We start from the raw sequence: 46,220 nt of genomic DNA on the forward strand, positions 1-46,220 counted from the left end.
AGGGGATCGGATCTGAATCCACAGGCAAGATGCCCGATGCTCCGTTTTGAATATTGCCTCGTTTGAGCTGAAACGGTTTACTACGAACTCGAATGATTTGATTTTGGGTCAAAAGCTTGGGGGTCAACAGTGTGTCACCAAGTCTTTAATGCCGGTTTTCTGACCTGCCCTTTTCCCGGAGTGACGGATAAAGTTTTGTAAATGGAATTGCCGTAAATCCGTGGACGACGATGGAGGCGCAGATCGCCAAACTCGCCACGTCCCAAGCCACCCCGACCCCCGCTTTTCGGAGCGCCAGCATGGCGTAAAAAATCGCCGCCACGCCGATGGGGCCGAACCACCCCATAAATAATAAATCGGCGCGGCGATCGCACTCGGGAAGCCAACGGCGGAGGGCGAAAATAGCCGGGAGGCGCCGCAGCAGCAAGAGGGCGATCGCGAAAATGACACCCCGCCACCCCAGATCCATCCACCCCCGCCAGGGAATGAATAATCCCAAAATGACGAAGACATAAACGGTGAAGAGGCGATCGACGGCCTCCTGCACTTCTTCTTCTTCGGCGCGATCGCGATTTCTCACCACCATGCTGAAGGTGCAGCCCGCCACAAATACCGCCAAAATACCGTCCCCCCCCATCAATTTCACCCCCGCCAACACCACCAAAGACAGGGCAACGGTGTAGGCGAGGAAGGATTGCTTGTCGATCAACTGCTTTCGTTCCGCCCACTTCAGCAGCCACCCGGCCAGATAACCCGCCGTCAGACCCAAAATCACCGCCCCCACCACTTCCCATAACAGGGTTCGGGACAGCCAGTGCCACACCGCCTCCCCGGGCGATCGCGTCAGGAATAAAATGGGCAACATCACGAAAGGATAGGCCAGACCGTCGTTGATGCCGGACTCCGCCGAGAGGATGTAACGGATGCGATCGGGCAAATTGCGTTCGGCCACCCGCCCCGTGACGATGGACGTCGCCACCACCGGGTCCGTGGGGCTGATGACGGCGCCGAGAAGCATCGACACCCAAAAGGGTAGCCCCAAAATCAGGTAAACTAACAGCGCACTAGCCAGCCACATCAGCGGCATCACCAACCCCAGGAGGACGGTTAGGGGCCGCCACTTTTGGCGGACAAATCCCGGTGGCAGCCTCAAGGCGATCCCCATCAGTTGGATGCCGATCGCGATCCGGGCACTCTGTTCGAGAATCCCCTCGGGTTGCCCCCAGTGGTGGAGGTCGATCGCGCCGAAAACAGCCGGACTCAGCACCACCCCCAACAACAAAGCCACCACGGGATCGGAGAGGAACAGGCGTTCTTTCAGGAAGCCGGACAGCAGCCCGAGGACGAGTACCAACCCCCCCAAAACCAGCAGGGCGAGGTTAACTTCTATGGAATTCAAGTGACGATCCCTCAAATAACCGGGCGATCGATTGTAGACAATATCGTTCCTCAGATAATCTATCTCTAGTCAGATCAGATCCGCTTGTTTGACCGCCCCCCCTCCCATCTCCCCAACCCTCCGTGGGGGCAACCTTATAGGGTTGCCCGGTTGCCGTGGGGGCAACCTTATAGGATTGCCGGGTTGCCGTGGGGGCAACCTTATAGGATTGCCGGGTTGCCGTGGGGGCAACCGTCTCCGGTTGCCGTGGGGGCAACCGTCTCCGGTTGCCGTGGGGGCAACCGTCTCCGGTTGCCGTGGGGGGGGAATTCGATTTCCGAGTATTGAACCGGATTTGATCTCCGACCCGATCGGTCGTCATTTTAAAGCAATAAACGAGACAAAATTGTGAAATTTCAACAAAACATCGATCGCTTCAAATCCGCTCTCCCGCAACATTTGCATTTGTTGATCTTCGGTGAGGGGAATCAACACATTTTCCAGGGCTTCTTTTTTGCGCTCTATCTCCGTTTTGGCGTAGCCATTTTTGGCTTTGAACGCCTCGTAGTGGCGGGTCATCGTCTCCTGAAACTGGGGGTGGGGCGATCGCACCTTTTCGCTCACAAATAACAACCCGCCGGGAACCAACCCTTCATAGACCGAATTTAAAACCTGTTGCCGTTGGGGGACGGGCAGAAATTGCAGGGTGTAATTCATCACCACGATGCCGCTATTTTCAAACCGGCAATTTTCCGCACTTTCGCACATCAATTCCACGGTGTGGAAAACTTCCAAAGGCGATAACTTTTCCCTCGCTTTTAGCAGCATGGCTTTGGAATTGTCGATACCGACCAGGGTGGCGGGTTGTTTTAAAAACCGCCCCAGCAGCTCCAAAAACGTCCCCGTCGAACAGCCGACATCGACGATTTTCGTCCCCGGTTGATAGTAAGATTTTGCCCACTGGACGGCGCAGGCGACCACCTCTTTGTAGAGGGGAACCGATCGCGAAACCATGTCGTCGAACACCCGCACTACATCTTCGTTGAAGGCGAAGGGTTTCGGCCAGGGGCCGCGCTCGAACAGCTCGTCTTTGTCGGAACTCAGATACAGTTCGGTATCCCAAAAATCGGTCATCATCCTTCGGTATTTTGCGCCGGTTTTCCGAACCCCAACTTTTCAATTTGATTGAGGAGTTGATTGGGGAGAATGGGCTTGTTGATGCAACCGTCAGCCCCCGCCGTCAGGGAGCGTTCCCGTTCCGCCTCCGTGGTGGTGAGGGCGATAATTTTCAGGGGGTCGGCCGTCGTCTCTTCCCGCAGATGGCGAATGATATCGTACCCATTTTGTCCGGGGAGATATAAATCGACCAGGATGGCATCGGGTTGCAGGAGTTCGATGGAGCGCAAGGCCGTCACCCCGTCCATCAACCACACCACTTGATAGCCGGCGGCGGTCAACAATTCGCAGATCAGGGTCGCCGTTTCTTCGTCATCTTCGATGACCACCAAGCGACCTTGGGGGCTTTCGGTATAATCCGTTTGCAGGGAGGTTTTGTAGGGATTTTTTTTGACCAGCGGTTGGGCGGGGATGTGGACGGTAAAGGTCGTGCCTTTGTTGACGACAGACGTAAACTCGATCGTGCCGCCGTGGAGCTCGACGAGTTGTTTGGTCAGGGCCAGACCCAAGCCCGTGCCGCCGTATTGGCGACGGTAGGGAGAGTCCAACTGCTGGAACTTTTCAAATAATAGGGGTTGCTGTTCTTCCGGAATGCCGATGCCGGTATCTTCGACTTGAAAAATGGCGGTCTTGTTTTCCACCCAAACGCGCAGGGTGACGCGGCCGTTTTCGGGGGTGAATTTGATGGCGTTGCTCAACAGATTCAGGAGGATTTGGCGGACGCGGCGGTGGTCGGCGATGAAGCGATCGCACTCCGGTCGGATTGGGATGTCGCCGGCGAGGTGGACGTTCCGCTGCTTGGCGCGATCGCGGAACGTGTGCAAGGTTTGATTGATCAATTTCGACAGGGAAAATTCGCTGATTTTGAGGACGGTTTTCCCGGCTTCGACCTGGGACAAATCGAGGATGTCGTTGATCAGGGCCAGCAGGTGTTCGCCGCTGTCGTGGATGGTTTGCAGGTAGTTGACCTGTTTCTCGACCGGGAGCGTCCGGGTGGTCCCGGACTGGCCGTACAACCGCAGCAGGGTGGACGAAATCCCGATCACGTGGGTGAGCGGCGTCCGCAGTTCGTGGCTCATGGTCGCCAAAAATTCGCTCTTGGCCCGGTTCGCGCACTGGGCGGCCAGCAGGGCGTCGTGGAGGGCTTGAGTCCGATCTTTGACCCGCTTTTCTAAGGTGTGTTTTTGTTGCTGCACTTGGGCGTAGAGTTGCGCCTGATAGATGGCGATGGAGAGATGTTCCGTAATTTTTTTGAGAAATTTTTGTTCGCTATTTTTCCACTCCCGAGGTTGGCCGCACTGGTGGGCGATCAGCAGGCCCCAAAGTTCGGCCTGGACGATGATCGGGGCGACCAATTTCGCCCGCACCTGCTTTTGTCGCAGCATCTCCAGCAGGCAGGGACAGGAGCGGTAGTAGGCTTCGACGTCGGCGATGCAGCGGATCGATCCCCGCCGGTAGTATTCTTGATATTCGGAGGTTTCAGAGAAACAGCGATCGATTTCCCGCCATTCCAACAGCGAAAGGATGGTGTCGGAGGATCGGGCTTCGTAAGTGATATTTCCCAGGAGCGGGGGGGGTTTTTCCGGCGACGGGGCGGCGGGGGGGTCGAAGAGTTCGGGGTCTTCTGCCCCGGAGGAGAGGTCTTCCAGGGGATCGGAGATCTTCGGGCGGGGGACTCCCAACTGATAAATCAACAGGCGATCGACCTGCAAAAATCCCCGCAATTGCTCGACTGCCGTCGATAAAATGACAGATAGCTCCAAACTCTGGCGAATTTGGGTCGTCACCTGATTCAAGAGGCGCTCTTGTTCAAGCTGTTCGTGTAGGGCATCATCCACAGGCTAAAGTTATCTCGCGATCGCACCAATTTGACGACAGAGTGTTTTGCGGGCGGGTGAGTCGGGCTATACTGTCAAGATACCACTAAAGTTCCCCATCTTCTACTTTGAGATTTGGGTTTCGGGGTCTGAACAACTGCGGTTTTCGGGGCGTGATCGACGTTCCGAATGTTTTTCAAGTCCGATGGACATCAAATCTTATCTTAAGATTTCGTGAAAAAGCCGGTAACTCATGGTTTTTTGAATCGGTCAGTGCATCTTCTCCATCTCCTGCGTCCGATCCTCCGAGCCGGCCGACCGCGATTCCCCTGCGAAGGGGCTTCGCGAAGGGCGGTGAAGTGGGGTCACACCCTATTTGAAGATTCCCTTTAACTTCATGAGCCAGTCACTTCAGCTTCCCCTCGATTCGACCCTAGAAGATCTGCCGTCTCACGACTACCGGGTTAGTCCGACCATATGGGGGGAGATCGTTGCCAAAAAACTCTATCAAAACCCCGACCTTCCCGGCGTTTTGGTGGTCGATGATTCCCAATTGCTGGGGATGATTTCCCGCGCCCAATTTGGGGAACACATGAATTGGCCCAACCGCGCCCAAATTTACAATCACAAGCCGATTCAAAAGCTCCTCGACGCGATCCGCATCCCCCCCCTGGTACTCTCCAAACAGACTCCCGTCCGGGAAGCCGCGGAATTGGCGACCAACCGCCCCCGCAATTTGACTTACGAACCCATCATTATTTCCGGGGGCGATCAGGAATTTCGTTTGCTCGATTTTCGAGTCCTCTGCCAAGCTCAAAATCAACTGCTCCGGGCTTCCCAAAGCGCGATCATGAAAATGAGTAAATCCCGGCGGAAACAGCTCGAATTTATCGGCAAAGAAAAGCGAAGACTTGACGATTTATCCAAACAACTCAAACTCGAACAAAACATCGCCAAAAAACTCTACCGCGATCGCTACCGACAAAAGGAAAGCGCCGTCGGCCGGCACTATCAAGACCTGTTGCAACTCTATCAGGAACTCGTCCGGGAGTGCCAGCTCGTCTCCGGGGAAACTCACCGGGCCTGCCACTCAATTTTTCTCGGTGCCCATTCGATTTCCGAATATTCGGAACAGTTGGAAGCGGTGATTCGGGGCATCACCCGAGATTGGGAAATCATCACTTCCGCTTCCGCCGTCATCGGCGAAATCGTCCAAAAGGTTCGATATTTGTCGGTTCAGGCTTCCGTTTTGAACTACCAATCCGGCGAAACCAACCCAACCGTCCTCGGTCAAATTAACTTTGAGATGAATCGCCTGGTCAAACAAACGTTGGATGTCAGCCAACAAATTGCGAAAGTGGCGAGCCAGTTCAAACTGCACCTTCAAACCCTCCAAGAGATGGGGCGGCAACAGACCCAAGTCGCCCGCAAAATCACCCTCGACAGCCAGCGGGGCGAAACGGCGATCGCGGAACTCGACCGGCTGCTCGAACGCCAAGATGCCACCCTCGTCGAGCTGCTCAAAAAGCAGTCCACATCCGACGAAGCCGCCGTCAAAGATCTGTTGAATCAGGACATGACCGGGATCGATACCCGATTCCAAACTCCGGAGCGCAGGAGACCCAATTCCGGTTCCGAACACCTGATCGAACTGATCGAAAAATCCCTCAAAAATCTACCCCACAAAAACTAGATCCCTACACCTTATACCCCTGTGCAGCGCCATGATACTTTTGACTTTTTAATCGGCGCGATCGCCCGCCAGTAACCCCGCCGCCGCCTCCATCAGGTCGGCCTGCAACCCCTGCAAATCCTCCCGACTTTCCAAATAGGTTTTCAACGCCTCCAGGGGGTCGATCGCGCTTCCCGCCTCCAACTCCGGCACCCGGGGGCGGGCGAGTTGGCTGACCAATTCGGGTTGGATGGTGTAGGTGTGGGCCTCGCCGAGGGCCCGGTGCAGTTGTGCCGTGTCGATCGCCTCCAACTGTTCCGACCGCAACTGATACAACAGCCGCACCACCGCATCTTTAATGTCTACTTTGGCGATCGCTTTTAAAAGGGCCGCGAGGGGGTCGTCCGCTTTGGAAACGTCGGCCCGGATCGTCCGAAACGGCCGCACTTTCAGGGGGCAAAATTCCCAGGTCGTCTGTTTCCGAACCAGATTCACCAATACGAATCCCTTCTCTTCTTTCTCCTCGGAAAAATCCACCCGCTCGATACTCCCGGGATACACCACCGGCGGATCGTTGCCGGGGTTGAGATTTTGGTGCTTGTGGACATGACCCAACGCCACATAATCGAATTGGGGGCGGATCAGCACCGACAGGGGGACGTTGAACCCTTTGCCCACCGCCAAAAACCGTTCGGCCCCCAAACGGGCGCGATCGAGCATCAGGTGGGCCAGCAGCACCGTCGGAACCTCCAGGTCGAGGCGGCGAATTTCCGCCTCCAGGGCGACCAGCAACCGGTCGATCAGCAGCTCGTTCACCGCTTCCAGGGACAGTCCCTCGGTTTCCGGGCGGGTGAGGAGGGTGGAACGGGTCAGCCAGGGGAGGGTGATGACCTGCACCGGGCCGCCCCGGGTTTCGATGCGGTGGGTTTCGAGGCGGTCGCCCACCACGAACCCGGGGACTCCCAAGGTGCGGTAGATGCCCAGGCTCGCCCCCCCCTGCCCCTGGGAATATTGGTCGTGGTTGCCCACGAGCAGCACCGTGGGGATTTCCGCGTCCACCAGGCGCCGGAACTGTCCGGCGAAGGCCTGTTTGACGAAGGGGGGCGGGGTGGCGTCGGGGAAGGCGTCGCCCCCGAAGAGCACCAAGTCCACGGGTTCGGCGATCGCGCGATCGATGCACCGCCCCAGGGTGGCGACGAAATCTTCGAGGCGGCTGTTGAGGCCGGTTTCAGGGTTGGTCTGGCCGTGGGAGAAGCCGCTCCCCAGATGGATGTCGGACAGGTGGAGAATTTTGATCATGGGGATGGAATTCGCGACGGTTGCAACCCGGTTTCCCTCGGGGTGGATGGAGAAGTTGATACCCGGATGTTCATCGCTAACTTCTCCACCCCCATCGATCATATCAGATTGTCGGTGCGATTCGTTCAGGAGTTCAATCGGGCTGAAATGCCCAAAATGACCTCCTGATGGGGGTTTCTTTGACGGTGAGAGTGTCAAGCCCATGCCGGATTATACTTCGTTTTTTCCTTGGTTTCCAAGGCCTTTCGCAACTCCTGAGCCGCCTGATCAGCCAAATCTCTCGGGTCGGGTTTGTACTCGTCTGGCTCGGGTCGGCGACGCTCTTCTCGAACCGGTGAAACGGCCCGAGCTTGTCGCTTCGTTTTGTACTCCTTTCGCTCGGGTTGGCTGGGACTTTCTCGGGTGTCTCTGACGGCGATGTCTCGCGAATTGAGCGCGGACTCACCCGCCTTGTTTTTGCGACGGCGATCGCTTCCGTAAATTTACCGAGAATTTACAAAACCCCGACTTTTTAATTGGAGGTTTAAAATTGACTCTCTTGTCGTCTCTTCGATCCGTAATTTTCGGGTTGATACGAGTCGGAGCGGCTCCCCACTTCCGGATATCCGACTGATTTCGACAAAATCGACCCGATTTCCGACAAGGAAACCGGGTCGGTCGCCCCCTCGAACGGGTCGAATTAATCGTCGGCGTAGACGTAGCGATACAGTTCGCCCGGGTCGGGTTCGGGGCTGTTTTGGGCGAACTCCACGGCCTCGTCTATGGTGTTTTGAACCCGTTTGTCGATCGCCTTCAACTCCTCAGAATCAGCCAAATTGTGTTCCGTCAAATAGGCGGCGAACTTCTTGATCGGGTCGCGGGCGAACCAGAACTCCTTCTCCTCGCGATCGCGCAATTCGTCTGGGTCGGCCAGGGAGTGGCCCCGGAAGCGGTAGGTGAGGGCCTCGATCAGGGTCGGACCTTCTCCGGCCCGGGCGCGGGCGATCGCCTCTTGCGCCACTTCCCGCACCGCCAGCACGTCCATGCCATCGACCTCGTACCCCGGCATTCCGAAGGCCGGACCCTTCTTGTAAATTTCCGGGTCCGACGTCGCCCGTTCGTGGGCCATCCCGATCGCCCACTTGTTATTTTCGACCACGAACAAGATCGGCAACTTCCACAGCGTCGCCATGTTCAAACATTCGTAGAACTGGCCGTTATTGCAGGCGCCGTCCCCGAAAAAGCAGGCCGTCACCGTGTCGGCGCTCTCGTCCCCCATCACTTCCCGGCGGTACTTGCTCTGAAAGGCCGCCCCCGTCGCCACGGGGATGCCTTCGGCCACGAAGGCGAACCCCCCCAACAGGTTGTGCTCGGCGGAGAACAGGTGCATCGAGCCGCCCCGACCCTTGGAGCAACCCGTCGCCTTGCCGAACAATTCCGCGAGCACCTCCTTGGCCGGCACCCCCGCACTCAGGGCGTGGACGTGATCCCGGTAGGTGCTGCAGACGAAATCGCGATCGCGGCGCATGGAGCGGATCACCCCCGTAGACACCGCCTCCTGTCCGTTGTAGAGGTGGACGAACCCGAACATTTTGCCCCGGTAATACATTTCGGCGCATTTATCTTCAAACAGGCGCCCCAACACCATGTCTTCGTACAGCATCAATCCTTCTTCGCGATCGATAACCGTCGCATCCGCTTGAAAACTGGGTAACGTGCGTTCCTTAACCATTGCCTTACCTCTGTGAAACTGTGCGCCGTGCGTTCTGAATCGCCGACCGCCACATCATCAATAATTAGAGACTATTTTATGCTCTCCGGGCCCCCTCCCAAAGGCGCGGGAATTGCGGGTTCAAACCGCCGCCGTCGAGGGCGGGGGGACATCGCCCGAACCGCGCCATCCCGACCCAAAACGTGGCTGGCCCCGGGGCGGGACTTTGAGATCCCTAATTTTTGGTAAACTGTTCGGAGGGCACCGAACGGCTCCTCACTCCCGACCCCTCTGGCGACTGGCACTAGGGACCGAGTTGAGTTGGGTCCCTCATCCCGGCGACAGGACATCTCGGGGGAGAGAGTGTTAAGTTTAACACCGACTTGGTAACAACCTTCGTTAATATAAGATAGCTACATCAGTCGCTCGCCGTTGGGGAAGGAGCATCGTGCGTATTCCACTCGATTACTACCGAATTTTAGGCTTACCAATTCAAGCGACTGCCGAGCAGTTGAAGCAGGCACATCGCGATCGCACCCAACAACTTCCCCGGCGGGAATATTCCGACGTGGCGATCGATGCCCGCAAGCAGTTGATCGACGAAGCCTACACCATCCTGTCCGACCCGGACCGTCGCGGGGCCTACGACATGGGCTTCCTGGCGAAAACCTACGACCCGGACTCCGAACTGCCAACCCCGGCGGGCGACGGGAACCCGGAAGTGGGCATCTCCCAACCGGAAGCCGATTCCCACAGCCCCAGCATCGAGATCGACGACCGGCAATTTGTCGGCGCCCTGCTGATCTTGCAGGAGTTGGGCGAATACGAACAGGTCCTCACCCTCACCCGTCCCTTCCTGGGAACCGGCAACATCGGCCTCAAAGACGGCCGCTTCGGCGACCCCGACCTGATCTTGCCCGACGTCATCCTCACCGTGGCCCTGGCCCACCTGGAACTCGGCCGGGAGCAGTGGCAGCAGGGGCAGTACGAAAACGCCGCCGCCTCCCTGGAAGCCGGACAGGACGTCCTGCTGCGGGAAAGCCTGTTCGCCCAACTGCGGGGGGAAATGCAAGCCGACCTCTACAAGCTGCGCCCCTACCGGATTCTGGAGCTACTGCAACTCCCCGAAAGCAAGGGGGAGGAACGTCGCCGCGGGCTGCAACTGCTGCGGGAAATGCTCCACGAACGCGGCGGCATCGACGGCCACGGGGACGATCGCTCCGGCCTGAGCGTTGAAGATTTTCTCCGCTTCATCCAGCAACTCCGCAGTTCCCTCACCACCACGGAACAGCAAACCCTGTTTGAAACCGAAGCCCGCCGCCCCTCCGCCGTCGCCACCTATCTGGCGGTTTACGCGCTGCTGGCCCAGGGATTCGCCCGCGCCCAGCCGGCCCTGATCCGCAAGGCCAAGTTGATGCTGATGCAGTTGGGCCGCCGCCAGGACGTCCACCTGGAAAAGGCGGTCTGCTCCCTGCTACTGGGGCAGACGGAAGAGGCGAGTCGGGCGCTGGAGTTGAGCCAGGAGCGGGAACCGATCGCCTTCATCCGTCAGAATTCCCTCGATTCCCCGGATCTGCTGCCCGGTTTGTGTCTTTACTCGGAGCGGTGGTTGCAGGATGAGGTGTTTCCCCACTTCCGCGACTTGCAAAATCAGCCCGTTTCTTTGAAGGATTATTTCGCCAACAAGCACGTCCAATCCTATCTGGAAGCGCTGCCCTCCGAGGTGGGAACCTCCAACGAGTGGGTGGTCGTCCAACCCCGCCGCCGCGGCGCAACTCAGACCGGAACCCCCGCCCTTTCGACACGGCAACCGGCCAACGGCGACACTTCCGCGACAGCTCAGACTGATGTCCGCACCGGCCAACCCCAAGGGGGGGCGACGGCGACCCTGACCGCGACGGGTCGGGGAACGGCTGGGAAATCGAGCCTGGCGGGGACTTCCCCGCCCCCGGTGAAGGTGCCGTCCGTCGAGTCGAATTCTGCGTCCACCACCCTCCAAAAACCGGGAGTTTCCCCGGACAACCACCGCCGTCCCCTCTCGACGCCCCCTTCGGAACCGAATCCGCAAACCGTCGTCGCGTCGAGTCCCCCCCCCGCCCCGACGGTGCCCCCCGCGAATTCCACGGCTTCGGGGGGAGGTCGCAACCATAATTCGAGGCGGACTTCCCAGAACAACGACTCGATTAAAGTCAAACGCTTGCTCCTCGTCGGGCTGATCGGGCTGTTTGGAATTTGGTTACTGTGGACGATTTTGAGCCTCCTGTTCGGTTGGATCGGCAACGCCCTGGACGGGTTGGCCGGTCCCCGACTGCGGGGCGAACAACCCCTGGTGGAGTTGGAGCAGCCGCCCGTCCCCATTCCGGAAGTCGAACCGGAAAATCCCCTGGCCGGGGAGTTGAATGAAGGGCTCGCTCAACAGGTCCTCCGCACGTGGTTCGGCGCGAAGGCGGCGGCCCTCGGTCCGGAGTATCAGATGGAGGCGTTGCGGGAGATTTTGGTCGATCCGGCGTTGAGCCGCTGGGTGACGACCTCGGAAACCCTGCAACTGGAAAATGCTTACCGGCGCTATGAGCACGATGTGAGAATCCAGGCGATCGAAGTGGATCAGGACAATCCCAATCAGGCCATCGTCGATGCCCAAGTGCGGGAAGCCACTCAATTCTATGAGGGGGGGGAAGTGATCAATTCTGGGGACGATACCCTGCAAGTTCAGTATCAATTGGTTCGGGATCAAGGCCCCTGGCGCATCCGCGATTGGCAAGTGATCCGTTAAAACGTTCATCCCCCGTTTGAATTGACGATGCCGGGCGATCATCGCCCGGGATTTTTTGATGGACTGGGGGAAGCGGAGGGAGCTCCCTGGAGCTCCAGGGAGTCCAGAAACGGGTGGAACATCCGCACCGCTTGGGAATCAATTCCCAAGCTAACAATAAAAATCATCGGTCGATGATTGAGGAGTTTGTGCGGATCTGAGTGTAAATTTGCCTCCCCTGCCTCCCCTTTCGATCCCAAAATGTCATAATTTGATGACAAATTGATCCCAAAATCCTTATAAAACGGTATATGTACTCATGAAATCCGGATTTCCCCCTTGACCCATCTGGATATTTTCTGCAATATGTTGAGTAAATCAGCGATCCCCCCGATCCCAAAGAAAATCTACAGGGTCATCACCTGTTATTTGCACGAATGGAGATCACCCACCCATGGCACAAGAACGACCACCCTTGGAAGAAATGACTTTGCGACAGTTACGCAAGGTGGCGAGTGAATACGGTATTTCTCGCTACAGCCGAATGCGTAAAGAGCAGCTTTTAGCTGCAGTTCAAGAGATCGAGCGTAACAGATTTTCATCATTCCCCAATCAAACCCGTACCTTGGAGGGACAAACAGAAGTGCAAGGATCAAAGTTTACAGTAGGTCAAGAGGAGCAGGACGCGGATTCCCTGTCCTCAATTGATGAAAACCTGGTGGAACTTCCCGGCGCCTACAGTGAAAGTCGCATCGTCTTGATGGCCCGAGATCCGGAATGGGCTTACGCTTACTGGGATATCTCCAACCAACAGAAAGAACAATTTCGGCGTCTGGGCGGACAGCAACTGGCGCTGCGGATCTACGACGTCACCGACCTGAACTTGAGCCTTCAGGCTCCCCACAGCGTCCAGGAATATCCCTGCGACGAGTTAGCCCGAGAATGGTATTTGCCAATACCCGTGAGCGATCGCGACTATGCCATCGAAATCGGCTACCGCTGCGCTGACGGACGCTGGTTGGCCCTGGCGCGATCGCAAGCCGTGCGGATTCCCCCCATCTATCCCTCGGAGTGGATTGACGACCAATTCATCACCGTGTCCTGGAGTGAAGATCTCGAGGGCAAAACCTTCGCCGAACTCTCGCCCCCCGGACCGTCTTACCGCGATCGCGTCTACGACGATCTCTTCAACCTCGCCAAAGAAGCGGAAGCCCAGCGCATAGCCGGTTCTCTGTTCGGCTCCATGCATCAGGTTTCCAGCCACCAACACGCCGTCAGTTCCTACCTCTTTCCCTCCGGCGTCGGGAAGTGGGCTTCCGGTGTGGGTTACTCCTTATCCGGCGTCGGGATGTCCGGCATCGGCATGGGTTATTCCATGTCCGGTGTCGGCGTCACCGAATCCGGCGCGGCTCTGGGCTACTCCTTATCCGGCGTCGGGATGTCCGGTGTGGGACTCGGAGTCACCGAATCCGGCGCGGCTCTGGGTTACTCCTTATCCGGCGTCGGGATGTCCGGCATCGGCATGGGTTATTCCATGTCCGGTGTCGGAGTCACCGAATCCGGCGCGGCTCTGGGTTACTCCTTATCCGGCATCGGGATGTCCGGTGTGGGACTCGGAGTCACCGAATCCGGCGCGGCTTTGGGTTACTCCTTATCCGGCGTCGGGATGTCCGGCATCGGCATGAGCGAAACCCTCGGTTATTCCTTATCCGGCGTCGGGATGTCCGGTGTGGGACTCGGAGTCACTGAATCCGGCGCGGCTCTGGGTTACTCCTTATCCGGCGTCGGGATGTCCGGCATCGGACTGGGAGTGACTGAATCCGGCGCGGCTTTGGGTTATTCCATGTCCGGTGTCGGAATGTCTGGTGTCGGGATGGGTTATTCCATGTCCGGTGCCGGCGTGACTGAATCCGGGGCGGCTTTGGGTTATTCCATGTCCGGTGTCGGGATGTCTGGCGTGGGAATGGGTTATTCCATGTCCGGTGCCGGTTTGAGTCTGTCGGGAGCCGCCTTGGGTTACTCGATGTCGGGTATCGGAATGTCGGGTATCGGGATGGCGGCATCGATGCCTCCCATTCGTCCCCGGAAGTTCTGGTTGGTTGCCGATGCCGAGTTGATCATTTACGGTGCAACCGAGCCGGATGCGACCGTTACGATTGGCGGACGCCCCATCAAACTCAATCCGGACGGGACATTCCGATTCCAAATGTACTTCCCCGATGGTCAATTTGACTATCCGATTATGGCAGTGGCTGCAGATGGTGAACAAACTCGTTCCATCCATCTCAAGTTCAATCGCGAAACGCCGGAACGTCACACCAATACCCGCGAGGAAGCTGTTTTAGAGTGGCTGGGTTAACTTTCGGGTTCGGGGGGCAATCAGTGTCGCGATCGCTCAATTCTCAAGTTTAAGACACATCAATAATGGCCGAGTTGGGTTCGATCCCTCCTCGGCTTTTTCTTGATAGGGAGTCGGGAGTCGGATCGATGGTTCTTCAAACTAACGTGGGCTGAGTTCGATTCAATTCAGTTTGTCGTATTATCAATCATCTAACGTCTCGCCGCCAAAATTTGATCCGCCCTCAATTCCAACTTAGGGAAAAGGCGAGAGACCATCATTTCTTCCCCTCGAAACGAGACGGCATCGTAGAACCCTTCAACCAACGTGCAGATGGTGACGAGTTCTTGCAGGGGATCGACGATCCAATATTCTTCGATATCGCGGACGGCGTATTCTGATCGCTTGCCGCGGTAATCGGCGGTTCGAGTCGATTCGCTCACCACTTCCACGACCAAAATGGGGGCGGGTTCGTCGAGTTCGATGACGGCTTCCCGGGCGGCGAGGTTTTCCCACTGTTCGATCGCCAATACGGTGACGTCGGGGATGCGGGAGGTGTCCCAGCGACCCCCCCGAGGCGATCGCACTCCGATTCGCATATCTTTAGAAGTCCAGGGCAAACTTCTGTTCCGGGCTTCCGCTTTAAATTCATCGTTCAAAAATTCGGCGATCGCACCGTGTCGTCCCGTTCCCAGACTCATGGGGATCAATTCTCCTTCCACCAATTCATAGCGGGTGTCGGTGCCGTCCTCATATTTGAGGTATTCCGCAAAGCTCAACTTTCGAGTCGCAACACTCATGACGATCGCGCTCCCAGGATTTGTCCTTAAATTATAGGGCGGAACTCGGGGGCCTTTCGTTCGACTTGAGAGCGATCGCCCCAAATCCTTAAACTATAAAAATAGGGAAAGCATCCACTTTTCCGGTCAGAAGTCATATTTCACGAACCCATGGCGATCCAAAAATTAGAACGACTCAAATCCCTATTTGCCGAAATGGACAGGGCGCTCATCGCCTATTCCGGGGGCGTAGACAGCACCCTGGTAGCCCGCATCGCCCACGACGTCCTCGGCGATCGCGCTTTGGCCGTCACCGCCATTTCCCCTTCCCTCCTGCCGGAGGATTTGGAAGACGCCCGCATCCAGGCGGCGACCATCGGCATTGCCCACGAGGAAATTAACACCCAGGAAATGGCGAATCCCAACTACACCGCCAACCCGGTGAACCGCTGCTATTTCTGTAAGAGCGAACTCCACGATACCCTCAAACCTCTGGCGAAAGAGCGGGGTTATCCCTACGTCGTGGACGGGGTGAACGCCGACGACTTGCGGGATTACCGCCCGGGGGTGAAGGCAGCCCGGGAGCGGGGGGTGCGATCGCCCCTGGCCGAAGTGGGCGTCAGCAAAGCCGAAGTCCGGGAAATCTCCAAACACTTGGGTTTGGTCTGGTGGGACAAACCCGCCCAACCCTGCCTGAGTTCCCGCTTCCCCTACGGCGAAGAAATCACGATCGCCAAATTGCAGCGGGTGGGGAGGGCCGAAGTCTACCTGAGACGGTTGGGGTGGACTAACCTGCGGGTTCGTTCCGAGGCAGATACCGCCCGCATCGAACTGCCCCCCGACCAAATTCAGACTTTCGTGTTAAAAACCGACCTCCCGTCCGTGGTGGCAACCTTTCAGGAGTTGGGATTCGTTTACGTCACGTTGGACTTGGAGGGATATCGCAGCGGCAAATTGAACCAAGTTCTGAAGCCGGAAGTTCTGGCGACTCAAAATTAGGGTGTAGGGTGTAGGGTGTAGGGTGTAGGGGGAGCTTGGAAGAAAATCTTACCGGCGTTGTTCCCGGAGCTTCCCTCCGCTCCCACCCCCCCAAATAAAAGCACCCCACCGAGTTGAGTGCTTCGTGGGGCAAGGACAGTTAAACGCTTGAGTTAAATTCTCAGGGCAAGTGTGACAGTTTTCGGCCGGAGCTGTGACAATCTTTGGACCGTCCACGGTCGATAGAGCGATCGCCCCTTATTAATTGTCAATTGTCAATTCTCAACGATCAATTATCAATAAACCCGCGAGGTGATGGAGGCCCGAGCCCAACGCCAATCCCGACATGGAAACGGTACAGAGCACGAAAAACGCCTTCCAGCTTTTAACGTTTCGGGTTTGGAGTTCCATGCGGGTGAGGGCGGTGGCCGAGAGGGCCATGAGGGTGGTGGTGAAGATTTCCAGCCAGGTTGCCAGGACGACGATCAAAAAGGCGCCGAAAATAATGGAGAGAAAAAAACCGAGATTCGACTTGAACCAGGCGTTGAGCGGCTGTTTCAACCGGTAGAGGGGAATGGTATACAACAGTGCCAGGGAGACGACGCCCAGTTCGAGTGCGCCCCAAATGTGAATCTGCAAGTGAAGCTCGTACAAAGCCCACCCGAAAACCATATAAGTCAACAGCAGCAAGCCGATCGAGAGGGAAAGCATCGTCGTGGGGCGGGTATCAGAGGTTGGTCGAGATGGCCTGGACGGGGCAGGTGGGGATGCACTGTTCGCAGACGATACAGCGCGATCGCGTAAATGTCAGGTAGAAGGTTTCGGGGTTCAGGGTCAGGGCTTCGGTGGGACAGATGCCGGTACACAACCCGCAGTCCACGCAGTTGTCTTCGTCGATGAGGATTTCTCGGCTGGCGAGGGAAACGGTGACGTTTTGGGATTGCATCCATTCGATCGCCGCTTCGAGTTGGTCGATATCTCCCGACAATTCGACCACCAGGGTCCCCATCTGGTTGGGGGCGACTTGGGCCCGGATGATGTTGGCCGCCACGTTGAAGTCTTTCGCCAACCGGTAGGTGATCGGCATCTGAACCGAACGTTTGGGAAATGTCAGGGTGACTCGTTTTTTCATGGTCAATGTGCGAGACTCACTCTCGATCTTAATATCAGATCTGGTTTTTGACCGGACGAACTCTATTGAATCGGTGTGGGGAAAGTGAAAAGTTTTCTCCCGAGAGAATTCGTTAAACTGAATTCACTGATAATTCTTTGCTATTCATTGCGATTCCATGAGTACCAATCCATCGAATTCCCCCTCGACTTCCGCGACGCTCGGAACCCGCCTGAGAAATTTTACGATCGCTCTCGTGGCGGTCGTCCTGGGCGTGTCGGTGTTTTTGGGATTCCGGAGCGAAGCGACATCGACTTCTTTAGCCGAACTGGCGGCGGAGTCCACCCCCATCGAGGTGGCGTTGGACAACGGCAAGCCGACCCTGATGGAATTTTACGCCAACTGGTGTACGACCTGTCAGGCGATGGCGGAGGATATGGGCGAAATGCGGGACACTTACGGCGATCGCGTCAATTTCGTGATGCTGAATGTGGACAACAGCAAGTGGCTCCCGGAAATCCTCCAATATCGCGTGGACGGGATTCCCCATTTCGTGTTTTTGGATGAAAATGCCGAAACGGTCGGGGAGGCGATCGGCGAAGTTCCCAAGGGGATTTTGGCGACCGATTTGGACGCTTTGATCGCGGGGACGCCGCTGCCGAAAGTGGCCCGGGGCGCCGAGGTTTCCCCGTTTAAAGCTCCCGTCGCGCCGTCTTCGGATGCCGGAACCGATCCCCGCGCCCACGGCGCCCAGGTGAAGTCCCAGTGAAATTCCGAGCGATCGCGATCGCCTCAACTCGACTCCGACACCCATCCTCCGGGTCGGGTGTCGGTTTTTTCGTTACGGAACTTATCAAATCTTTAAAAAACGCAATTTTGAAACCAGTCGGTCGGGGACTTTTTTGATGGGCAATTGTGCGGATTGATGCGGTCAAGTTTGCGCTTGGAGGCGGTTTCAGCGTCGCTCCAACACTTTAACAATTATAACATAATTTTAATCCCTGTATCAATAATCGTCGATTGCAAATAAATATTGCAACTTCTCGCCAAACCTTGATATTTCACTTAATATGTAAAGTGTAGAAGAACAGATTACCTGACAGAGGTGGAGCAGTTATGAATATCTTTGAAAGTTTATCAAACATGATGGCTTACCTGACCGAGGGTGTCGCCCGGATTTTTAGCCCCAGCGACGATGCCTATCCGATGGTCGGGATCAACCCCTTTGAAGGCACTCCCTATAAAGGATCGCCCTGGGACGAATAAGGTAAAAGCAGCGTGAATTGTACCGTTAATAATCAAGGATGGACAGACCCTCCAATCAAAGCCGGTTTTGGTTGGAGGGTTTGTTTTTGGGCGATCGCAAAAGGTCGGGAGTCGGGAGTCGGGAGTCGGGAGGAAAGAGAATAAGTGCTTGCTTCTAACTTTTTATTCCTCACTCGTTCCCCATTGGGGAATCTAAAATCTAAAATCCCCCCTCCCGGTGCGCCGTTGCGGAGCGAGATCGGATATCAGATCTGATTGAGAAAAAAGGCCAGGGCGGCGCTGCCGAGGGGGACGGTCAAGTTGTCGATGCCCAGTTTGGAGATGGTTTCCAACAGGGTGGCGGCCACCGCCACGGCGATCGCGATCCCCCAGGTTTGCCAAGTGTTGCCGTTGACGGACAGCAGGATCGAACTGGAGACGACAAAACTGGTCAGGGCCATCGTCAGGGAGCCTTCCCAGCTTTTTTGATTTCCCCACAATTCGTATCGGTGGGAACCCCAACGCTGGCCGACGGTGGCGGCGAGGCCGTCCCCCCAGGTCATCACCAAAATTCCCAAAGCGGCGTATTCGGGGCGGGCGATCGGCCAGAACCAACCGATGAGCAGACCGATGCTGACGGCGTAGAAAAATGTACCCAGGCTCTGGCGGCCGACGCTGTTGATGCTCGGGAGGATGGGAACGGCGAGGGAAATCAGAGCGATCGCGCCGGAAATGACTCCGGCGGCGATGCCGATCCAGGCGGGAATTTGCAGCCACCAGGCCAGCAAAATCACGTTTCCCGTGCCGATGTGGACGACCTTCCGGGAGACTTCGGCATCGACGGCGAACAGGCGGTTGAGTCCCTCCGCCAGGGCCAGAATCGCGCCCAACCACAGGCCAACCAGGGCGATCTGGAGCCAAACCGTGGGATTTTCACTCAAAACAGACATGGGAATCCTTAACGAATGGGACGCCGAACGGGTGCGGGGTTGACCGTTGCGGCTCACAGAATTATAGATCGCCGAATGCCGAGGACACCGCGATCGCTGCGCCGATCGCCCGAAAGCTCGATTTGAGAACGGAGAGGGAGGGATTCGAACCCTCGGAGAGGCTAAACACCCCTCAACAGATTAGCAATCTGCCGCTTTCGACCACTCAGCCACCTCTCCTGGTGACATCAGCTTATTCTAACAGATACAAATCGGGAAGTCTAGATCCGACATCCAAAAATTTTCAACTGCGGTCTGGCCGAGATTTTCGGAGATGCGATCGCCCGTAGAGGTTAAGATGCAGGGTAGATGCTGTTGCCGACCCGGGGAAATGTGCGATGGAAGCCGAGGAGTTACTGGACCGCTATCAGCGAGGGGAGCGTCACTTTCAATCCGTCGATCTCGGGGGGGCGAACTTGAGCGGCGTGAACCTGAAACAGATCGATCTCAGCGGGGCGGACCTCGGGGGGGCGAATCTGAGCTGGGCCGTCCTCACCGAAGCCCAGTTGACGGGAGCCAATTTGACCCGGGCTGACCTGCAAAATGCCCTCCTTACCAGCGCCCACCTCGATCGCGCCAAGCTGAACGGGGCCAATTTTTCCCGAGCCGATTTGCGGTTCGCGTCCGTCCAAAATGCCCGACTCAACTGGGCGATCCTGGAAGGAATCCAGGCCCACCGCATCAATTTAACCGCCAGCCGCCTCGACCGCGCCAAGCTCAAGGGGGCGATTCTCGACAAGGCCGAACTCGGTTTTGCCCAACTCCCGGAAGCGGACTTGAGCAAAACCAATTGGGTGGCGGCGAACCTGCGGGAGGCGAACCTGCGGGAGGCGAATTTGCGGGAGGCGAATTTGCGGGAGGCGAATTTGACGGCGGCGAATCTGACCGAAGCCGATCTCGGCGGTGCGATGTTGCGGTCGGCGGTGCTGGTGGAGGCGGACCTGCATCGGAGCCGGTTGGGGGGGGCAGATCTGACCCGGGCTACCTTGGACCGCGCCGACCTGAGCCGCGCCGACCTCGCCGATGCCTATTTGCTTAAGGCCAGTTTCCGGCAGACCGACTTGTTGCGGGCGAATTTGCAGGGGGTGTATTTGCTGTGGGGAAATTTCGTCGGGGCGAATTTGCAGGGGGCCGATTTGCGGCGGGCCGACCTGAGCGGCGCCTATTTGCAAGAGAGTTCCCTGGCGGCGGCGGACCTGCGGGAGGCGCTGTTGGTGGACGCCCACCTGATTCGGACGACGTTGGAGGGGGCGAATTTGACGGGGTGCTGCATTTGCAATTGGCGTCCCCGGGAGGTGGATTTGTCGGGGGTGGTTTGCGAGTACCTGTTCGCGGGGTTTGATTTCGCGACCAAGCAACCGAGCGATCGCACCTCGGCGGTGGAAGCGTTGGGGTTGGAGGCGACGTCCGACGGCCGCACTTTATTGACGGTGGAATTTTTTGAGGCGATCGACTGGGAGGCCCTGGTGTACGCGGTGGCGGCGGTGGAGGGGGAAAGCCGCGATTTGACTTTGACCATCTGGGGATTTGAAACTTTGCCCGACCGCGGCCGCCTGCAACTGCAGGCGAATCACTGGGTGAATGCCGAATGGGTGGGCGATCAAATTTTGGGGCGATATCCGGAAATGGTGGCGCGGGTGGGCGAGAACCGGGCGGCGATCGCACAATTGCTCGGCTTGCATGATCTTTCGGACTCGGCCGGCGATCCGTCGCGATCGCCCCATTTGGAATTGTCGCAACTCTCGGAGCGGCAAAAAAATCTCTACTGGGAGATCTCCCGCCAGATTCAATCTATCCTCAATTCCCAGTCGCCGAGCGAATTTGTTGACCCCGTGCAGCGCCTGTTGAGTTATTTAGAAAAACAGGGGATTTCGACCCGGGAAATTCGCCACCGGGCGATCGTGGAACAAATTGTCGGGCGCGCCAAGCGGGAGCCGAAATTTCGGGAACAGCTCCGGGATTGGGAAAAACAAACCGGAATTGCAGGAAACCGGTCGCCGATGCAACAACTTTTGCGGTTCGCGATCGCGCTTTTATCTACAGAATCCTAGGGGAGTTGTGTGTCGGACGGCAATTGGTTATCATCGATCCAGTTGCCCGCATTTTTACGCCTTCAACAGAGATTACATCTCCCAGTTTGATGACTCAAAATATCGAAACAATAATTCATCACTTAATCGATCAGGTTCGAGCTCGAACCGGTCAAAATTTGACGGACATTCAAATCAAACTCCTGACAGAAATTCTCGGCGACCCTAACAAAACCTACGAACAAATTGCCCAGGATGCTTTCTATTCAGCCAGCTACATCAAGCGCTTTGTCGCCCCCCAACTGTGGAAACTGCTCTCCGAAGCCTGGGGGGAAAAAATTACCAAAGCCAATTTTATCGGCAAGTTAGACCGAGAAATTGAGAGTTCGATGCCACCCCGGAGCATCCTGGAACTGCCCTACGATGCCGTCCCCCTCAATTCGCCCTATTATATCGATCGCCCTCCCATCGAAACGGACTGTTATCGGGAAATCCTGAGCGACCACGCTTTGATTCGGATTACCGCCCCCAGGCATATGGGAAAAACGTCATTAATTTCCCGCATTGTCGCCCACGGAAAAGCCCACAATTATTATGGCGTTTGGCTGACTTTAAATCTCGCCGAGAGCGAATTATTTTTGAACCCGCCCCGTTTTTTTCGCTGGTTCTGCGCCAACCTCACCCGGCAGTTGCCGATTCCGTCCCAGTTGGATGACTATTGGGATGAGGATATCGGATATTTGATGAGTTGTACGTTCTATATGCGATCGCACGTCCTCGAAACTATCGATGCCCCTATCATTCTCGTCCTCGACGAAGTGAACGTGCTGTTCGATTACCTGAATTTGGCCCGCGATTTTTTTTCGATGTTGCGAGCTTGGCACGAAGAAAGCAAGGATGCGGAAATTTGGCAAAAATTGCGCTTGGTGATCAGCAACTCGACGGAAGTTTATGTCAACTTGGATGCCAACTGCTCCCCCTTCAATGTCGGAATGTCCGTCGTCCTCCCCCCTTTCAACGTCTCCCAAATTGACGACTTATCCCGGCGACACGGACTGAATTTGTCGGCGAATGAAATTGACGCGATCGCCCTCAAGTTGGGGGGGTTTCCCGCCCTGATTCGCCAGCTCTTTTACGAAATGGTTCGCCGGGAACTCTCCCGGTCAGCCGCCTTTAAAGATGCGGCGACGGAGAACGGAATTTTTAGCCGGGACTTGCAAGAAAAACTGGATAATTTGCAGCAGAATCCGGAGTTGGCGGAAACGTACCGAAATATCCTGCGCGATCGCGTTCCCCCCCTGTTGGAACAAAAGCAAATTTTTCAGCTCAAAAGTTTGGGGTTGATTCACTGGGACGGCCGGGCCGCGCGGGTCAGTTGCGACCTCTACCGACAATATTTTGGCGATCGCCTCTGAGGCTTCACGCGACGCGGAACACCGGCGTCTGGTAACATTTGACGCGATCGCCGGCGGTCCAATCTGGACTCAGACTGACGGTGGCATCCAATTTGATCCGGTTGAAATGGCACAGTCTCTCGACTTCTTCCGGTTCCAGATAAAAGACCTTGGATAAAGATACGACGGGAATTGTGAAGTTAAACTCCCGCTCAATTTTTGTCGATCCACGGGCGGCAATTTCGTCAAATTTATATTCTAAAAAGTTCAGTTTTTTGTAAATTGGGATCGGCGAAAACTGGTCGAAAATTATATCCCATGCCGAGGGGGCAATATTCAGTCTGAGTCGGGGAGTAACCCGCAGCCAATTTTTGGTTTCTGTTTCGGAAAAAATCACGGTATAAGAACCGGAAATTCGCATCCGATCTCGGATGGCTTCAGCCCGAAACAGGTTCAAGGTAATTTGAGCCATAGCGATAGACCCTCTAATACAGAAATGAGCGAACTGACTTCATTATTAAAAGAATCCCAAATTTTAGCAATGAGATAAAGTAGATAATCTCATCGTTGAAGTCGGCCGAAAATGTTTAGATTTCCTTTACAATGCCGGATCGACGGGGCAAAAATCCGACGGAGGCGAACCAATGCACATTTTTCTGCTTTTGTCAAGATGATAAGCAGGATAAGTTTGACTTCCGGGATAGATATAAAATAATTGCCGAGGCGATCGCGACGGTCCGCACCGATTCCCAGGTCCTTCCCGTCTCCCAACCAGCATACCCGAGAGATGCCACCCATTGGCGGCCGATCACCGAGTCCCGAAATCTGCGATCGACAACGAAAATTGAAGCGAAATTCGACTTATGACATTTGCCCGAGATTCCCGACAACACGCCCCCGCCACCGAACGCAACCGCCAACCCATTTTGGAAGTGCTCGATCGCGTCCTCCCGAGTACCGGAACCGTCCTGGAAGTCGCCAGCGGAACGGGACAACACGCCGTCTTTTTTGCCCCCCGCCTCAAACCCCGCCGCTGGCTGCCCTCGGACCCCCAACCGCTATTGCGAGACAGCATTCACGCATGGCAAAATCACGCCCCTGCGGACAACCTCTGTCCCCCCCTGGCGTTGGACGTGCAAGCCGATTCTTGGCCGGTGGAAGGGAGCGCGAGCCCCCCGGAACTCGCCCAATTTCCCATCACCGCCGTCGTCGCCATCAACCTGATTCACATTTCCCCCTGGTCCGCCTGCGAGGGGTTGATGGCCGGGTGCGATCGCATTCTCCCCCCCGGCGGCATTCTCTACCTTTACGGCCCCTACAAAATGGGCGGACAAAACACGGCGCCGAGCAACGAATCTTTCGATCGATACTTGCAAAGTTCCGATCCCCGTTGGGGCGTCCGGGATCTCGATGATGTTGTCAAATTGGCGAATTCCCACCATCTCAAATTGTTGGAAACCGTGGCGATGCCCGCCAATAATTTTTCCGTCGTTTTCGAGCGCTTCTGAATGAAGCATATTGGAATCGATTATAATAAAAATACTGCGCCGGAGGCCGCCATGACCCTTTCCCGAGACTTGGAAACCCCGCCACCTCAACCCGAACTCACCGAACCGGAGTGGGAAGCGATCGCATTTCCGCCGGGAGACTTGGAAAGCGAGGAACCGCCCTTGGAAAGTTATCTGCACTTACAACAATTATTGCTGCTGCTCAAATGCCTGGACTGGCTGTGGCAAGATCGCGACGATTATTTTGTCGCCGGGAATCTGACGATTTACTACAGTCCCGAACAGGTGAAAACGAAAGATTTTCGCGGGCCGGATTTCTTCCTGGTGCTGGATACGGAGCGGAAGCCCCGCAAAAGTTGGGTGGTGTGGGAAGAAGGGGGAATCTATCCCCACGTCATTATCGAACTGTTGTCGGACTCGACGGCGAGCCGCGATCGCAACGAAAAAAAGACAATTTACCAGAATATTTTTCGCACCCCGGAATATTTTTGGTTTTCCCCGGACAGTTTGGAATTGAAAGGGTTTTGTTTGTTGAACGGAAACTACGAACCGCTGCAACCGAACGATCGCGGACACCTGTGGAGCCATCAATTACAATTATTTCTGGGAATTCACGACAAGAAACTGAGATATTTTACCCCCGAAGGGGAATTGGTTCCGACGCCGGAAGAGGCGGCACGGGCCGAAAAATTGCAGCGAGAAACAGCCGAACGTCGGATATTGGAAAATGAAGAAGTGATTCGGACGACGCAGGCACAACTGGAAACTGAGCGGCAGCAAAAAGAACGGTTGGCGGCGAGGTTGCGGGAACTGGGAATCGATCCGGACGCCATGTAAATGCGGGTTTTCCGGAGATCCGGCAGGATGGCGAAATCGTCGCTTTCCGCGAAATTGACATTGACAAAAGTGACGGGATGTGATAGCCAAAAAACAGGCAACTGTTCAGGCAAACGGCAGGGGTGCGATCGCGATCTTTAATAGGGGCCCGGCAGTTCAGACCCCATTTTTCGGTAAAATAAATCCTTAACCATCAAAACCGGAAAAATAACCAGGTATAAAGCATGACTGCAACCACGCCGAAACCCGTCTCGTCGATTCCCGAATTCTGTCAGGGCATCCAGTATTTTGGCGAAACATTCCCCAGGTTGGAAACCTACGGTCAAACTCCGGCGATCGCGGAAGGAAAAACCGCCATTTCCGACCCCCGCGACCCCGCCGGCGTCTACCAGACCTTGCTCTACGCCGACGCCCTGCGCTACCTGATCCTGCAAGTCACCGGCAGCAAAGCCTCCGGACACCCCGGCGGTTTTGCCAGCCAAGCCGAAGCCTACGCCGCCCTGGTGATGCTGGGCTACAAAAACATCATCACCGAAGTCGGGCACCACGCCCCCGGTTTTTACAGCGCCGTCTTCCTCGATCGCTCCCTGGAGGACATGGAAATCTACACCGTCCAACAATTGCGCGATCGCTTCCGGGAAATGCACGGGCTCCTCGGCCACCTCTCCGGCTACATCCCCGGACTGCTCAACCCCGCCGGCCCCCTCGGCCAGGGCCAGCACTTCGCGATGTCCGCCGCCCTCCTGCACCGGGACAAACTCTTCCCCTTCACCCTCGGCGACGGCGGCATGGGCGAACCCTACCCCATGAGCAGCATGGCCCACTTCAACACCGCCTACCCCGACGTCACCAACTTCCTCCCCGTCCTGGTGTGGAACGGCTACAGCCAGGAACACCACAGCATGGTTTCCACCAAAACCAACGAGGAAATGATCGCCTATTGGAAAGGCAACGGCTTCGCCGAAGTCATCCTGGTGGACGCCAAAGACTTCGACGACCAAAACCAACCGGGCGATTACGTCGATAGCACGGCTTTCTCCCTGGACCGGCGGATGGCTTTCACCCAGGCCGTTTTGGAAGCCGCGGACAAAGCCGCCAAATCCGCCCTCGGCGGCACCCTGACGGTGTTCATCATCAAACAACTCAAGGGCGCCGGAGTCCACGCCCGGGGCGCCAAATCCCACAACCTCTATGCCGGAGATACCCTGGATAATCCCAACATTATCAAAACCCTCCAAGAACGGGCTCTCCCCATCCAAGCCTGGGAATTGGTCCGCAAAAACCTGGAACGGGCCGGCGGCGGGCCGGCTTCCAAAACCGTCGTCACCGAATTTGAGTATGCGATCGCCGATCTGGGGACTTTGCCTTTAGAAGAGTATACCGTCGGCGGCGATCCGAAAGTGGCGACCACCGCAATGGGTGAACTGGTCGCCCACGTCGGCCAGAAGGACCCCCACTTCGTCGTCACCAACGCCGACGGCAACGCCGCCTCCGGCATCAACAACATCAACCAAGCCCTGAAAATCATCCACCCCACCCCCGACGACCTCTACTTCCAGGGACCCCACGGGCAGGTTTACGAACCCCTCAGCGAGGATGCCTGCGCGGGACTGGCGGCAGGGTTGGCATTGATGGGCGCACGGACGCTGTGGTGTTCCTACGAATCCTTCGCCATCAACGGCCTGCCGATTTGGCAAACCGTCACCCAGGCGATGGCCGAACTGCGCCGCCCCACCCCCTCGACGATTACCCTGTTCACCGCCGGAGCCCTGGAACAGGGCCGCAACGGCTGGACCCACCAGCGACCGGAAATCGAGGCCTATTTCGCGGCGATGATGCGGAACGGCAACGTTTTCCCGGTGTTCCCCCCCGACGCCAACAGCATCCAAGTTTGTTACGAGTGGGCGCTGACGACCAAAAATAAGGGGATTACAATTACTGCCAGTAAGTCCCCCCTGCCCATCCGCACCACCTTTGAACAGACGCGCCAAGGGTTGCGGGACGGTGCCGTTATTTTGGAAGAGGTTTCCGGCGATAAAACGGTGGTGTTTGCCGTGCTTGGAGACATGACATTGATCCCGGTTTTTGAAGCGGCGGCTTACCTGGAAACTGAGGGCATCGGCACTCGGATTGTGTCCGTTATTAACCCCCGCCGCCTGTATCGTCCGAGCGATGTTGCTTGGAATACCTGCTCGGAAGCGGACGGCGATTTTATGAGTGATGAAGCCTTCGATAAATTGTTCGGCGGCGACGCCCTGATCGGGGTGACGGGCGGCGCCAGTTTAATGCTCGAACCGATCATGTTGCGGAGTTCTGTCAAGCGGGATACCTTCGCCTGGAAGCGGGGCGAAACGGCCTCCAGCGCGGGTCAGGTGATGGCGTTCAACGGTTTGACTGCCGAGGCTTTGACTAAGCGTGCGATCGAATTGGTTCACTAGGGTTTAAACCGGGCTGGTGGCGCCAAAGCGCAACAACGGGCGATCGTCTTGTTGTTGGGCTTTAGCCCCGGCCGGGTGCTAGAATTGGGAGGATGCGATCGCACTCAATCAAACCCATGTCGCAAACTTTAGTTGATATTGGCAGTTTGATCACCAGCAATCCGGACATCCAAGGGGGGCGTCCGATTATCTCGGGAACCGGAACTTCCGTTCAGCGAATCGTCGCCCTCTACAAGCAAGGTTACGGGGCTGATGAAATTGTCGCCGACAAGGATTATTTAACATTGGCGCAGGTTGATGCGGCGTTGGCTTACTACTACGCCAATCAGCGAGTTATTGACGGAGTCCGGGGGGGATTCTCCGCCCATTGCCCAGGTAAAATCCCCCTAAATCCCCCTTTGAAAGGGGGACTTTGAGAGCCATTCTCCCCCCTTCTGCAAGAACTTTGAGAGCCATTCTCCCCCCTTCTGCAAGAACTTTCAAACCCATTCTCCCCCCTTTCAAAGGGGGGCTGGGGGGGATGGAGTCCGGGGGGGATTTTCCGCCCATTGCCCAGGTAAAATCCCCCTAAATCCCCCTTTGAAAGGGGGACTTTGAGAGCCCTTCTCGCCCCTTTCAAAGGGAGACTTTGAGAGCCCTTCTCCCCCCTTCTGCAAGAACTTTGAAACCCATTCTCCCCCCTTTCAAAGGGGGGCTGGGGGGGATGGGGCTGGGGGGGATTCTTCTATCCTTATCCCGGCGGGTTGTTTAACTCAAACCCAGCCAAGCGAGCAGTCCCTGTCCGGTGAAATATTCGATCGCCAATGTGATGACAAATCCCACCATCGCCGCCCGACCGTTCAGGCGTTCGGCATAATAATTAAATCCGAATTTCGGTTCTTCCAAATTGGGAGTCGTCGTCGGTTGAGGGACTTCTGTGGTCATGGGATAGTGATTCCTTACTCTACGGTGCTCAGTCTCAATTTTAACGGTTTTCGTCCGCGATCGCGACCCGTTACCCCCTACAACAGGCCGCACTCTCGCAACCGTTCCGTCATCATCTCCAAATGCTGCCACCACTTGCCACCCCCCATCACCCAACTGCGGGTGGGGAGGTGGCCGGCGGGGGCTCGGAGGCGGTAGTCGAAACCCGTCGTCGGGTTGTGGGGAATGTAGGTCAGCCAACCGACGCGATCGCAAAATTTTCCGTAATCTTCCCCGACTTCCCCAAAAATCTCGGCTTGGACGCTGAATCCGAACCGACCTCGACTGTATTTCACCCACAGGCCATCGATCGTCTCTAAATCCGGCCCGGGTAATTGTTTCAGGTCGGTGGGGTGCAGGTAGGGCCGTCCCCCCCTTCCCAGGGCCCGACACAGCACCACCCAGGTTTCCCGGTCCGCCTCCCGCCACCTATGACTCGCCAAAAGTTGCCGCAGATCCCGATAATCGACCCCCCGTTCCGATGCCAGGATGTCATTTTTGGGAAGTTGGCCACCACCCGGAATCAGTTTCCCCAATATCCCCGACAAACTGTTATTTTGCCTAGGGGTAGACATTTTCGATTTGGGTTTGGGTTTGGGTTTGGGTGCGATCGCTTCTAAAACTGCTTGTGCCGAGGGATAGCGGCCGCGGATCTGATTGTTGACCAACCCGTCGAGAATCGTTCCCAAGTGGGGGCTGACGGCGCGATCGGCGGTTAAAAAATCCCGCCAAACCCATTTTTCCCGCACCGGATCGTACAATTGCCAGGGGGAAATTCCGGTGAGTAAATACAGGCAAGTTGCCCCCAAACTGTAGAGGTCACTGGCTGGAAAAACTCGCCCCCGCGTTTGTTCCGGCGCCATAAATTCCGGACTGCCGACGACGGTTCCGGTGTTGCTGAGGGCGGTGGCCGTCAGCAGTTTTGCCACCCCAAAATCGATCAAAACGATCGCGCCAGATTGGGTAGATTTTGACTTCGATTTGGAAACGCTTTTCGGCTGCGGCGGGGGCGGTGAGGGAATCCGGGGGCGATCGCGAATTCCGGCGCTGGTGCGGGTTTCCCCGGCTGTGTCCGGACTGTTAAAACGGGCGGGGGGAGGCGGGATCGGGGGGGCGAGAGAGTGGCGGATCAGGTTGGCGGGTTTGATATCCCGGTGGATGATATTGCGATCGTGGATAAACTGGAGCACCGGCAGTAATTCTCGCAATAATTGCCAAATTTGTTCTTCATCAAATACCCCGTCCCGTTGGAATTCCTGCCATAGGGTTTTTCCGGGGATATATTCCTGGACTAAAAATAACAGTTGATGTTCATCGAAGTGGGCGAGGAGTTTGGGGATTTGCGGGTGTTCCCCCAAACAGTCCAGACGCACCGCCTCTTGGTGAAATAATTTGACGGCGCGATCGTAGCTTTCATCCCGTTCGGGGAAATCGAACTCTTTGATCACGCAATTCGGACGGGACGGAATTTGTTCGTCGATCGCCAAAAATGTCCGACCGAACCCCCCCTGACCGATGGGTTGTACCGGGCGATAGCGATTTTGCAGTCGCAACGAAAAACCGCAACTCTGGCAGTATTTGGCAGTGTCAGAATTGTGAGGTTGCAGGCATCGGGGGTTGATACAGTAACTCATCTGCCAAGCGCCGGTCAAACCGTCATCATCAGTTTATCATGAAAATCATTCAATATTCAAGACATAAAAGCATTGATTTCCGCTCAAATTTCATCGGTGGGGGCTACCTTACAGGGTTGCCTCCCAAACCGATCGCGTCTAAATTTCCAAATCGCTGCGGTTGCGAACTAAATCTTCTGTCAAAGTCGCCAACTTTTTCAAATCCCCTTCCAGTTCCCGCGCCCGCTGCTTGTAGATCAGTTTCCGGTTCAGGGCTGACCGCGCCAAATCTTCTCGGTTTCGCCTCATCGCCTCCGCCGCCACCCGATGCCAATCTTTCATCTCATTTAAGGCGTCTTGATACTGGGGTTGGATGTCATCCCAGGCGGTTTTGATATCGGCTAAAGCGCCGTTCAAAAGACCCGATAAATTTTGCGATCGCGCCTCTCCCAACGCCTGGGCGATCGGTTCATTTAACGTATCGACATTGATTTGGCTGAGGACGGGGATAAAATTGCGAATTTGGCGGCTGTCGCTGACCCCCGTGATGCACCAAGTTGCGAAGTGTTCGCAGTTGTTAAATAATAGGTTATATTTGCGTTCTCCCAGCCGACTTTCAGCCCGCCGGATCGTCGTATCGGCAATGTAGCGGAATGGATAGGATCGGATGTAAATTCTTTGGCCCCGGCCGAAGGTTTCCAGGCTAGTCCGTTCGATCGTCTCGCTGGGCTTGCGGTAGTGGATGGCTGTACCGTCGCCGCAGTCGATGCCGTGGTGCTCGTACACCCCATCCATATTCCAGAATTCCCGATATGCATAAATTTGATCGCCTCGCGCCATACTCCTCTCCTGGCAGGTCGGGTTCCTTTAGTTTAACCCCAAGTGTCCGGGATGGCATTAAAAAAATGGGGTGTGCATCGATCGCCAACTTGGAAGACTGTACAGTTTCGGGCAATTGTCATATAATTGAATTGGGACTTTCGTATCAAAAATTTAAAAAGTTGACGTCACGTTTATTTTTTTGAACTTCATGGCCACCGAATCTCAATTCCCAATCGCTGGCGATGCCCGTTTGAGCTGACCGAAGAGCCGGACAAGCCGAGATAGACCCGACAGACCATCGGTTGATCATCAAAAATGTCGAGGCGAGAGATCGGGGTGCCGATCGCCCGTTTTTCACTGTATTACCGAAAAATGGAGGAGAACCATCATGCCCTCTGATACACCACCCAGGCGGACGATTCTGGCAGTGGATGATAGTGTTTCCATGCAAGAGATCGTCAAACAGACCCTCAGAAGCACCTACAAGGTCATGGTCGCCAACAATACGGTCGAAGCGTTGGCGTTCTTACACCACGAGTCCATCGACTTGCTGTTGTTGGACGTATCGATGCCGGGGGTCAATGGTTTAGAATTGTGTCGAATTATCCGGCGATCGCCCCACTTGCGCGATTTGCCGATTATCATGTTGACAGCACGAGATTCGATGTACGACAAAATCGAAGGACGTTTAGCGGGTGCAACGGAATATTTGACCAAGCCTTTCGATGCCACACACCTGAAAGAAGTGGTTCAAAAAATACTCGCCGTGACGGCAGAAGTCCGGTGAATTTCACCCTAAAATTAGGAGAACGGAAACCATGAGTACGGTCTTAGTTGTTGATGATGTAGAAACCGAATTGGCACTAATCAGCGGTATTTTAAAAGAGTCGGGATTCCAAGTCCGCCAAGCCAGCGACGGGGACGAAGCGATCGCCCAAATTCAAGACCAGCCGCCGGATCTGGTCGTTTTGGACGTGATCATGCCCCGCATGAACGGATTTGAAGTGATCCGGGAGTTGAGAAGCAATCCCAAAACCGAACATTTACCCGTGGTTTTTTGCACCCAAAAAGATACCGCAATTGACCGCACCTGGGGAACGGAATTGGGGGCCGATGCCTACCTAGGAAAACCCTTTGAATCCCAACAGTTGATCGAAATGATTCGGCGTCTGTTGGTGTGACCCATTCGGAAATGATTTCCCCAACGCCCAACCCGCGATCGGTTCCTTCAGAAGCCAGACGGAAATATCTCAGTTTCCGCCAAGATCGCAGCCGATTTGCGATCGCCCTGACCTCCGTCCGGGAAGTCCTATTTTTGAGCAAACAGCAAATTACACCCGTCCCCAATACTCAACCCTTTTTGCTGGGATTGACGAACCTGCGGGGGGAGATTTTATCCGTGGCAGATTTCGGCATTTTCCTGGGCTTAAAACCCGTAGATTCCACCCAGGAAGAGAGTCGAATTTTGGTGGTGGAAGCCCCCGATCCCCGAGATTTGACCCTCCCCATGATGCGGGTAGGTTTGGCGATATCCCGCGTCGAAGGAGTGGTTTCTCTCAACCCCGATAAAATCAGTTCAGCCGCAGATGCCAGCGCCGAAATCGTCCCCTTTTTACAGGGTTTGTACAATCACCAGGGTGATCTATTAACCATCGTCGATATCGAGGCGATCGCCCACTGTCCCCGCTGGTAAAAATGAAGGTTCCGAATGGGAGGGTAACTGACAATCGAACGTCGATCATCAATTGCCTTTCCCCGACTCCCGACTCCCGACTCCCGACTCCCGCTTCTTCTTGGCTGTCAACGAGAAAAATTGGATATGGAAGAAAACTTAACTCAGTGGTTGTCCGGACCATTCATCCCCCACGGCCACTGCTACCTGTGGAAAACGCCCCTCGTCGCGTTGCACGTCATATCGGACGGTTTGATCGCCCTCGCCTACTTTTCCATTCCCCTGTTATTGATTTATTTCGTTTGGAAACGGAAAGACCTGTCCTTCGGCGGAATTCTACTGCTATTCGGGGCATTTATTATCTCCTGCGGCCTGACGCACCTGATGTCAATTTGGACGCTGTGGCATCCCGATTACTGGGTTTCCGGTACGATAAAAGCCAGTTGTGCCCTCATTTCCGTCTATACCGCCTTCGAGATGGTGCCATTTATACCCCGGGCGATCGCCTTCACCAGCCCCGAAGAACTCGAAGCCGTCAATCAAACCTTACAACAGCAAATTCAAGAGCGAAAAAACGCCGAAGAAAAAATCGAAGCCGAACGCCAACGGCTGTTTTCATTACTCGACGCCCTCCCCGCTTTTATCTCCCTGCAAGCCCCCGATTATTCGGTTCGATTTTTAAACAAAACCGCCCGGGAAGAATTCGGAGAAAGCGCCGATACGCCTGACGGCACGCTGCGCGATCGCAAATGCCACGAAGTCCTCGCCGCCAGTCCCCAACCCTGCCCCGAATGCCAGACCTTCGAGGTATTCAAAACCCAACAACCGGCGGTGTGGCAGTGGGAAAACCCCAAAAATCGGCGCACCTATGACATTTACGCCTATCCCTTCACCGACATCGACGGACAGCAGTTGGTGATCGAAATGGGGATCGACGTGAGCGATCGCATCGCCGCAGAAACCCAACGGCGGGAAGCCCTGTTGGAAGTGGAGCGATCGCAACGCCTCCTCCGCACCGTCATCGACACCACCCCCGATTTAATCTTCGTCAAAGACCGCAACTTCCGCTATCTTTTAGCCAACCAAAGTTTTGCCACCGCCCTCAATACCACCCCCGAAGAAATGGTCGGGAAAGACGATCTCGAAGTCGGTTTTCCCAAACCGCTGATTTTCGGAGATCCCGAACAGGAAATTGTCGGATTTCGCCCAGATGATGAAACCGTCTTGCGGCAGGGGCAATCCCTCCGCAACTCCGACGATTATGCCACCTTCGCCGACGGTTCGGAACATATTTTCGACACCCAAAAACTGCCCCTGCGGGACGAAAACGGGGACATCTTTGCCGTCTTGGGATTTTCCCGGGACGTGACCGCCGCCAAAGCCGCCGAAAAAAACCTCAAAGAAGAGCGACAACGACTCTTCAGCATCCTCGACGGTATCCCCGCCTTTCTGTACCTACAGGCGCCGGACTATTCCGTGCGATTTGCCAACCGCCAATTTCGGGAACAGTTCGGCGAGGCCGGCGATCGCCCCTGCTACGAAGTCGTAGCCGATCGCGACCAACCCTGTGAAACCTGCCCCACCTTCCGGGTATTTGAAACCCAACAATCCCAAAATTGGGAATGGCACGACGAAAGGAGCGGCAAAACCCATCAAATTTACGACTACCCCTTCACCGACACCGACGGAACTTTACTCGTCGTCGAAATGGGGATCGATATCAGCGATCGCAAACAGGCCGAAGAAAACCTCGAAAAAATCGCCGCCGAACGGAAGGCCGAAGCCGAATCCCTCACCGAACAAGTCCTCAAACTCCTCGGCGAAATCAAAGGTGCCGCCCAAGGCGATCTCACCGTCAAAGCCGAAGTCACCAACGACGTCCTCGGCGCCGTCGCCGACTCCTTCAACTACCTCGTCAGCGAACTGCGGAAAGTCGTCAACGGCATCCAGCAACTCGCCCAACAAGTCACCCAAACCGCCGGAGAATCCATCGCCAGCACCGACGAACTGGCCCGCCGCGCCCGCACCCAAGCCCAACAACTCGAAGAGGCCCTGCGGAAAGTCGAGCGGATGGTCAACTCCATCAAAGATGTCTCCGACGCAGCCCAACGGGCCGAACAGGTCGCCCGGGAATCCGCCCAAACCGCCGAAGCCGGGGGGGTGGCCGTCGATCGCGCCGTGGAAGGCATCGACGAACTGCGCCGCACCATCGCCGACACCGCCAAAATGATGAAACGCCTGGGGGAATCCTCCCAGCAAATCGGCAAAATCGTCACCTCCATCTCCCAAATCGCCGCCCAAACCAACCTCCTGGCCCTCAACGCCACCATCGAAGCGGCCCGGGCGGGGGAACAGGGGCTCGGCTTCGCCGTCGTCGCCGAGGAAGTCCGCAAACTGGCCGAACGTTCCAGCGGTGCCACGGAGGAAATTTCCGAAATTGTCGGCACCATCCAAACCGAAATCGGCCGGGTGATGCAGGCGATGGAAACCGGCACCCAGGAAGTCGTCGAAGGCACCGAACTCGCCGCCCAGGCCAAAACCCACCTGGTGGACATCATCCGCGTCAGCCGCGAGATGAATGCCCTGATTGAAAATATCACCCGGGCCAGCAATAAACAGGTCGCCTTCGCCGAGGAAATTTCGAGTACCATGACGGAGGTGAACCAAATCGCCGACACCACCGCCCACAACGCCGAAGACGTGACCACCACCCTCAACGGGCTCTCCGTTGCGGTCGGCAAATTGCAGAAATCTGTCGCCAAGTTTCAAAGTTAATTAGAATGGGGAAATAAATTGATAATTATCAATTATCAATTATCAATTATCAATTATTTCCCCCCGACTCCCGACTCCCGACTCCCGACTCCCCATAAAAAATGGATGACTTCAGCCACCTAATCGGAACCTTTATTGCCGAAAGCCGAGATTTTCTCCAGTCGATGGAGGAAAATTTGTTGGCGATGGAGGAAGATGAGACACTCGAAGATCGAGAAAAGCGGGTGCAGCAGTTGTTTCGGGCGGCACACTCGATTAAGGGGGCGGCTTTGATGTTCGGGTTGGAAACCGTTGCCGATGTCGCCCATACTTTGGAGGATTGTTTTGGGATTTTGCGCGATCGCGCCGACCTCACTTCCCTGAATCCGGATACGATCACCGACTTGTTGAACGGGGTCGATCGCCTCAAAGAGTTGGTGGAAAAAACGAGCCGCAATGAACCCATCGCGGCCGCTGAAATCGCCAGTATTTCACCGATAAAAACTCGCCTGCAAGAGCGATATGGGAGCAACCAACCGCCCGAACGAAGCCAAAGCGATTCACCCATTTCCGCCGATATTATTCGCACCATTTTCGATACGGAACTGCCCCCCCTCCTCGATCGCCTGGAAGCGGAACTGTCTCAAGTCACGGCCGAAACCCAGGCGAAAACCCTCGCCCAACTCAACGAAATTTACTATCAACTTTCGGGGATGGGGGCGATGTTGGAATTGCCGGAATTTTCCCGACTAGCCGAACCCCTGCGGGAACTGATCGACTCCCCGGAACTTTCCCCGGAATCCTTGCAAAAACGGGGGTGGGCGATCGCCGAGTCCCTGGGAACCGCCCGGGACCGGGTGTTGGAGGGCAAACCCATCACCGGGGCAATTGCACCCGCAGAAACACCGCCCGAACCGGTGCTGGAAAAAACGGCCCCGCCCCCGACCCAAAATTGGCAGCGTCCCACCATCCGCGTGGATTTGGAACACCTGACGGAATTGGTGAATTTGGTGGGGGAATTGGTCATCCACCGCACCCATTTGGAAGTGCAACAGGCCCAAGTGCGATCGGAAGCCAAACGCATCCGCCGCAACCTGTTCGAGTTGAATCAATTCGGGGGAGAATTGCGGGATGAGTACGATCGCCTCAGTATTCATCCCCAGGTCAAATCGCGATCGCGCAGCCACCTATCGCGCCCCACCTTCGACCCCCTCGAACTCGACCGCTACACCGAATTCCACAGCACCGCCCAATCGGTAATCGAAACCACGGATGCGATCGCCCGATCCAGCGCCCGCATCGACGAACTCTCCATCGGACTCGATGCCAACACCGAACAGATCCGCCGCATCACCGACCAACTGCGATCGCGGGTTTACAATTTGCGGGTGGTTCCCTTCAGCCGCTGCGTCGATCACCTGCCCCGGGCGCTGCGGGATCTCTGCCGCGCCCACGATAAAGATGTCAACCTCCTGCTGTTGGGACGGGAAACCAAAATCGACGAAAGCCTCGTCGATGCCCTCCGCGATCCCCTCGTGCAACTCCTCCGCAACGCCTTCGACCACGGCATCGAACCCCCCGAGGAACGTCGCAAAACCGGCAAACCCGCCAGCGGCCAGATCGAAATTGCCGCCGGCCACCAGGGGGGGCAAACCGTCGTCAGCGTCGCCGATGACGGCCGGGGCATCGACCCGGAGGCGATCCGCAAAAAAGCGATCGCCAACGGCATGGTTGCCGCCGAACAGGCGACGGACCTGTCCCTGGCTGACCTTTACGAATTCCTGTTCGCCCCCGGTTTCAGCACCGCATCCACGGCCACCCAGCTATCCGGTCGCGGGGTGGGACTCGATGTCGTCCGCACCAATTTGCGGAAGGTGCGGGGGTCGATTAAAGTCGATTCTCGGCCCGGAAAGGGGACCCGTTTTATTCTCAAACTGCCCTTGATGCTGTCCATCGCCAGCGCCCTGTTGGTGCGGGTGGACCACAACACCGTTGCCCTGCCCCTGGATGCTGTCGAGGAAATTTTGCATCTCGAAGCCCACCAGATTCAGATGGCGGGAAATCAGCCGATGTTGCCTTGGCGGGGGGAATTTATCCGCCTCGTCCGTTTGCAGGAGTTGCTGCACTATAGCCTCCCGAACCCCGACGGGCCGTCCCCCGACCCCCTCAACCAAGATTACATCCCGGTTTTGGTCGTCGCGTCGGCCGAGGGCATTTTGGCGATCGCGATCGAGCGGCTGGTGGGCCAGCAGGAGATCGTCGTCAAACCCCTGCCCTCGCCCCTGTCCAAACCTCCGGGGATCGTCGGCAGTACAATTTTAGGAGACGGCAACGTGGTGATGATTCTGGACGTTGACGACCTGATCGCCCAGGTCAACCCCGCCACCGCCGGGACGACCGTGGCGGTGCAGGAACGGGCCGCCCCGACTGCCACCAGCGCCAACGGACGGGCCGCCCCCACCATTTTGGTCGTGGACGATTCCTATACGATCCGGCAATTGCTCTCGGTTCTGCTTAAACGCGCCCATTATCGCGTGTTCATGGCAAAAGACGGGCAGGAAGCCCTGGATCAATTGCAGGGGGGGATCGAGTGCGATTTGGTGATCGCGGATATCGAAATGCCCAAAATCGACGGGTTTGAACTGTTGCGAACCCTGAAATCTCAGCCGGTTTTCCGAGATCTTCCCGTCGCCATGCTTACCTCTCGCAGCGGCATGAAACACCGACAACTGGCGATTAGTTTGGGTGCATCCGAGTATTTTACCAAGCCGTACAACGAAAACCAATTATTGGAGGCGATCGCGACCCTGGTCAATCATTGATAATTGATAATTGTCAATTTTCCCCACACCCTACACCCTACACCCTAAACATGACTCACCTGCACCGCTTCGGTGTCCCGAAGGCTCGGCAGCGCACCCCCACCCAAAAATTGATCGCCTTCGAGTTGGAGGGAGAATGTTACGCCCTCCCCATCGCCCGGGTGGTGCGGGTTCTGCACGAATTTAAAGTTTACGGTACCTTCAATCGTGGCCGGGGTTTGATTAAGTACCAGGGCGAGACGATTCCCCTCATCGATCTGGGCGTTCTCCTCCTCGATCGCGATCGGCCCCAAGTATACCATTACTCGATCATTTGTACGCCGGAAGAAACTCAATGTTCTGTTACAAATTTTTCCGAGTCTATCCGTCATAATAAAAAAGAAGATGCCTCGGAGCGATTTCAATATATTGCCATTCCGATACCGGAGTTGCCGAGGGTGTTAGACGTTCCCGAATCCCAATTTTCAGACGTTCCCGATTCCTATCGCCAGGGAAATCTGGGGTCGGTCATTGAAAAACTCATTCATCCTTCCGAAGATGACCTATTCTTTTATCTCAACTTAGAACAGCTTTTAAAACGAATTGAGGTTTAGTGAGAATGCCCCCCAAACGAAACCCGAAAGCAAACCCGGCAATTCTCGACCGCGACATGATGGATGATTGCCGACACATTCGCTCCGTCGTTGCCGACATTCCGGGGGTTATTTTTCAATATGTCATCTCGGCGGACGGTGACGGTGAATTTACCTACATCAGCCCCGGATTCTCGGAGATTTACGAGATCGAAGCGATCGATAAAAAACGTCTGTTCGAGTTGATTTGGGGGGTTGATGACGGGGAAAATTCTGCCGATATTATTTCTCCAAGTCGATCCTATCAGCGACAGTGGCAATACGTCAATCCCGGCGGTCAAATCAAATTGTTATTAACCCGAGCTCGACCCAAAAAAGGAGAAAAAAATGAAATTGTTTGGAATGGGACGGTTGTGGAATTGGCGGGCGATCGCACCCTGGAATTGAACGATCAATATAATGCTGATTTCCTTCATAACGGTCAATATTTATTTGATAAAACACTCGGTTATAATCCGGACGAATTCTTGAAACCGAGCCGGCGAAAACTCCTGATTGCGGTCCAAAAGCGAATCAGCGAATGGCTGAAAAATCGCCGGGAAATTGCCCGACTGTTCGATCACATTATCGATCTGGTCGCCATCCTCAACCCGGAGGGAAAAATTAAGTTTCTCAACCCGGCTTGGGAAAGGGCGATCGGACGGGATTTGAATGAGTTGATAGACGGTCAATTTTCCGAACTCGTCCCTGATGAAGATCGAGATCGAGTATTGGCAGAGTTTGAAAATTTAAAACGGGGAAATATCGCCACATTTGACACCCAATTTTTGAGTCAAAACGGGGCAAAAAAGTGGATGTCTTGGACGTTCGTTCCGGTTCTGGATTTCGATGCCATCTATGGTGTCGGTCGGGATATTACGGAAAATAAAGCGATCGAGCAAAAGTTGCGGGAAAACGAGGAACGGTTCCGCACCGTGGCGGATTTTACCTATGATTGGGAATACTGGATCGATCCCGACGGAAAAATGCGGTACGTCTCCCCGTCATGCGATCGCATCACCGGATATCCGGCCGCAGCATTTTTAGCCAATCCGACGCTTTTGGAACAGATTATTTTTGCGGACGATCGCGATCGGGTACTTGCCCATTTGAATGGAGAATCGACTGAGGATGAAGGGGTAGAATTTGATTTCCGAATTGTCACCCGCGACGACAAAATTCGCTGGATTGGTCATATTTGCCGGCCGATTTACGACGTGGCGGGACGGTATCGGGGGCGGCGGGCCAGCAACCGAGATATCACCGAACGGAAGGAAACCGAAAAGGCGACGATGCGGCTGACCCGGGACTTGGAAATGGCCCAGCATATCGCCCACGTCGGCAACTGGGAATATAACGTCGCCACCCAAGAAATTAACTGGTCCGAGGAACTGTTCCATATTTTCGGTTTGGCGGAAACAAAAACAAGTCCGACCTTTAAAAAATTGATCGAACTCATTCATCCCGAAGATCGAGAGATGTGGCTGCAGAAAGTCGAACGAGCGTTGTCAGAAGGAGTCTCCTACGAAATCGACCATCGAATTATTCGGCCCGACGGGGAAATCCGCTACATTCACGGCCGGGGCGAAGTGGTTCGGAACGAAGCCGGACAGGTTTTGCGGCTGTTTGAAACGGCGATGGATATCACCGATCGCAAAACGGCGGAAATCGATTTACGCGATCGCGAACAGTTCCTCAGCAGCATCTACGACGGCATCGAACAGGCGATTTTTGTGATTGATTTAACTCCCGACAATGATTTTCGTTATGTGAGTTGGAACCCGGCAAGCGAACGAATTACCGGGATCAAATCCGAGCAGATCCGAGGCAAAACCCCCGCAGATATTTTCGACCCTGAATATGCCGAAATTTTTCGATACCACTACCAAGATTGTATTGATCGAGGGACATCTGTCTGTTATGAAGAAACGGTCAATTGGAATAACAAGGAAATTTTTGTCCTCACCACCCTCAATCCAATTTTTGATGAATCCGGGCGGATGTATCGGATCGTCGGTACTTCCTTCGATATCAACGATCGCAAAAAAATGGAAAATAATTTGAGGCGATCGGAGACTCAACTGCGGGAGCTTGCCGAACGGGAAACCCTGCAAAATTTCATCACCGATTTAATTCGCAATTCCCTCGACCCCGACACGGTATTGCTGACCACAGTTTTGGAAATTCGCCGTATTTTGGATATCGATCGCACCTACTTTGTCTGGTATCGAACCGACTCAGAACCCCCGGAATGGGAAGTCCGCAAAGAAGCCAAAATCGATAGCTTGCCCAGCATCACCGAACTCTATCCCGGCGACGCCCTGCACCCGGTCAGCCCATATGTTTTGGCTGGAGAACCCATCCAAATTGATGATATCATCACCTGTACGACCCCGGCGATCCGCAATTTTTTCCTCGTCCTGGAATTTAATTCGGTGTTGATTTTACCCATCCAAACCCAGCAGCAAAAAAAAGGTGCGTTGGTGTTGGCACACTGCCAGGACATCCGCCCTTGGACGAAAAGCGAAGTGGAATTGTTGGAGGCGATCGCCAATCAGTTGGTTATCGCTTTGAACCAAGCCGAATTGTATACGGAAACCCAAGAAGCCGCCCGGATTGCCCGGGCGCAAACGGAAGCCCTCGAAAAAACCCTGCACCAACTCCAACAGGCTCAGGTGCAGTTGGTTCAATCCGAAAAAATGTCGAGTCTCGGACAGATGGTGGCGGGGTTAGCCCACGAAATTAACAACCCCGTCAGTTTCATCTACGGCAACATCACCCACGCCCAAGAATATACCCAAGATTTGGTCGGGTTGATCGAACTGTATCAAAAACACTATTCCGAACCCGACCCGGACATAGAAGACGAAATTGAGGCGATCGACCTGGAGTTTTTAATCGAAGATTATCCCCGGATTTACAAATCCATGAAAACCGGAGCCGATCGCATCCGAGATATCGTCAAATCCCTGCGGACCTTCGCCCGACTCGACGAATCGGAGGTCAAAGATATCGACCTGCACGACAACATCGACAGCACCCTGACGATCCTGGAAACCCGTTTGAAAGAAAAACCCAAACACCCGGCGATTCAAATTCAAAAGCAGTACGGAGAATTACCCCGCATCGAATGTTACGCCGGACAATTGAATCAGGTTTTGCTGAATTTGTTCAATAACGCCATCGACGCCATCCACGACCGCGATCGCGATCGGTCCCTCGAAGCGATCGTTTCCGACCCGAGCTGTATTTGGATCAGCACCATACTCACGGAAGCCAAAACCGTCCAAATTCGGATCGCCGACAACGGCGTCGGCATGAGTCCCAAGACGGTGGCCAAAATCTTCGATCCCTTTTATACGACCAAGCCCGTCGGTGCGGGGACGGGTCTGGGCCTGTCCACCAGCTACCAGATTATCGTGGAAAAGCACGGGGGTACCCTGCGCTGCGTCTCCCAGGAGGGGGTCGGAACCGAGTTCGCGATCGAAATTCCCCTCACCCTCCCCCGTCCGCCCGCAGAATCGCGCTGACATTTCCCGGCGGCGACCCCCCACCCAAACGCCTCAAACCCTCACGATATCAAGCTTTTTCGCCCTTTCCGCTCCCCCACATGGGGGCCGGTGGCGGGGGACTCGCGACGGAAAACTGATGGGAAACCGGGGTCTGACAGGAAGACAGGGAACAGGAAGCGGTAGAATAGTTCAGAGTGTGACAGATTCGGGAAATTGACCGACCCCTCCCCACCGGAGGGGAAGAGGATTTGTCCGAACTATTTAAGTCAATTGCACCTTAAAAAGAGCTGAAACTGATCGATCTGTCACAGTTTGTGGGTGAATAGCTCGGTATTGTTAAGGGAGAAATCGCGAATGTACAGTCCAATTGGAACTGGTGTTGCCATGAAGACGGGGGCCGCCGGCCGTGTCTTCGTATTTGAAGTGGAGGGAATGCGTCAGGGGCAAAACACTGACAACTTCAACTATCCCATTCGTCGCAGCGGCACGGTCTATCTGACCGTTCCCTACGAACGCATGAATCAGGAGATGCGCCGGATTTCCCGGATGGGAGCTAGGATTGTCAATATCTTCCCGGCGGGGGAAGCGCCTCCGAGTGCGAGTCAGGCAGCACCAGAGAACGGACAGAAGAGCCAATCATCTGGAACTAAAAGCAAACCCATGACTCATGCGAAATCTGCAACGGATATTCCCGTTAATATTTACAAACCCAAAAACCCATATATTGGCAAATGCTTGTCCAACGAAGAGTTGGTGAAGGAAGGGGGAAGCGGGACTGTTCGTCACTTGATTTTTGATATCGGGGGCGGCGACCTGCGCTACCTCGAAGGTCAGAGTATTGGGATCATTCCTCCGGGTACCGACGACAAAGGCAAACCCCATAAATTGAGACTGTATTCGATCGCCTCGACCCGCCACGGCGACAATGAAGACGACAAGACGGTTTCTTTGTGCGTCCGCCAGTTGGAGTACCAACACCCCGAAACCGGGGAGACGGTCTACGGCGTTTGTTCGACTTACCTATGCAACCTGGAACCCGGGGCGGATGTCGCCATCACCGGACCGGTGGGTAAGGAAATGCTGCTTCCCGATGACGAGAATGCCACCATCATCATGATGGCAACGGGAACCGGGATCGCGCCCTTCCGCGCCTTCCTGTGGCGGATGTTCAAGGAAAAGCACGAAGATTACCAGTTCAAAGGCTTGGCTTGGCTGTTCTTCGGTGTCCCCTACACCCCCAACATCCTTTATCAAGAGGAACTCGAAGCCTTGCAGCGTGAGTTCCCCGAGAACTTCCGCCTCACCTACGCCATCAGTCGGGAACAGCAGAATTCCGAAGGCGGCAAGATGTACATCCAACATCGGATTCAAGAAAATGCCGATGAATTGTGGCAGTTGATCCAGAAACCCAACACCCACAGTTATATTTGTGGTTTGAAGGGAATGGAAGGCGGCATCGACGAAGGGATGTCCAACGCGGCTGGCAAGTTCGATGTCGATTGGTCCGAGTATCGGCGCCAACTGAAGAAAGAAAAGCGCTGGCACGTCGAAACCTACTAAGGTTTGAACTCGGCACATTTTTCGGGCGCGGCGAAAGGGCCGCGCCTTTATTTTTTGTGGAAGACAAGAGGGCGCAAGCCCGGGGCCCCTACCTAGCTCAAATCATCTGCTGAAGATGATTGGGGAGTTGGGCGGATAATTGTCAATCCTTCCCGACTCCTGAGTCCCTAATACCGACTTCTGCAGCCGCGATCGCGGCTTTGGCCCGATCCCACAACGCATCAAGTTCGGCTAAAGTGTAGTCAGATAGGGGGCGATCGCAGGCCGCTTCTACCATGGCAAATCGGCGGATGAATTTGTGGTTGGTTTCCCGCAACGCTTCGTGGGGATCGATATCATACCACCGGGCTAAATTGACTAAAACAAATAGGATATCGCCCAATTCCCCTTGTTGGCTGGCTTTATCTTCGTGACGGAGGGCCTGTTCAAATTCGCCGACTTCCTCATGGAATTTATCCCAAACCCCCTCGGCATTATCCCACTCGAAACCCACCGCCGCCGTCTTTTTGGAGAGCTTCATCGCCGCCATCAGGGGGGGGAGTTGGCGGGCATAACGGCTCAGTTTTCCACTCAAGGACTGCACTTCCGGGGTATCGCCGTTTTCGGTATCTTTAATTTGCTCCCAGTTTTGGCGGACTTCCTCGACGCTATCGACGGTGACATCTCCGAAGACGTGGGGGTGGCGGCGGATCAGCTTTTCGGTGATGCGGGAGGCGACGTCGGCGAGGGAGAATTGATGGGATTCGCTGGCAATTTGGGCCTGTAAAACCACTTGTAGCAGCAAATCGCCCAGTTCGTCCGCGATCGCATCCGGGTTCCCGGTGGCGATCGCATCCACGACTTCATAGGCTTCTTCGATGACGTAGGGGGTGAGGCTTTGGGGGGTTTGGGCGAGATCCCACGGACAGCCCCCATCGGGCGATCGCAGTTGGGCGACCACATCGATCAATTCCTGCAGGGCTTTCAGGGTGTCGGGTGAGTTGGTAGACTCGGACATGGTGTTGAGTGTGAGTAATTGCTTTTTTAGGATAAGATAATCGAAAATTTTTCCGATTCCCCACTCCCGACTCCCGACTCCCTACTCCCGACTCTTCTTCGAGGAGCGTCGGGTCGTTTTTTTGGCCGAACCCGACGGGGAGGCGGAACGGGAACGGCGGGAGGTGGAGGTTTTGCGCTTTTTTGGGGGGGCGGGTCGGGGGAAAAATTGAGATACCCCCTTGGTTTGCAGGCGTTTGTAGGCGGACGACCCCCAGTCACTCAAATAGTGGCTCATCGCCCCGAGTTCCAAACCGGAGAAAATGGCGATCGCTTCGATGTGGTGTTCGGCCAGCGATCGCACCCCGTCTTTTGCCCAACTCGAAACGTCCCATTCCACCTGTAGCAGAAAATTGGCTGCGATCGCCACCAGAATCGCAAAAATCGCCAGCCAAGTCCCGAGGTAGAGCACCCGCAAAGCCGTGCCGATAAACGGGCCGTGGGAGAGAAATGATCGGTGTCGCAGGCTGTTTTGGTAGGGTTGCCACATCCACCGCAACCACCCCCACCGCTGGAATTGGCGGGAGTCGATGTCGAGATCCGGACCGAACATCAGGCCCCCGAACAGAAAGCTGGCAGACACCAGTAAGGTCAAATGGCTGCTGCGGGTCTGTCCGAACGTCAACCCCGCCACCAGTGGCAAGCTCCAGAGAGTAATGCGATCGTGGGTTTTGCCGGAGGGCATTGGCTGGGGGTGCGAAAAATTGTTTCCTTATTTTACAGGTTGCTGGTACAATGGAGAACAGCGCAAAACTGGGGCGATTAGCTCAGTGGTAGAGCGCCTGCCTTACAAGCAGGATGTCACTGGTTCAAATCCAGTATCGCCCATTTGTGGGAAAATACCCACTCTGACTCGATTCTACACAGTGACATACTGCTGGTAAGGCAGGCGCTACACTCTTTTTGCACTCAATACATACCTAGCACACTGGCCAACGAGTGTAAACCCAGTGATTTTTTAGTCAACTAGCACATACCCTGTATTCTGTCAAATCAAGTATTCACTCTCTCTCCCCAAGTCGGGCGATCGCATATTCTGCAAAACCACATTGGTAAAACCAATGTGGTAACAGGAAACCTGTATCACCCTGTACCTGTTGCCTATGTTTTGTACAGCGCGCTGTACAAAATGTTCGTCGCGTCTAACAGTTTTTTTTGACCGATGTCAGGAGTTACTTACGGAATGGGACGATAGCTTGAAAGCCCTGCGGCTTTAGCCCAGGGATGAAAAGCAACGGCGGCTTGAGCCGCATTCTTACGCCAGATATGCTAGTATAAGGAAATGATTGTACTTGAGTTCAAAGCACGGGTAAAGCCTGCCCAGGCTACCGCTATAAACGAGGCGATAGTGCGATTCGTTTGGGAATGAAATAAGGCTGAAATGCCTGAAATAACCTCCCAGTAAGGCTTCCATCCCCTTGGATG

35 protein-coding genes and 2 tRNA genes are annotated in these 46,220 nt (G+C 55.4%); 21 read left to right on the plus strand and 16 right to left on the minus strand.

Features of this window, described 5'->3' with window-relative positions; all coding sequences use genetic code 11:
• Positions 1-145 precede the first annotated feature (145 nt).
• From LKE08_RS25465 to LKE08_RS25475, 3 genes are all read right to left on the minus strand, one after another.
• The gene (locus LKE08_RS25465) at positions 146-1,399 is read right to left on the minus strand and encodes a cation:proton antiporter (RefSeq protein ID WP_324707094.1); all 1,254 of its coding nucleotides are present in this window, start codon (positions 1,397-1,399) and stop codon (positions 146-148) included.
• A gap of 357 nt (positions 1,400-1,756) precedes the next feature.
• Positions 1,757-2,515 (minus strand): carboxy-S-adenosyl-L-methionine synthase CmoA, encoded by a 759-nt coding sequence (gene cmoA / locus LKE08_RS25470; protein ID WP_324707095.1) that lies wholly within the window; start codon positions 2,513-2,515, stop codon positions 1,757-1,759.
• A complete protein-coding gene (locus LKE08_RS25475; protein WP_324707096.1) occupies positions 2,512-4,392 on the minus strand; it encodes an ATP-binding protein in 1,881 nt (626 codons plus the stop codon). The genes cmoA and LKE08_RS25475 overlap by 4 nt, the downstream gene beginning before the upstream one ends.
• A 376-nt stretch (positions 4,393-4,768) precedes the next feature.
• On the opposite strand from LKE08_RS25475, the gene LKE08_RS25480 reads away from it, so the two are divergent.
• Positions 4,769-6,064, plus strand: coding sequence for a chemotaxis protein (locus LKE08_RS25480; protein WP_324707097.1), 1,296 nt, complete (start codon positions 4,769-4,771; stop codon positions 6,062-6,064).
• Between the two features lie 48 nt (positions 6,065-6,112).
• Here LKE08_RS25480 and sbcD read toward each other — a convergent pair whose 3' ends face one another.
• Together sbcD and pdhA are read right to left on the minus strand one after the other, a co-directional pair.
• The gene (sbcD, locus tag LKE08_RS25485) at positions 6,113-7,342 is read right to left on the minus strand and encodes an exonuclease subunit SbcD (RefSeq protein WP_324707098.1); all 1,230 of its coding nucleotides are present in this window, start codon (positions 7,340-7,342) and stop codon (positions 6,113-6,115) included.
• A gap of 679 nt (positions 7,343-8,021) precedes the next feature.
• Positions 8,022-9,053, minus strand: coding sequence for a pyruvate dehydrogenase (acetyl-transferring) E1 component subunit alpha (gene pdhA / locus LKE08_RS25490; protein WP_324707099.1), 1,032 nt, complete (start codon positions 9,051-9,053; stop codon positions 8,022-8,024).
• Positions 9,054-9,480: 427 nt separating this feature from the next.
• On the opposite strand from pdhA, the gene LKE08_RS25495 reads away from it, so the two are divergent.
• On the plus strand, positions 9,481-11,805 hold the full coding sequence (locus tag LKE08_RS25495; RefSeq protein ID WP_324707100.1) for an IMS domain-containing protein: 2,325 nt from the start codon (positions 9,481-9,483) through the stop codon (positions 11,803-11,805).
• Between the two features lie 433 nt (positions 11,806-12,238).
• Entirely contained in the window at positions 12,239-14,143 is a 1,905-nt protein-coding gene (locus LKE08_RS25500; protein ID WP_324707101.1) for a DUF4912 domain-containing protein, read from the plus strand.
• A gap of 191 nt (positions 14,144-14,334) precedes the next feature.
• On the opposite strand, the gene LKE08_RS25505 is transcribed toward LKE08_RS25500, so the two are convergent.
• On the minus strand, positions 14,335-14,922 hold the full coding sequence (locus LKE08_RS25505; RefSeq protein ID WP_324707102.1) for a Uma2 family endonuclease: 588 nt from the start codon (positions 14,920-14,922) through the stop codon (positions 14,335-14,337).
• Positions 14,923-15,072: 150 nt separating this feature from the next.
• Here LKE08_RS25505 and larE point away from each other — a divergent pair, with 150 nt between their 5' ends.
• Complete coding sequence (gene larE / locus LKE08_RS25510) at positions 15,073-15,900, plus strand: ATP-dependent sacrificial sulfur transferase LarE (protein ID WP_324707103.1); 828 nt, start codon at positions 15,073-15,075, stop codon at positions 15,898-15,900.
• Positions 15,901-16,161: 261 nt separating this feature from the next.
• On the opposite strand, the gene LKE08_RS25515 is transcribed toward larE, so the two are convergent.
• Both LKE08_RS25515 and LKE08_RS25520 read right to left on the minus strand, forming a co-directional pair.
• On the minus strand, positions 16,162-16,590 hold the full coding sequence (locus tag LKE08_RS25515) for a hypothetical protein (RefSeq protein WP_324707104.1): 429 nt from the start codon (positions 16,588-16,590) through the stop codon (positions 16,162-16,164).
• A gap of 16 nt (positions 16,591-16,606) precedes the next feature.
• A complete protein-coding gene (locus tag LKE08_RS25520) occupies positions 16,607-17,011 on the minus strand; it encodes an NIL domain-containing protein (protein ID WP_324707105.1) in 405 nt (134 codons plus the stop codon).
• A gap of 157 nt (positions 17,012-17,168) precedes the next feature.
• Here LKE08_RS25520 and LKE08_RS25525 point away from each other — a divergent pair, with 157 nt between their 5' ends.
• Both LKE08_RS25525 and LKE08_RS25530 read left to right on the plus strand, forming a co-directional pair.
• Positions 17,169-17,759 carry a thioredoxin family protein gene (locus tag LKE08_RS25525; RefSeq protein WP_324707106.1) on the plus strand — a complete coding sequence of 197 codons (591 nt, stop codon included), beginning with the start codon at positions 17,169-17,171 and terminating at the stop codon, positions 17,757-17,759.
• A 347-nt stretch (positions 17,760-18,106) separates the two neighbouring features.
• Complete coding sequence (locus LKE08_RS25530) at positions 18,107-18,256, plus strand: isochorismate synthase (protein ID WP_324707107.1); 150 nt, start codon at positions 18,107-18,109, stop codon at positions 18,254-18,256.
• 245 nt (positions 18,257-18,501) lie between these two features.
• Here LKE08_RS25530 and LKE08_RS25535 read toward each other — a convergent pair whose 3' ends face one another.
• Together LKE08_RS25535 and LKE08_RS25540 are read right to left on the minus strand one after the other, a co-directional pair.
• Positions 18,502-19,185, minus strand: a complete 684-nt coding sequence (locus LKE08_RS25535) for an SEC59/DGK1/VTE5 family protein (protein ID WP_324707108.1) — start codon at positions 19,183-19,185, stop codon at positions 18,502-18,504.
• Between the two features lie 129 nt (positions 19,186-19,314).
• Positions 19,315-19,404 (minus strand) — tRNA-Ser (locus tag LKE08_RS25540).
• 158 nt (positions 19,405-19,562) lie between these two features.
• Between LKE08_RS25540 and LKE08_RS25545 the strand changes: the two genes are divergently transcribed.
• Both LKE08_RS25545 and LKE08_RS25550 read left to right on the plus strand, forming a co-directional pair.
• Positions 19,563-21,275 (plus strand): pentapeptide repeat-containing protein, encoded by a 1,713-nt coding sequence (locus LKE08_RS25545; protein WP_324707109.1) that lies wholly within the window; start codon positions 19,563-19,565, stop codon positions 21,273-21,275.
• A 158-nt stretch (positions 21,276-21,433) separates the two neighbouring features.
• On the plus strand, positions 21,434-22,669 hold the full coding sequence (locus LKE08_RS25550; protein WP_324707110.1) for an AAA-like domain-containing protein: 1,236 nt from the start codon (positions 21,434-21,436) through the stop codon (positions 22,667-22,669).
• A gap of 4 nt (positions 22,670-22,673) precedes the next feature.
• Here the strand turns inward: LKE08_RS25550 and LKE08_RS25555 are convergent, their stop codons facing one another.
• The gene (locus LKE08_RS25555; RefSeq protein WP_324707111.1) at positions 22,674-23,120 is read right to left on the minus strand and encodes a hypothetical protein; all 447 of its coding nucleotides are present in this window, start codon (positions 23,118-23,120) and stop codon (positions 22,674-22,676) included.
• A 391-nt stretch (positions 23,121-23,511) separates the two neighbouring features.
• On the opposite strand from LKE08_RS25555, the gene LKE08_RS25560 reads away from it, so the two are divergent.
• The 4 genes from LKE08_RS25560 to LKE08_RS25575 all read left to right on the plus strand — a co-directional run bounded on the left by LKE08_RS25560 (position 23,512) and on the right by LKE08_RS25575 (position 27,847).
• The gene (locus tag LKE08_RS25560) at positions 23,512-24,156 is read left to right on the plus strand and encodes a DUF938 domain-containing protein (RefSeq protein ID WP_324707112.1); all 645 of its coding nucleotides are present in this window, start codon (positions 23,512-23,514) and stop codon (positions 24,154-24,156) included.
• Between the two features lie 51 nt (positions 24,157-24,207).
• Positions 24,208-24,993 carry a Uma2 family endonuclease gene (locus tag LKE08_RS25565; protein ID WP_324707128.1) on the plus strand — a complete coding sequence of 262 codons (786 nt, stop codon included), beginning with the start codon at positions 24,208-24,210 and terminating at the stop codon, positions 24,991-24,993.
• A 224-nt stretch (positions 24,994-25,217) separates the two neighbouring features.
• The gene (locus LKE08_RS25570) at positions 25,218-27,431 is read left to right on the plus strand and encodes a phosphoketolase (RefSeq protein ID WP_324707113.1); all 2,214 of its coding nucleotides are present in this window, start codon (positions 25,218-25,220) and stop codon (positions 27,429-27,431) included.
• A 116-nt stretch (positions 27,432-27,547) separates the two neighbouring features.
• Positions 27,548-27,847 (plus strand): DUF433 domain-containing protein, encoded by a 300-nt coding sequence (locus LKE08_RS25575; protein ID WP_324707114.1) that lies wholly within the window; start codon positions 27,548-27,550, stop codon positions 27,845-27,847.
• 331 nt (positions 27,848-28,178) lie between these two features.
• Here LKE08_RS25575 and LKE08_RS25580 read toward each other — a convergent pair whose 3' ends face one another.
• The 3 genes from LKE08_RS25580 to LKE08_RS25590 form a co-directional block, all read right to left on the minus strand.
• Positions 28,179-28,355: a hypothetical protein gene (locus LKE08_RS25580; protein WP_324707115.1), complete on the minus strand. Its 177-nt coding sequence runs from the start codon at positions 28,353-28,355 to the stop codon at positions 28,179-28,181.
• A gap of 77 nt (positions 28,356-28,432) precedes the next feature.
• On the minus strand, positions 28,433-30,028 hold the full coding sequence (locus tag LKE08_RS25585; RefSeq protein WP_324707116.1) for a serine/threonine-protein kinase: 1,596 nt from the start codon (positions 30,026-30,028) through the stop codon (positions 28,433-28,435).
• A 138-nt stretch (positions 30,029-30,166) separates the two neighbouring features.
• On the minus strand, positions 30,167-30,847 hold the full coding sequence (locus LKE08_RS25590) for a lecithin retinol acyltransferase family protein (RefSeq protein WP_324707117.1): 681 nt from the start codon (positions 30,845-30,847) through the stop codon (positions 30,167-30,169).
• Positions 30,848-31,217: 370 nt separating this feature from the next.
• Here LKE08_RS25590 and LKE08_RS25595 point away from each other — a divergent pair, with 370 nt between their 5' ends.
• The 8 genes from LKE08_RS25595 (at position 31,218) to petH (ending at position 43,760) form a co-directional block, all read left to right on the plus strand.
• Complete coding sequence (locus LKE08_RS25595) at positions 31,218-31,616, plus strand: response regulator (RefSeq protein WP_324707118.1); 399 nt, start codon at positions 31,218-31,220, stop codon at positions 31,614-31,616.
• A 31-nt stretch (positions 31,617-31,647) separates the two neighbouring features.
• A complete protein-coding gene (locus tag LKE08_RS25600) occupies positions 31,648-32,010 on the plus strand; it encodes a response regulator (RefSeq protein WP_324707119.1) in 363 nt (120 codons plus the stop codon).
• Positions 32,011-32,021: 11 nt separating this feature from the next.
• A complete protein-coding gene (locus LKE08_RS25605; RefSeq protein WP_324707120.1) occupies positions 32,022-32,522 on the plus strand; it encodes a chemotaxis protein CheW in 501 nt (166 codons plus the stop codon).
• Positions 32,523-32,648: 126 nt separating this feature from the next.
• Positions 32,649-35,276 carry a methyl-accepting chemotaxis protein gene (locus LKE08_RS25610; protein WP_324707121.1) on the plus strand — a complete coding sequence of 876 codons (2,628 nt, stop codon included), beginning with the start codon at positions 32,649-32,651 and terminating at the stop codon, positions 35,274-35,276.
• 101 nt (positions 35,277-35,377) lie between these two features.
• On the plus strand, positions 35,378-38,077 hold the full coding sequence (locus LKE08_RS25615) for a hybrid sensor histidine kinase/response regulator (RefSeq protein WP_324707122.1): 2,700 nt from the start codon (positions 35,378-35,380) through the stop codon (positions 38,075-38,077).
• 50 nt (positions 38,078-38,127) lie between these two features.
• On the plus strand, positions 38,128-38,670 hold the full coding sequence (locus LKE08_RS25620; RefSeq protein WP_324707123.1) for a chemotaxis protein CheW: 543 nt from the start codon (positions 38,128-38,130) through the stop codon (positions 38,668-38,670).
• 5 nt (positions 38,671-38,675) lie between these two features.
• Complete coding sequence (locus LKE08_RS25625; protein ID WP_324707124.1) at positions 38,676-42,218, plus strand: PAS domain S-box protein; 3,543 nt, start codon at positions 38,676-38,678, stop codon at positions 42,216-42,218.
• Positions 42,219-42,554: 336 nt separating this feature from the next.
• Positions 42,555-43,760 (plus strand): ferredoxin--NADP reductase, encoded by a 1,206-nt coding sequence (gene petH, locus LKE08_RS25630; RefSeq protein WP_324707125.1) that lies wholly within the window; start codon positions 42,555-42,557, stop codon positions 43,758-43,760.
• A gap of 142 nt (positions 43,761-43,902) precedes the next feature.
• Here the strand turns inward: petH and mazG are convergent, their stop codons facing one another.
• Both mazG and LKE08_RS25640 read right to left on the minus strand, forming a co-directional pair.
• Positions 43,903-44,757, minus strand: coding sequence for a nucleoside triphosphate pyrophosphohydrolase (gene mazG, locus LKE08_RS25635; RefSeq protein WP_324707126.1), 855 nt, complete (start codon positions 44,755-44,757; stop codon positions 43,903-43,905).
• 81 nt (positions 44,758-44,838) lie between these two features.
• Positions 44,839-45,480 carry a metal-binding protein gene (locus LKE08_RS25640; RefSeq protein ID WP_324707127.1) on the minus strand — a complete coding sequence of 214 codons (642 nt, stop codon included), beginning with the start codon at positions 45,478-45,480 and terminating at the stop codon, positions 44,839-44,841.
• A gap of 71 nt (positions 45,481-45,551) precedes the next feature.
• On the opposite strand from LKE08_RS25640, the gene LKE08_RS25645 reads away from it, so the two are divergent.
• Positions 45,552-45,623, plus strand: a tRNA-Val gene (locus LKE08_RS25645).
• Positions 45,624-46,220 lie beyond the last annotated feature (597 nt).

Origin of the sequence: Lyngbya sp. CCY1209 (assembly GCF_035615495.1) — a bacterium.
GTDB lineage: Bacteria > Cyanobacteriota > Cyanobacteriia > Cyanobacteriales > Microcoleaceae > Limnospira.

Coding starts and splice junctions, on each gene's coding strand:
- cmoA (WP_324707095.1), bottom strand. CDS start 2,515: ATGATGACCGATTTTTGGGATACCGAACTGTATCTGAGTTCCGACAAA.
- LKE08_RS25480 (WP_324707097.1), top strand. CDS start 4,769: ATGAGCCAGTCACTTCAGCTTCCCCTCGATTCGACCCTAGAAGATCTG.
- sbcD (WP_324707098.1), bottom strand. CDS start 7,342: ATGATCAAAATTCTCCACCTGTCCGACATCCATCTGGGGAGCGGCTTC.
- pdhA (WP_324707099.1), bottom strand. CDS start 9,053: ATGGTTAAGGAACGCACGTTACCCAGTTTTCAAGCGGATGCGACGGTT.
- LKE08_RS25500 (WP_324707101.1), top strand. CDS start 12,239: ATGGCACAAGAACGACCACCCTTGGAAGAAATGACTTTGCGACAGTTA.
- LKE08_RS25505 (WP_324707102.1), bottom strand. CDS start 14,922: ATGAGTGTTGCGACTCGAAAGTTGAGCTTTGCGGAATACCTCAAATAT.
- larE (WP_324707103.1), top strand. CDS start 15,073: ATGGCGATCCAAAAATTAGAACGACTCAAATCCCTATTTGCCGAAATG.
- LKE08_RS25515 (WP_324707104.1), bottom strand. CDS start 16,590: ATGCTTTCCCTCTCGATCGGCTTGCTGCTGTTGACTTATATGGTTTTC.
- LKE08_RS25520 (WP_324707105.1), bottom strand. CDS start 17,011: ATGAAAAAACGAGTCACCCTGACATTTCCCAAACGTTCGGTTCAGATG.
- LKE08_RS25525 (WP_324707106.1), top strand. CDS start 17,169: ATGAGTACCAATCCATCGAATTCCCCCTCGACTTCCGCGACGCTCGGA.
- LKE08_RS25530 (WP_324707107.1), top strand. CDS start 18,107: ATGAATATCTTTGAAAGTTTATCAAACATGATGGCTTACCTGACCGAG.
- LKE08_RS25535 (WP_324707108.1), bottom strand. CDS start 19,185: ATGTCTGTTTTGAGTGAAAATCCCACGGTTTGGCTCCAGATCGCCCTG.
- LKE08_RS25545 (WP_324707109.1), top strand. CDS start 19,563: ATGGAAGCCGAGGAGTTACTGGACCGCTATCAGCGAGGGGAGCGTCAC.
- LKE08_RS25555 (WP_324707111.1), bottom strand. CDS start 23,120: ATGGCTCAAATTACCTTGAACCTGTTTCGGGCTGAAGCCATCCGAGAT.
- LKE08_RS25560 (WP_324707112.1), top strand. CDS start 23,512: ATGACATTTGCCCGAGATTCCCGACAACACGCCCCCGCCACCGAACGC.
- LKE08_RS25565 (WP_324707128.1), top strand. CDS start 24,208: ATGACCCTTTCCCGAGACTTGGAAACCCCGCCACCTCAACCCGAACTC.
- LKE08_RS25570 (WP_324707113.1), top strand. CDS start 25,218: ATGACTGCAACCACGCCGAAACCCGTCTCGTCGATTCCCGAATTCTGT.
- LKE08_RS25575 (WP_324707114.1), top strand. CDS start 27,548: ATGTCGCAAACTTTAGTTGATATTGGCAGTTTGATCACCAGCAATCCG.
- LKE08_RS25580 (WP_324707115.1), bottom strand. CDS start 28,355: ATGACCACAGAAGTCCCTCAACCGACGACGACTCCCAATTTGGAAGAA.
- LKE08_RS25585 (WP_324707116.1), bottom strand. CDS start 30,028: ATGAGTTACTGTATCAACCCCCGATGCCTGCAACCTCACAATTCTGAC.
- LKE08_RS25590 (WP_324707117.1), bottom strand. CDS start 30,847: ATGGCGCGAGGCGATCAAATTTATGCATATCGGGAATTCTGGAATATG.
- LKE08_RS25595 (WP_324707118.1), top strand. CDS start 31,218: ATGCCCTCTGATACACCACCCAGGCGGACGATTCTGGCAGTGGATGAT.
- LKE08_RS25600 (WP_324707119.1), top strand. CDS start 31,648: ATGAGTACGGTCTTAGTTGTTGATGATGTAGAAACCGAATTGGCACTA.
- LKE08_RS25605 (WP_324707120.1), top strand. CDS start 32,022: ATGATTTCCCCAACGCCCAACCCGCGATCGGTTCCTTCAGAAGCCAGA.
- LKE08_RS25610 (WP_324707121.1), top strand. CDS start 32,649: ATGGAAGAAAACTTAACTCAGTGGTTGTCCGGACCATTCATCCCCCAC.
- LKE08_RS25615 (WP_324707122.1), top strand. CDS start 35,378: ATGGATGACTTCAGCCACCTAATCGGAACCTTTATTGCCGAAAGCCGA.
- LKE08_RS25620 (WP_324707123.1), top strand. CDS start 38,128: ATGACTCACCTGCACCGCTTCGGTGTCCCGAAGGCTCGGCAGCGCACC.
- LKE08_RS25625 (WP_324707124.1), top strand. CDS start 38,676: ATGCCCCCCAAACGAAACCCGAAAGCAAACCCGGCAATTCTCGACCGC.
- petH (WP_324707125.1), top strand. CDS start 42,555: ATGTACAGTCCAATTGGAACTGGTGTTGCCATGAAGACGGGGGCCGCC.
- mazG (WP_324707126.1), bottom strand. CDS start 44,757: ATGTCCGAGTCTACCAACTCACCCGACACCCTGAAAGCCCTGCAGGAA.
- LKE08_RS25640 (WP_324707127.1), bottom strand. CDS start 45,480: ATGCCCTCCGGCAAAACCCACGATCGCATTACTCTCTGGAGCTTGCCA.